This is a genomic window from Adlercreutzia sp. ZJ138, assembly GCF_011038935.1.
Taxonomy (GTDB): domain Bacteria; phylum Actinomycetota; class Coriobacteriia; order Coriobacteriales; family Eggerthellaceae; genus ZJ141.
The window spans coordinates 1-57,671 of record NZ_JAAKEA010000011.1; the positions used below are offsets into that span (position 1 = coordinate 1).

The 57,671-nt window shown below is 55.9% G+C and carries 46 protein-coding genes, 8 tRNA genes, 1 rRNA gene and 1 other annotated feature (1 of these 56 running past the window's edge); of the genes, 43 read left to right on the top strand and 12 right to left on the bottom strand.

The genetic code is table 11. The features are described 5' to 3' along the window. The 30 genes from rrf to G7Y43_RS06215 form a co-directional block, all read left to right on the top strand. A 5S ribosomal RNA gene (rrf, locus tag G7Y43_RS06070) occupies positions 1-110 on the top strand; the annotation flags it as partial. A gap of 276 nt (positions 111-386) precedes the next feature. Continuing rightward, positions 387-956, top strand: a complete 570-nt coding sequence (locus G7Y43_RS06075) for a hypothetical protein (protein WP_165045107.1) — start codon at positions 387-389, stop codon at positions 954-956. 99 nt (positions 957-1,055) lie between these two features. After that, complete coding sequence (locus G7Y43_RS06080; RefSeq protein WP_165045109.1) at positions 1,056-2,153, top strand: isocitrate/isopropylmalate dehydrogenase family protein; 1,098 nt, start codon at positions 1,056-1,058, stop codon at positions 2,151-2,153. Between the two features lie 93 nt (positions 2,154-2,246). Beyond that, entirely contained in the window at positions 2,247-4,931 is a 2,685-nt protein-coding gene (gene acnA / locus G7Y43_RS06085) for an aconitate hydratase AcnA (protein WP_165045111.1), read from the top strand. A 240-nt stretch (positions 4,932-5,171) separates the two neighbouring features. Further along, positions 5,172-7,226, top strand: a complete 2,055-nt coding sequence (locus G7Y43_RS06090; protein WP_241158177.1) for a Tat pathway signal sequence — start codon at positions 5,172-5,174, stop codon at positions 7,224-7,226. A 230-nt stretch (positions 7,227-7,456) separates the two neighbouring features. Then, positions 7,457-7,596: a sequence feature (ribosomal protein L10 leader region), on the top strand. 57 nt (positions 7,597-7,653) lie between these two features. Next, the gene (rplJ, locus tag G7Y43_RS06095; RefSeq protein WP_165045113.1) at positions 7,654-8,175 is read left to right on the top strand and encodes a 50S ribosomal protein L10; all 522 of its coding nucleotides are present in this window, start codon (positions 7,654-7,656) and stop codon (positions 8,173-8,175) included. Positions 8,176-8,255: 80 nt separating this feature from the next. Then, positions 8,256-8,627: a 50S ribosomal protein L7/L12 gene (gene rplL / locus G7Y43_RS06100; RefSeq protein ID WP_206214365.1), complete on the top strand. Its 372-nt coding sequence runs from the start codon at positions 8,256-8,258 to the stop codon at positions 8,625-8,627. A 265-nt stretch (positions 8,628-8,892) separates the two neighbouring features. Then, a complete protein-coding gene (locus G7Y43_RS06105; protein ID WP_165045115.1) occupies positions 8,893-9,741 on the top strand; it encodes a DUF4013 domain-containing protein in 849 nt (282 codons plus the stop codon). 117 nt (positions 9,742-9,858) lie between these two features. Continuing rightward, positions 9,859-11,760: a YgiQ family radical SAM protein gene (locus G7Y43_RS06110; protein ID WP_241158178.1), complete on the top strand. Its 1,902-nt coding sequence runs from the start codon at positions 9,859-9,861 to the stop codon at positions 11,758-11,760. 29 nt (positions 11,761-11,789) lie between these two features. Continuing rightward, complete coding sequence (locus tag G7Y43_RS06115; RefSeq protein WP_165045117.1) at positions 11,790-12,734, top strand: PhoH family protein; 945 nt, start codon at positions 11,790-11,792, stop codon at positions 12,732-12,734. A 17-nt stretch (positions 12,735-12,751) separates the two neighbouring features. Next, complete coding sequence (ybeY, locus tag G7Y43_RS06120; protein ID WP_165045119.1) at positions 12,752-13,207, top strand: rRNA maturation RNase YbeY; 456 nt, start codon at positions 12,752-12,754, stop codon at positions 13,205-13,207. Next, positions 13,207-13,647, top strand: coding sequence for a diacylglycerol kinase family protein (locus tag G7Y43_RS06125; protein WP_241158179.1), 441 nt, complete (start codon positions 13,207-13,209; stop codon positions 13,645-13,647). The genes ybeY and G7Y43_RS06125 overlap by 1 nt, the downstream gene beginning before the upstream one ends. A gap of 13 nt (positions 13,648-13,660) precedes the next feature. Then, positions 13,661-14,683 (top strand): GTPase Era, encoded by a 1,023-nt coding sequence (gene era, locus G7Y43_RS06130; RefSeq protein WP_165045122.1) that lies wholly within the window; start codon positions 13,661-13,663, stop codon positions 14,681-14,683. A gap of 156 nt (positions 14,684-14,839) precedes the next feature. Then, positions 14,840-16,339, top strand: coding sequence for a PASTA domain-containing protein (locus tag G7Y43_RS06135; protein WP_165045124.1), 1,500 nt, complete (start codon positions 14,840-14,842; stop codon positions 16,337-16,339). A gap of 11 nt (positions 16,340-16,350) precedes the next feature. After that, positions 16,351-17,121 carry a DNA repair protein RecO gene (gene recO / locus G7Y43_RS06140; protein ID WP_165045126.1) on the top strand — a complete coding sequence of 257 codons (771 nt, stop codon included), beginning with the start codon at positions 16,351-16,353 and terminating at the stop codon, positions 17,119-17,121. 48 nt (positions 17,122-17,169) lie between these two features. Continuing rightward, positions 17,170-17,430: a TIGR03905 family TSCPD domain-containing protein gene (locus tag G7Y43_RS06145; RefSeq protein ID WP_165045128.1), complete on the top strand. Its 261-nt coding sequence runs from the start codon at positions 17,170-17,172 to the stop codon at positions 17,428-17,430. Between the two features lie 259 nt (positions 17,431-17,689). Next, positions 17,690-17,977 (top strand): 30S ribosomal protein S15, encoded by a 288-nt coding sequence (gene rpsO, locus G7Y43_RS06150; RefSeq protein WP_165045130.1) that lies wholly within the window; start codon positions 17,690-17,692, stop codon positions 17,975-17,977. Positions 17,978-18,146: 169 nt separating this feature from the next. Further along, positions 18,147-20,354, top strand: coding sequence for a polyribonucleotide nucleotidyltransferase (locus G7Y43_RS06155; RefSeq protein ID WP_165045132.1), 2,208 nt, complete (start codon positions 18,147-18,149; stop codon positions 20,352-20,354). A 295-nt stretch (positions 20,355-20,649) separates the two neighbouring features. Beyond that, the gene (gene dapB, locus G7Y43_RS06160) at positions 20,650-21,420 is read left to right on the top strand and encodes a 4-hydroxy-tetrahydrodipicolinate reductase (RefSeq protein ID WP_165045134.1); all 771 of its coding nucleotides are present in this window, start codon (positions 20,650-20,652) and stop codon (positions 21,418-21,420) included. 103 nt (positions 21,421-21,523) lie between these two features. Beyond that, the gene (gene dapA / locus G7Y43_RS06165) at positions 21,524-22,414 is read left to right on the top strand and encodes a 4-hydroxy-tetrahydrodipicolinate synthase (RefSeq protein ID WP_165045136.1); all 891 of its coding nucleotides are present in this window, start codon (positions 21,524-21,526) and stop codon (positions 22,412-22,414) included. A gap of 91 nt (positions 22,415-22,505) precedes the next feature. Next, a complete protein-coding gene (locus G7Y43_RS06170) occupies positions 22,506-24,368 on the top strand; it encodes a ribonuclease J (protein WP_165045138.1) in 1,863 nt (620 codons plus the stop codon). Between the two features lie 147 nt (positions 24,369-24,515). Further along, complete coding sequence (locus G7Y43_RS06175) at positions 24,516-27,098, top strand: DNA translocase FtsK (protein ID WP_241158180.1); 2,583 nt, start codon at positions 24,516-24,518, stop codon at positions 27,096-27,098. A 4-nt stretch (positions 27,099-27,102) separates the two neighbouring features. Further along, positions 27,103-28,425 carry a RodZ family helix-turn-helix domain-containing protein gene (locus G7Y43_RS06180; RefSeq protein WP_165045140.1) on the top strand — a complete coding sequence of 441 codons (1,323 nt, stop codon included), beginning with the start codon at positions 27,103-27,105 and terminating at the stop codon, positions 28,423-28,425. A 137-nt stretch (positions 28,426-28,562) separates the two neighbouring features. Next, positions 28,563-29,798, top strand: a complete 1,236-nt coding sequence (gene rpoD, locus G7Y43_RS06185) for an RNA polymerase sigma factor RpoD (RefSeq protein WP_370514650.1) — start codon at positions 28,563-28,565, stop codon at positions 29,796-29,798. A 33-nt stretch (positions 29,799-29,831) separates the two neighbouring features. Continuing rightward, on the top strand, positions 29,832-32,201 hold the full coding sequence (gene rlmKL, locus G7Y43_RS06190; RefSeq protein ID WP_165045142.1) for a bifunctional 23S rRNA (guanine(2069)-N(7))-methyltransferase RlmK/23S rRNA (guanine(2445)-N(2))-methyltransferase RlmL: 2,370 nt from the start codon (positions 29,832-29,834) through the stop codon (positions 32,199-32,201). A gap of 199 nt (positions 32,202-32,400) precedes the next feature. Beyond that, the gene (gene thrH, locus G7Y43_RS06195; RefSeq protein ID WP_165045144.1) at positions 32,401-33,000 is read left to right on the top strand and encodes a bifunctional phosphoserine phosphatase/homoserine phosphotransferase ThrH; all 600 of its coding nucleotides are present in this window, start codon (positions 32,401-32,403) and stop codon (positions 32,998-33,000) included. Positions 33,001-33,206: 206 nt separating this feature from the next. Further along, a tRNA-Val gene (locus tag G7Y43_RS06200) sits at positions 33,207-33,281 on the top strand. Positions 33,282-33,450: 169 nt separating this feature from the next. Beyond that, positions 33,451-33,999 carry a shikimate kinase gene (locus G7Y43_RS06205; RefSeq protein ID WP_165045146.1) on the top strand — a complete coding sequence of 183 codons (549 nt, stop codon included), beginning with the start codon at positions 33,451-33,453 and terminating at the stop codon, positions 33,997-33,999. A gap of 60 nt (positions 34,000-34,059) precedes the next feature. Next, positions 34,060-34,284 (top strand): DUF3791 domain-containing protein, encoded by a 225-nt coding sequence (locus tag G7Y43_RS06210; RefSeq protein ID WP_165045148.1) that lies wholly within the window; start codon positions 34,060-34,062, stop codon positions 34,282-34,284. Between the two features lie 108 nt (positions 34,285-34,392). Beyond that, the gene (locus G7Y43_RS06215; protein WP_165045150.1) at positions 34,393-34,632 is read left to right on the top strand and encodes a hypothetical protein; all 240 of its coding nucleotides are present in this window, start codon (positions 34,393-34,395) and stop codon (positions 34,630-34,632) included. A 576-nt stretch (positions 34,633-35,208) separates the two neighbouring features. On the opposite strand, the gene G7Y43_RS06220 is transcribed toward G7Y43_RS06215, so the two are convergent. The 4 genes from G7Y43_RS06220 to G7Y43_RS06235 form a co-directional block, all read right to left on the bottom strand. Then, entirely contained in the window at positions 35,209-35,520 is a 312-nt protein-coding gene (locus tag G7Y43_RS06220) for a transposase (protein WP_165045232.1), read from the bottom strand. Positions 35,521-35,893: 373 nt separating this feature from the next. Next, the gene (locus G7Y43_RS06225; RefSeq protein ID WP_165045152.1) at positions 35,894-36,301 is read right to left on the bottom strand and encodes a DUF3800 domain-containing protein; all 408 of its coding nucleotides are present in this window, start codon (positions 36,299-36,301) and stop codon (positions 35,894-35,896) included. A gap of 137 nt (positions 36,302-36,438) precedes the next feature. Then, positions 36,439-37,071 carry a GyrI-like domain-containing protein gene (locus G7Y43_RS06230; RefSeq protein ID WP_165045154.1) on the bottom strand — a complete coding sequence of 211 codons (633 nt, stop codon included), beginning with the start codon at positions 37,069-37,071 and terminating at the stop codon, positions 36,439-36,441. Positions 37,072-37,171: 100 nt separating this feature from the next. Continuing rightward, positions 37,172-38,467, bottom strand: coding sequence for an MFS transporter (locus G7Y43_RS06235; RefSeq protein WP_165045156.1), 1,296 nt, complete (start codon positions 38,465-38,467; stop codon positions 37,172-37,174). A 251-nt stretch (positions 38,468-38,718) separates the two neighbouring features. Between G7Y43_RS06235 and secG the strand changes: the two genes are divergently transcribed. Next, on the top strand, positions 38,719-38,973 hold the full coding sequence (secG, locus tag G7Y43_RS06240; protein ID WP_165045158.1) for a preprotein translocase subunit SecG: 255 nt from the start codon (positions 38,719-38,721) through the stop codon (positions 38,971-38,973). 126 nt (positions 38,974-39,099) lie between these two features. Then, positions 39,100-39,174 (top strand) — tRNA-Val (locus G7Y43_RS06245). 155 nt (positions 39,175-39,329) lie between these two features. On the opposite strand, the gene G7Y43_RS06250 is transcribed toward G7Y43_RS06245, so the two are convergent. Both G7Y43_RS06250 and G7Y43_RS06255 read right to left on the bottom strand, forming a co-directional pair. Then, on the bottom strand, positions 39,330-40,229 hold the full coding sequence (locus G7Y43_RS06250; protein ID WP_370514651.1) for a cation diffusion facilitator family transporter: 900 nt from the start codon (positions 40,227-40,229) through the stop codon (positions 39,330-39,332). A 112-nt stretch (positions 40,230-40,341) separates the two neighbouring features. Continuing rightward, positions 40,342-40,430 (bottom strand) — tRNA-Leu (locus tag G7Y43_RS06255). 129 nt (positions 40,431-40,559) lie between these two features. Between G7Y43_RS06255 and G7Y43_RS06260 the strand changes: the two genes are divergently transcribed. The 3 genes from G7Y43_RS06260 to G7Y43_RS06270 all read left to right on the top strand — a co-directional run bounded on the left by G7Y43_RS06260 (position 40,560) and on the right by G7Y43_RS06270 (position 40,866). Further along, a tRNA-Gly gene (locus tag G7Y43_RS06260) sits at positions 40,560-40,635 on the top strand. Between the two features lie 54 nt (positions 40,636-40,689). After that, positions 40,690-40,763: transfer RNA gene (locus tag G7Y43_RS06265), tRNA-Cys, on the top strand. A gap of 27 nt (positions 40,764-40,790) precedes the next feature. Further along, positions 40,791-40,866, top strand: a tRNA-Gly gene (locus G7Y43_RS06270). 329 nt (positions 40,867-41,195) lie between these two features. Here the strand turns inward: G7Y43_RS06270 and G7Y43_RS06275 are convergent. From G7Y43_RS06275 to G7Y43_RS06290, 4 genes are all read right to left on the bottom strand, one after another. Beyond that, complete coding sequence (locus tag G7Y43_RS06275; protein ID WP_165045160.1) at positions 41,196-41,345, bottom strand: zinc ribbon-containing protein; 150 nt, start codon at positions 41,343-41,345, stop codon at positions 41,196-41,198. A 233-nt stretch (positions 41,346-41,578) separates the two neighbouring features. After that, positions 41,579-41,923: a hypothetical protein gene (locus G7Y43_RS06280; protein WP_165045162.1), complete on the bottom strand. Its 345-nt coding sequence runs from the start codon at positions 41,921-41,923 to the stop codon at positions 41,579-41,581. 155 nt (positions 41,924-42,078) lie between these two features. Beyond that, a complete protein-coding gene (locus G7Y43_RS06285) occupies positions 42,079-43,536 on the bottom strand; it encodes a DEAD/DEAH box helicase (RefSeq protein ID WP_165045164.1) in 1,458 nt (485 codons plus the stop codon). 138 nt (positions 43,537-43,674) lie between these two features. After that, positions 43,675-43,749: transfer RNA gene (locus G7Y43_RS06290), tRNA-Glu, on the bottom strand. Between the two features lie 199 nt (positions 43,750-43,948). Here G7Y43_RS06290 and G7Y43_RS06295 point away from each other — a divergent pair. Both G7Y43_RS06295 and G7Y43_RS06300 read left to right on the top strand, forming a co-directional pair. After that, the gene (locus tag G7Y43_RS06295; RefSeq protein WP_165045166.1) at positions 43,949-47,041 is read left to right on the top strand and encodes a PD-(D/E)XK nuclease family protein; all 3,093 of its coding nucleotides are present in this window, start codon (positions 43,949-43,951) and stop codon (positions 47,039-47,041) included. After that, positions 47,031-50,744, top strand: a complete 3,714-nt coding sequence (locus G7Y43_RS06300; protein ID WP_165045168.1) for a UvrD-helicase domain-containing protein — start codon at positions 47,031-47,033, stop codon at positions 50,742-50,744. Before G7Y43_RS06295 ends, G7Y43_RS06300 begins: the two co-directional genes overlap by 11 nt. A 5-nt stretch (positions 50,745-50,749) precedes the next feature. Here G7Y43_RS06300 and G7Y43_RS06305 read toward each other — a convergent pair whose 3' ends face one another. Then, a complete protein-coding gene (locus G7Y43_RS06305) occupies positions 50,750-51,739 on the bottom strand; it encodes a glycosyltransferase (protein ID WP_165045170.1) in 990 nt (329 codons plus the stop codon). Positions 51,740-51,985: 246 nt separating this feature from the next. Here G7Y43_RS06305 and G7Y43_RS06310 point away from each other — a divergent pair, with 246 nt between their 5' ends. Next, a complete protein-coding gene (locus tag G7Y43_RS06310) occupies positions 51,986-52,408 on the top strand; it encodes a GtrA family protein (protein ID WP_165045172.1) in 423 nt (140 codons plus the stop codon). Positions 52,409-52,513: 105 nt separating this feature from the next. Here the strand turns inward: G7Y43_RS06310 and G7Y43_RS06315 are convergent. Further along, a tRNA-Arg gene (locus G7Y43_RS06315) sits at positions 52,514-52,589 on the bottom strand. 123 nt (positions 52,590-52,712) lie between these two features. Between G7Y43_RS06315 and rlmD the strand changes: the two genes are divergently transcribed. The 5 genes from rlmD to G7Y43_RS06340 all read left to right on the top strand — a co-directional run. Further along, entirely contained in the window at positions 52,713-54,164 is a 1,452-nt protein-coding gene (rlmD, locus tag G7Y43_RS06320; RefSeq protein ID WP_241158181.1) for a 23S rRNA (uracil(1939)-C(5))-methyltransferase RlmD, read from the top strand. 262 nt (positions 54,165-54,426) lie between these two features. After that, positions 54,427-54,960 carry a peptidylprolyl isomerase gene (locus tag G7Y43_RS06325; protein ID WP_165045238.1) on the top strand — a complete coding sequence of 178 codons (534 nt, stop codon included), beginning with the start codon at positions 54,427-54,429 and terminating at the stop codon, positions 54,958-54,960. 45 nt (positions 54,961-55,005) lie between these two features. Beyond that, the gene (locus G7Y43_RS06330; RefSeq protein WP_165045174.1) at positions 55,006-56,376 is read left to right on the top strand and encodes a tetratricopeptide repeat protein; all 1,371 of its coding nucleotides are present in this window, start codon (positions 55,006-55,008) and stop codon (positions 56,374-56,376) included. 198 nt (positions 56,377-56,574) lie between these two features. Next, positions 56,575-57,612, top strand: a complete 1,038-nt coding sequence (locus tag G7Y43_RS06335) for a 4Fe-4S dicluster domain-containing protein (protein WP_165045176.1) — start codon at positions 56,575-56,577, stop codon at positions 57,610-57,612. Beyond that, positions 57,602-57,671, top strand: the beginning of a protein-coding gene (locus G7Y43_RS06340; RefSeq protein WP_165045178.1) for an FAD/NAD(P)-binding protein. The gene runs 842 nt beyond the window's last position; 70 of the gene's 912 nt are visible here — the first part of the coding sequence; the start codon lies at positions 57,602-57,604; its stop codon lies off the right edge, out of view. The genes G7Y43_RS06335 and G7Y43_RS06340 overlap by 11 nt, the downstream gene beginning before the upstream one ends.

Here is a 57,671-nt window from a genome sequence, read left to right on the forward strand (position 1 = left end):
GGCCATGGAGGCGGGGACACACCCGATACCGTTCCGAACTCGGTAGTTAAGCCCGCCATCGCCGAAAGTACTGCGGGGCAAGCCCGTGGGAGGATAGGGTGCCGCGCTCGCGGGGGGCACATGTGTGCTTAGTGTCACATGTGTGTTTGGCCCCTTTATCCCACAACAACAAACAAGGCCCCGTATCGTGCGGGGCCTTTTGCTTGCTTGGACGTGCGTGGCGGGGCTTGGATGGGGGATTTATCGGTTGGCATCACTATTGAACTATTCCAGGATAGATTTCGCTCTGACGAATGAGTCGGCTTTGTCTTCTTAACTTCGATTTGCTGTGATCGCGCGGTATAATTTCAACCGCAAATGAGGATCTCTGCGTAAGAAGGTTATAAATGACGTCTGATTATACCGAACAAGATCTTGGGGATACGGTCGCGCAGCTTGCGTCTGAATCTCGTCGCGAGCGGCAAAACGCCGCAATTGCCATGAGTGAATATGCCCAAGTTAATCCGCAAGCGCTGACACCGTTTGCTTCAGCCCTTGTAGCTGCTCTTGATTGTCGTGAGGCGCGAACGCGCTGGGAATGCTTCAAAGCTTTGTCTGCTCTGGCAGCGTATGACCCCTCAATTGGTGATGACGTGTTTCCTGCTGCTGAAGATGCTCTCTTCGAAGAAGGAAGCGGGTTCGTACGGTTGTCGGCGTTGAGGTTTCTTTGTGCGTACGGTGCGACGGACGTAGAGCGTTCGAAGAGAGCGTGGCCGTTGATTGAAGAGGCGATCCAATGCTATCACGGTGATGCGGAGTTCCATGATATGTTGAATGCTGTAGCTGCGTTCGCGTCGGGTGATCTCGATGATGAGGTAAAAGAGGCACTTGCGGCGCGTGTGAGTTTCGACGCGAAGAACGGCAAGGGTTCACTGAAACGCCGCACGCAGCAGATACTCGACAATTTGCGTGCATAAAACGTCATTTCGTCCTGCGTTTTGCGCAACCCCGTTATTGTATGACATCATTACAACGCTTACGCATTGCTATGATGTCAGCTTGAGAGGAGTGCATCTATGTCTCGTCATGTTGTAACGCTCATTCCTGGTGACGGCATCGGTCTCGAAACGTCGGCTGCCATGCAGCGCGTCGTCGCAGCGAGCGGCGCGGATATTGAATGGGAGCTTGCGAAGGCTGGTGCAGCATGTGCCGAGGAATGCGGGACACCGCTTCCAGACGCTACCATCGAAGCGGTGAAGCGCAACAAGGTTGCAATTAAAGGTCCATGTACGACACCGGTGGGAACGGGCTTTCGCAGCGTAAATGTGGCGTTACGTAAGACGCTTGACCTATACGTGTGCTTACGTCCCGTGTTTTCTATTGAAGGTGCTGGTGGGCGCTATAACGATGTTGATCTGGTGATTGTTCGAGAGAATTCAGAAGATCTGTATGCTGGCGTCGAGTTTGAAGAGGGTTCGCAGGCGGCATCCGATCTGATCGCGTTCTGTAAAGAACAGGATGCGGGGGTCATCCGCTCAGATTCTGGCATTTCCATCAAGCCTATTTCCATCACTGCGACGCGCAACATCGTTCGCTATGCTTTCGACTATGCGGTCAAGCACGGGCGCAAGAAGGTTACTGCCGTACATAAGGCGAACATCATGAAGTACTCCGATGGTCTGTTCTTGCGTGAGGCGCGCGAGGTTGCTAAAGAATACGAAGGAAGGGTTGCCTTCGACGACAAGATCGTCGATGCGTTCTGTATGAACATGGTTATCGATCCGTCGCAGTTTGATGTTGTGGTTTTTCCCAACTTGTATGGCGATATTGCAAGCGATTTGGCTGCGGGATTGGTGGGCGGCTTAGGAATTGCCCCAGGTGCGAATATCGGCGAAGAATATGCTGTGTTTGAGGCCGTGCATGGATCAGCTCCCGACATCGCGGGACAGGATAAGGCGAATCCGACTGCTGAAATTCTGTCGGCGGCCATGATGCTCGATCATTTGGGAGAGCTTGAAGCTGCGCGTCGCATTCGAGAGGCGGTTCGTGTCGTTTACGCTGAGGGTCAAAGCTTGACGGCTGATATTCGGTGGGCGACGAAGTCAGACGCGCCAGCAGTTGGTTGCACGGAGTTTACCGATGCCCTCATTGAGGCAATGGGAAAGCTGGCGTAACCGATTCTATGGTACTTGCGGTAGCTCGCGGTTTTCGCGTTCGTATGCTGTTGCGGCGGAAAAGCTGCATTCTTATGAGGAAAGAGGGGTTTGATGGCCGTCGTTGATTCGAGATTCGCTACGTCGTTGCAGGTTGGCGAAGCGTCGTATACGTATTTTCCGGTGTCAACCATCCCGGGAAGCGAAAAGTTGCCCTATTCGCTGACAGTTGTGCTTGAAAACGCCTTGCGCACCGCACGCACGTCTGAGGCGGCCGAAGAAAACGCTCGTCGCATTGTGGAAGCGGGCCTTGCTGGTTGTGTAGGCGAAGAAGTTGAGTTCTCTCCGGCTCGTGTGCTATTCCAAGATTTTACGGGTGTGCCAGTGTTTGTTGATTTCGCCGTTATGCGCGAGGCGTGTGCCGAGCTTGGTGGTGATCCAAAGAAGATCAACCCGCAGATTCCTTGCGATTTGGTTATTGATCATTCGGTGATTGCTGACGAGGCGGGATGTGCCGGTTCGCTTGCGGCGAATATGAAGCTTGAGTTTCAGCGGAACAAGGAGCGCTATGACTTCTTGAAATGGTCACAGGAATCTTTCGAGAATGTGCGTATTGTCCCGCCAGGAATGGGTATTTGTCATCAGCTGAACATCGAGCAGTTTGCGGACGTAGTCATGAAGTCGCCGAATGGTTTGGTAGGTGTTGACGAAACGCCAGTTGTCTATTTCGATACGCTGGTGGGAACCGATTCTCATACGCCGACAGCGAACGGTATTGGTGTTCTGGGCTGGGGTGTTGGTGGCATTGAAGCCGAAGCCGCGGCGCTTGGACAGCCGATCACAACGTTGGTACCGCGCGTGGTGGGTGTGCACCTCACCGGTGCATTGCGGCCGGGCGTGACGGCCATGGACGTGGCGCTTACGTTCGCAAGCGAGCTGCGTGCCAAAGGTGTGGTTGGTTGCTTCGTCGAGTGTTATGGCGAAGGTGTGTCGGGTTTGTCTGCCACGCAGCGTGCTTGTATATCGAATATGACGCCCGAGTACGGCAGCACGTGCACGCTGTTCCCCGTGGATGATCGGACGCTTGACTACTTGCGGTTGACCGGTCGCAGTGATGAGCAGGTCGCGCTGGTTGAAGCGTATGCGAAAGCACAGGGTCTGTGGCTTGATGCGGGTGTCTCCGCGCGCACGTATTCAGATGTCGTTGAGATTGATCTGTCCGAGGTGACACGTAATGTCGCCGGTCCGTCGCGGCCTCACGACCGCATTGCTTTAGCCGATGCGCGTGGCCGTTTCGAAGCCGTTTGCGAGCAGCGCGGTCTTGACCGGTCGAAAGCGGTTGACGTGAGTGTTGCAGGTCAGACGCATCGTTTAAGCCATGGGGCTATTGCTATTGCTGCGGTTACCAGCTGCACAACAGCGACCGATCCGGCAATGATGCTGGCATGCGGCCTTATGGCGCGCAACGCCGCCGATAAGGGCCTTGCCCCGAAGCCGTGGGTGAAGACCATTTTGGCACCAGGTAGCCATGCGACTGAGCTTCTGCTCGAGCGAGCTGGATTGCTGGAAGGCTTGCAACAATTGGGCTTTTACACATGCGGGTTCGGCTGCATGAGCTGTATTGGTAATTCGGGTCCGATTATCGATTCTATGCACGACGTTGCTGACGAGATTGAGCTTGCGAGTGTCTTGTCGGGTAATCGTAACTTCGAAGGTCGCATCTCTCCCGATGTGTCACAGAACTACCTGATGGCTCCGGCGAACGTGATTGCGTATGCGCTGGCAGGCACGATGGACGTCGACTTGAGTTCCGACTCACTTGGGCTTAACGATCAAGGGGAACCAGTCTATTTGGCTGATATCCAGCCCGACGAAGCTGAGTTGGCCGATCTGATGGAGCGTTTTGTCACAGCCGATTTGTATCGCGAAGGTTCGCGGGGCCTGTATGAGGGAGATAAAGCATGGCAGGCTCTTGGTGCCGACCAGAGTGATTTATTTGCGTGGAATGAGAATTCGACATATGTGCGCCGCGCACCGTATTTCGACGGCATGGGGTACAATCCTTCATCGCCAGCAGCTATCGATCATGCGGTTGCTATCGGACGCTTCGGCGATTTTATCACCACCGACCACATTTCCCCGGCGGGTGCCATTGCACCGGACTCTCCGGCGGCGCGCTATTTGCACGAACGTGGCGTGGCGGATGCGGATTTCAACACGTATGGAAGCCGACGCGGTAATCATGAGGTGATGATGCGCGGAACGTTCGCCAACGTGAAGTTGCAAAATCTGCTAGCAGAAGGGCGTCGTGGTGGTTGGACACTCGATGTTTTGAACAACAAGATAGACACTATCTTCGATGCGTCGCAACGCTATGCAAAGCAAGACGTACCACTCGTGGTGTTGGCAGGCAAGATGTACGGCAGTGGATCGTCGCGCGATTGGGCGGCGAAAGGGCCAGCATTGCTCGGCGTACGCGCTGTCATCGCAGAAAGCTTCGAGCGCATTCATCGGTCGAACCTCATTGGCATGGGTATGTTGCCACTACAGTTCAAGGATGGTGAAAACGCGGAGCATCTTGGTCTTGATGGTACGGAGCGCTACACGATCGGTGCGGTTGATTTCTCGAGTGGCTTACCCGAACCGGCTGAGGTGGAGATTGAAGCTGTGCGTGCGGATGGTTCAAGCACGACGTTTAAGGCTGTGGTGCGCATCGATACACCAACCGAAGGTCGCTACTACGAGCACGGAGGTATCTTGCAGTACGTGCTTCGACAGCTTGTTGCGCAAGACATGTAGCGGTTTATCCTGATAGGGCTGTCTTGTTGGTTTGCGTAGGGCGTACTTTCGAAGTTTGCTTGGGAAGCTGTCCCGTTTGGGTGGAAGGCGTGTAGGCTTGGCATGCCAAAGAGCTTGAGGCAGGTTCACGCACGGTCCATGGTAACGAAAGTGTCACGGGAGCACCCGATCGTCGCATGCGGTCGGGTGTTTTCGTGTATAGTGACACGATAACTGCCAACATTGCTATGAGGTGATCACATGAAGCAACCTTCAGGATTCGACGCGCTGATCGAGGCTCTTAAGATGTCGGGGATGAACGTCGACTTTGGAGCAGACCCCGATGCGGATGGACCACGGCGCGCGCAGACTGCCGATGGATCGGGCGTTGGTGAACAGAGTCGTCCGTTTACAGCGTCTGCTGGCGGCAAGGCCCCGGGCGATTCGGGTCATACTCGCCGTGCGGGAGGTGGTCCGGGGAACCCGTTTGATGGAATGGGTGTTAACATCCCATTCTTCGACAACATGCACACCTGGGGAAAACGTGCGCTTATCGTGTTCGTTATTCTGGCTATCGTTGTGCTTGCGGCGGCATATTGGTGGTTCCATCCGCCCATCAACGTGCATAGCGTGGACACGTGGACATTCGTTGTGGTGTTTATCGTACTGCCTTGCTTTATCTTCCTGCGAATGAAATCGAAAACCTATGAGCGGGGAACCAGCAAGGTTGAGGCGAATCCTGGGAAAGCAAAGGCGTTCCGTGTGGCGTCGTTTTTGCCGGTTGCTGTAGTGGTGGTAGGCGTTGTGGGCTCCCTGATGTCGCTTGCACTGTTTCCTGGTAATGCCTCGAAATACGCGAACATCCTGCAAACCGACACTCTCGACTTTGCGACAGATATACAACAGGTTGATTATTCCGAGATTCCCGTTATCGACCGCGATTCTGCGATACTACTCGGCAATCGTGAAATGGGTTCTATCGCCGAGTACGTGAGCCAGTTCGAGATATCCCCGCTATACAGCCAGATCAACTACCAGAGTTCGCCAGTGCGCGTCAGTCCCTTGGGCTACGCCGACCTGTTTAAATGGTTCACGAATCGTGAACAGGGTATCCCGGCATACTCGCTTGTTGATATGACTACACAGGATGCAGAGATCGTACGGTTGGGTGACAACCCCATCCATTACTCGCAGTCTGAACCATTGGTTCGAAACATCGATCGCCACGTTCAGTTGAAGTACCCCTTCTATATGTTCGATGAGAAGTCCTTTGAGATAGACGAAGACGGTCGTCCGTGGTGGATCTGTCCGGTGCAAACACGAACGATTGGTTTGTTCGGTGGAACGACCGTCAATCGTGTGGTCATGTGTGATGCTACAACAGGAGAGTGTCAGGATCTTGCCATTGATGAGGTTCCACAGTGGGTTGACCGTGCGTATCCTGCAAACCTGCTCATTCAGCAGTACAACTGGAGCGGACGGTACTCGAATGGTTGGCTGAACTCGTGGCTCGGACAGTCGGGTGTGGTGCAAACAACGCCGGGTGCCGATGGTCAGCTTGGGTACAACTACATCGCCAAGGATGATGACGTGTGGGTGTACACCGGAGTCACCTCCGCTACGGCGGACAATTCGATTGTGGGCTTCGTGTTAGTTAACCAACGTACTGCTGAGTCGCATTTCTACTCCGTATCGGGTGCGACTGAAGAATCGGCGATGCAGTCGGCCGAGGGCCAGGTGCAAAACTTGCGCTATAGTGCCACGTTCCCGTTGCTTATTAACGTATCGAATCAGCCCACGTACTTCATGTCGTTGAAGGATGACGCTGGTTTGGTGAAGCAGTTCGCAATGGTCGATATTCAACGCTACCAAAACGTTGCGATCGGTGCGACGGTGGCGGAATGTCAAAAGGCCTACGAGACGCTACTCGCCACGAATGGTGTTGCGGTCGATTCCGAAACACCAATCGAGGGTACTACAGCGACGGGCGTTATCGACCACATCGCACAGGCGGTGGTGGAGGGTAACTCCCACTTCTACGTGACGCTTGTGGGCGATGACAACATCTACGACTTCGCTATTCCGGCGCTGATTGAGGTGGTTGGGTTTAAAGAGGGCGATGAAGTTTCGTTTACCTATGTGGAAGGTGGCACGCTGTGTGCAGTGAGCGAGATTATCTCGGTTAAGGGGCGCGCTCTTGCTGATGATACGCAGGCTTCTGCTGATGGCACACCAGCCGACGATGCTTCAGCGGATGATCAAGCATCGGGTGAAGGTGATGCTTCAAAGGATGATGCGGCTACGGTTGACGTCTAATACGATGTCGCTTTCACGGATGTGTAGGCTGCTGGATGAGATAGGGCTGCTAAGGTATAAAGCCAGCCACATCCTGTGAAGCAAGAGGCTCGGGCACGCTTTGTTGAGTGAGCCGAGCAGTCGAGCACGCTATTGATCTTTTGTGGGGAAGCCGAGTAACTGTCGGCTTCCCCTTGACAAATTGAATCGTGATGTAAAAATGGACAAGCTGCCTTTTGCGAGGTAGTGAAAGAGAAACCGTTCCGCTGCTGCAGACAGCAGGTGCCGAAAGGCTTAAACGCATGAGTGCGGCCCGCCGAGGTGGTCATTGCAAGCTCACGCTTTCGACGACCCCCGCTGTCTCAAACGGCGGGGGTCGTTCTTTCGAGTGACGATCCCACCCGTAGATGGGCGGAACCCGAGCTTGGAAGAGAAGGAGGTGTATTGCATGCCCAATTTGAAGAACCAGGAAACGCTTGAGAAGATTAAGGGTGATCTGGACGGCGTAAACGCGATGTGGGTTGTGGACTACCGCGGCCTGAGCGTGAAGGAAATCGAAGCGCTTCGCGGTACGATTCGTGAAGCAGATGCTCGCATGAAAGTGTATAAGAACACGCTCATGCACATCGCTCTCGAGGAACTCGAGCTGCCGAATTTGGACGTTGTGCTGGAAGGTCCGTCCGCATTCGTCTTCTCCGGCAACGACGTTGCCGCTTCGGCTAAGGCGATCAAGGAGTTCGCGAAGACGAACCCGAACTTGGTCATCAAGGGCGGCATGATGGACGGCGCGTTCGTGGATGCCGATCAGGTGGAGGCCATTGCCTCGCTGCCGTCTCGCGAGCAGCTGCTCGCCCAGATCGCTGGTGCCATCAGCGGCGTTGCCCGCGGCCTTGCCGTGTGCGTCAACGGCGTGCCCAGTGGCTTGGCTCGTGCCATCAAGGCGGTGTCCGAGCAAAAGCCCGCAGCGTAAGCGCTGCATGCGCGCGGTGACGCGCGCCTCTATAGTGAGAAAACAAGCTGCATGAGCGCAGCGAAACGAAAGGAATTGAAATGACCAACGAAGAGATCATTGAGGCGCTGAAGGAAATGACCCTTCTGCAGGCCAGCGAGCTTGTTTCCATGATTGAGGAAACCTTTGGTGTTTCCGCCGCCGCCCCGGCTGCCGTTATGGCCGCTGCTCCGGCTGATGGTGCTGCCGCTGCCGAGGAAAAGACCGAGTTCGACGTCGTGCTCGAGGGCTTCGGTGACAACAAGATCGCCGTCATTAAGGTTGTCCGCGAGATCACCAGCCTGGGCCTGAAGGAGGCCAAGGAGGTCGTGGAGAGCGCTCCGAAGGCCATCCAGGAGGGCATCGCCAAGGAGAAGGCTGAAGAGATTAAGGCTAAGCTCGAGGAAGCCGGCGCTGCCGTTACCTTGAAGTAAAGAGCTTCTCCGCTCTATGAGCGAAAACAAAGGCGTTGTCGCGCATACTGCACAATGATGTCACGTACGAAGCGAGGGATTCTTGCATTATCTGCAGGACCCTCGCTTTTCGTTGTGCAGTGGAAAGTGACAGCGTGGTAACCGCTTTGCGCGCATGGATTGCTACGTCGTATAGTTTCAGGGGAAGCGCTGATTGAAACTCGGTGCGGTGTACTCATACTAGGGCGTTCTTCCCATTGTAAGGAAACGCAGGATAGGAGCATTCGTGCAACAAGGCTATTTCGATACAGCTTGGAGTGATGTTAGTGGTTCGCCAGGTTGGGTTGGCAAGCTGCTCCTTTTGACGCTGGTGAGTCTTATCCCTGTATTCGGGTGGATCGTGGTTCTTGGGTACCTGTTTGGTTGGGCGCGTGAGATCGCTTGGGGCGTGCGTGCGCCGCTTCCTGCTCGTATTTTCGGAAACGTCGACGGCTTGCTGTATAGTCGGGGCGCCTCTGTTTTGGTCATACTGTTTCTGTTTAGTCTTGCTCCTTTTCTCCTGTCGTGTTTGTATGAAGGCGTGTCCGACGTTGGCGGCAGCGTAGCTGAACGCTTCCTTAACTTGGTGCCAGTTGCGCATGTTGCCACTCCGATGATCACACTGGCGGCATCGCTCATTGCTGTTATGTTCGCGTTGGTGGGCTCGATGCGTGCAAGCATTTACGGACGGCTTGCTTCGGGTTTGCAGATAAACCGCATTTGGACGATGATCCGCTACGATATGAACGGACTGCTGCGCATCGCCGGTATGGCTGCCTTACTCTCGCTTGCTGCTGTGGGGGTTGTTCTTGTTTTAATGATCGTTATTGAGGGGCTTGGCCTGCTTGTTGCATGGATCGTATCAGGGGGAGGTGCTCATGTCTGGCCGCGGGGCTTCGGCATGGCGCTGTTCGCAGCATTTTGCGTGATTGCTTCGTTGTGTTTGTGCTCGGCGCTCGTCTCGGCGATGATGGTGTTCGCGACGACGATAGTCGTCCGTGCACTTGGGCATTGGACAGCTCAGTTCGACGTTGCTCATTGGCGGGGTCAGGATGATCCCCTGCCGTTCGAGGAAGCGCAAAGCTCCCGTATATAACTTGAAGGCATGTAGGTGGGATGTCTTGTGCGCACGTGGGTTTGCCGGTGGTGTGGGGTTTCGCTACACTGAATTGCAACAAGGGTTTGAATCAATACGGCTTGGCAGGTGCGTCGCGTGGGCTTTCTTCCGATAAGCAGAGATGAGATGCTTGATCGAGGGTGGGATCAGGTTGACTTCGTCTACGTGTGTGGTGACGCATACGTAGACCACCCCTCGTTCGGCGCTGCCATCATCACGCGGTTGCTTGAGGCGAACGGGTTTAAAGTGGGCGTCATCGCGCAGCCTGATTGGCGTGATCCAGCGAGTATGACTGTGTTCGATGAGCCGCGCTTGGGCTTTTTTGTGTCGTCGGGGAACATGGATTCCATGGTGAACCACTATACGGTGGCAAAGCGCCGTCGTAAAACCGACGCCTATTCGCCAGGTGGGCGCATGGGATTGCGTCCCGATCATGCGACGGTTGTGTACAGCAACCTTATTCGGCGCACGTACAAGCGCGTGCCCATTATCCTAGGCGGTATCGAGGCGAGCTTGCGTAGGATGGCCCATTATGATTACTGGTCCGATCGCATGAAAAGGTCGATCCTCCTTGACTCCGGCGCTGACCTGGTGTCGTATGGCATGGGAGAGCATTCCGTTATTCAAATTGCTGAAGCACTCGATGCTGGCTTAGATATCCGTGATATCACGTTTATCGACGGCACGGTGTACCGCACAACATCGCTTGAACACGTGTACGATGCTGTTGAACTCCCGTCGTATCAGAGCATGCTTGATGATCGCTTGCAATATGCCCGCAGCTTTCAGGTGCAGTACGCCAACAGCGACCCATTTCAGGGAAAGCGTTTAGTTGAGCCATATTCCGACCACCTGTATGTCGTACAGAATCCGCCAGCGCAGCCGCTCACACAGCAGGAAATGGACGCCGTGTATCGTCTGCCATATATGCGCGCATACCATCCTTCCTACGAAGCCGCTGGTGGTGTGCCTGCAATCCGTGAAGTTAAGTTCAGCCTGACAAGCGCCCGGGGGTGCTTCGGTGAATGTTCGTTTTGTGCGCTTACGTTCCATCAGGGGCGCATCATACAGTCGCGCAGCCATGAATCGCTTATTGATGAGGCACGCTTGATCACACAAGACCCCGACTTCAAGGGTTATCTGCACGACGTGGGAGGCCCGACCGCGAATTTTCGGCAACCAGCATGTGCTGCTCAGCTCAAGCGGGGCGCGTGTGTGGGAAAGCGTTGCCTGGCACCCAAGCCGTGTCGGAAGCTTGAGGCTGATCACTCCGATTACCGGGCACTCCTGCGTAAGCTGCGAATGCTTCCCGGTGTGAAGAAGGTGTTCGTCCGTTCGGGCATCCGCTTCGATTACGTGTTGGCCGATACTACTTGCGGTGATGACTTCCTACGTGAGCTCACCGAATACCACGTGAGCGGTCAGTTGAAGGTCGCCCCCGAGCATGTGTCTGATACGGTACTGCAGGCGATGGGCAAGCCGGAAAACCAGGCATACACGCGTTTCGTAAAACGCTATGCTCAGCTCAACGACGAGCTCGGAAAGAAGCAGTATCTCGTGCCGTATCTGATGTCGTCGCATCCGGGTTCGACGCTTGATGCTGCCATTGAACTTGCCGAATATGTACGCGATTTAGGGTACATGCCCGAGCAGGTGCAGGACTTCTACCCGACACCCTCGACGGTGTCAACCTGTATGTATGCGACTGGTGTGGATCCCCGCACGATGGAGCCAATTTTTGTGCCGAAAAGTCCACATGAGAAGGCGCTGCAGCGGGCTCTTATTCAGTATCGAAATCCGAAAAACCGCGATTTGGTGTGCGAGGCGCTGCGAAAAGCAGGTCGTACTGACCTTATCGGCTATGGGAGCGAATGCCTGGTGCGTCCAAAGAAGGGTAGCAGTCCCTCGCGTCCGCATGGCGGAGGGAACAGTCCCTCGCGTTCGTGCGGCGGCGGGAGCGGCGAGACCAAAGGCAAAGCGCGCAAGAAGCGCCGGTAGAGCATGGTGATCGTGTTACAATGTCGGCCATGACTGAAGCGACTCAAATCTCACTTACTGTTCCCGGAAGCGTCGATATGACGCTTCTTGTTGGGCCTGCCGACGAAGCCCTGCGCGCCATCCAAGCTGCGTTTTCTTCGCGGGTGACCGTGCGTGGTAATGTTATTGCGCTCGAAGGCGATCCATCCGAGGTACAAACGCTAACCGCGTTGTTCTCTGATCTGATTAAGCGGGCTGAAAGGGGCGAAATCGCCACGGCCGACTACGTTACCCACTTTGTTGAGTTGTTGCGTTCGGCGGCATTTTCGCCCGATGCATTGCGCGAGGATATCCTGCTCACGTACCGCGGCCGCGCCATTCGTCCGAAGACGACGGGGCAAAAGCGCTATGTTGACGCCATTCGCTCGCATACTGTCACGTTCGGTATTGGACCAGCTGGCACAGGTAAAACCTACCTGGCTATGGCGCTTGCCGTGGCGGCGCTGAAGCGCAAAGAGGTCGACCGCATCGTGCTCACCCGTCCCATTGTTGAGGCGGGGGAGAACCTGGGGTTTCTTCCAGGAACGCTTACCGAGAAGGTTGATCCGTACATCCGACCGCTCTACGATGCGCTCTTCGACATGACTGATATGGAGAAGGCTGGGCAGCTGCTCGAGAATGGCATTATCGAGATCGCGCCGTTGGCGTTCATGCGAGGGCGTACGCTCAACAACAGTTTCGTTATCTTGGACGAAGCGCAGAACACGACGCCCGAGCAGATGAAGATGTTTTTAACGCGTTTAGGATTCGGAACAAAGATGGTTGTAACCGGTGACGTCACGCAGCTCGATCTTCCCCGTGGGGTATCGGGTTTGAAAGGAGCCCAGCGTATTCTTGGCGGTATCGACGATATTGCTTTCTGTGAGTTCACGGGAAGTGATGTTGTCAGGCATTCGCTCGTGGCCTCCATCGTAGCGGCATACGAAAAAGCGTAAAGGCGGGAGTGTAACCTATGGAAATACAAATCAATTACGATTACCGTTTTGATGATCTTGAGCGCATGCCACTGCACGAGCTAACGCAGTTCGTTTTGGTGCGTGAACAGCAACCGTCTATGACTGAAGTATCCATCAACTTCGTGAAAGACGGGATCATTGCCGAACTGAACGAGCGTTATCGCGGAAAGATCGGTCCGACCGACGTGCTGTCGTTCGAATGTGATGGCATTGACGACGAAATGCCGGCGGTAGGCGATGGCGAAGTGTACGAGTTGGGCGACATCGTTATCGCACCTGACGTCGCCGCTCGCCAGACGCAGGAGTTCGGTACTACCTTTGAGGAAGAGATCAGTCTGCTGCTCGTGCACGGACTGTTGCATCTGTGCGGTTACGACCATATTGAAGACGATGAGGCCGAGGTTATGGAGACTCGCGAAGCCGAGCTGCTCGCCGAATGGGCAAAGCGCTAATGTCCAATAAAGAGCGCGTATCGCGGTTGGACTGCGGAAACTGCGAACGGTTTTCGCACGATGGTGCGCCGTACGCTGCTGGTCACACGACACTTCCACACTCGTTTCTGTATGCGGCGCGGGGCATTGGATATGCCGTTGTTACGCAGCGCAACATGAAGATACATCTTGCATTTGCTGTGCTCGCCATTGTCTTGGGAGTGTGGCTGCGTATCGATGCTCACTCGTGGGCGGCGGTTGCGATTTGCATTGCTTTAGTGACTGCGACCGAATGCATGAACACCGCAATTGAGCTCATTGTCGATGCGGTGTCGCCCGGCTACTCCGAATTCGCTCGCCATGCGAAGGATTGCGCTGCGGGGTGCGTGTTGCTGTGCGCGTTGGGATCGGTTGCTGTGGCGATTGCTGTTTTTGGCGGGCCCTTGCTCGCGCTGCTTTAGAAAGGCCAAGCTTATGAACGACTTTGAGGTATTCGATCCGACGGATTGGGACGAAGAAGAGGCGCTGGCTGCAGGTGTGGTTGAGTTTCCTGGTGCGCCATCGGGTGACGTATGTCATGAGCAAGACGCGAATGTATCGGACGGCGCGGTGTTCAAATCGGGTTTCGTGACGCTTGTCGGACGCCCGAATGCGGGCAAGTCGACGCTGCTGAACGCCGTTATGGAAAAAAAGATTGCCATCACGTCGAACACGGCCCAGACAACGCGCCATCGATTCCGTGCCGTGCTAACGCGCGAGAGTTCGCAGATTGTCATCGTAGATACGCCGGGCCTACATAAGCCGCACGATGCGCTGGGTGAAGAGTTGAACGTTAGCGCACTGAAAGCCCTTGAGGACGTTGACGTGGTGGCAATGGTTATCGACTCGTCGCAACCTATCGGCCGTGGAGACGAATGGGTTGCTGCGCAAATCCGCCGAAGCCGAGCTCGCAAAATCTGCGTGCTGTCGAAGACCGATTTGGTGCGTGGTGAAGCGCTGGCAGTGCAGCGTGCATCTGCCGAAGCGCTTGCCGACTGGGATGCAATGGTGGGGTTGTCGTCGACACGCCACCACAACATTGATGCATTCATTGAGGAAGTTGAGTTTCTGCTGCCGCAGGGACCGATGTGGTTTCCCGCCGACATGGATACCGACCAGCCTATCGAGGTAGTCGTTGCGGAGTTCGTGCGTGAAAAGATACTGCGCGGTTTCCGCGATGAGGTGCCGCACGCCATTGGTGTTGCGGTCGATCATATGGACTACGATCGCAAAAAGGACCTTCACCGTATTGCCGCGACCATTTATGTGGAGCGCGAAAGTCAGAAGGGTATCATCGTTGGCAAACGTGGCGCTGCTATCAAGCGTATTGGTACCGAAGCGCGTGCCGATTTAGAGCAACTTTTGGGTACCAGGGTGTATCTTGACCTCGAAGTAAAGGTGAAGAAAAACTGGAGACGCGACGCAAACCAAATCAGGCGGTTTGGCTACGGGGAATAAGAGGGTGCGCTCGCGCTGTGCACGCCGATACATAGTAGTGTATCGCGCGGCATGGAATGTTGGTGCATGTTTTGGCTTGGGAGCAGGTAAGACCCAAGAAAAGCCACGTGCTTGGGATACAATTCCCTCGGTTGGGTTTTGCGAGAAAGCGTGCGTATGATTTGCTCTCAATGCGGATCGGAAAACAGGGAAGGCGCGAAGTTCTGTGACGAATGTGGCAGGCCGTTGCTTCCTGAAATAGTTCCTGAGTCGGATGCGGCTGATCTTAGTAACTCTGCGGCAGATGTCGATCGGACGCAGGAACTCGAAGCTGTCGATATAGATGGCGACGCAAAGCCGTCCGACAGTCTCGAATCGTTGGATGCTGCCCCGTTCCATTCGGGGCCGCATGTCGCTGTGCACCGCGATGACGAAAGCGATGATGAAGAGGATCTTCCTCAATCCGAATTTACGCTCGATCTTCGTGGTTTTGACGAATGTCTCGTTGAACCTGGGTATGTGCCGCCGCGCGTGTCATGGAACTCGGGTGACACGATGGAGTTGCCTCGCATCGATGACGCGCCATCTGTTCCGCGCCGTGATTTCCGTGCGCCCGATCAAAACGAAAAGAAGGGCTTGTTCCGCAAAGGGGATACGGCGAAGAAGCTAAAACAGGCTGAACAGACGCAAGAGCAGGCTCGCAGACAGGCGCAGCAAGAACAAAAGCAAGACCAAAAGCAGAAGACTCCCAAGCGCTCCGGCAAGTTAAAGGCAGGGCTTCTCGTTGCCGTGTGCTTGATTGCAATTGGTGTGGCGGCGTTGGGCTTGACGTATCAATTCGAAATGTGGGGTGGCAAGACTATTCCCAATGTAGTGGGGCTCACGCAGGCTGATGCGACCTTTATGCTCGAGAGTAAAGGCTTTTCCGTGCGTGAAACAAAGGTCAAGTCGGATGAAACTGAAGGGCTCGTGCTCATGGTTGATCCTGGCGTTGACTCCCGCGTGTCGGCTGGCTCGGAGGTTGTCATCCATGTTTCGCAGTCGAGAAGTATCCCTAATGTTGTTGGCATGCAGCGTGATGAAGCGCTCGCTTTGCTCGAACAAGAGGGATTTGAGCAGGTGAAGGTGGAAACTCAGAAATCCGATGAGCAGGAAGGGCTGGTCGTGGGCGTGACGCCTGCAGCTGGTGAGAAGGCAAAAGCGGTCACGAGTATCACCGTTACCGTTACTGCTCCGTATTGCGTTCCGGACGTGATGGGTCTTACTTGGGACGAAATGATTGCTGCCATCGAAGGTGAAGGGTACGTTTACGATGTCGCCTACGTGTACGACGACTCTGTCGCCGAGGGTACCGTTTTAGGGACAGATCCCGCAGCGGGCGAGAAGCTGCCGAGTGGGTCTGTTGTGGTTATTCAGCTTGCAAAATCGCGCGGTGCCGAGCTCGAGGCTGCGGCGATGAACTATCTGCAAGGAGCTGGCAGCATCACGCTTGGCGGGGTGAGCTATGCGATCATGTCGGTTGATTCGGTTGCCTACGAAGGTAATGACACTACGTCATTTACGGTCACGTGTGCTGCTGTTACCGTACTCGACGGTGAAACAGTGTACGGGTCGAACAAACAGAAGTCGGGCGTTATCGTATGGGACGCCAACAACAACATCGTGAGTGTGTCATAAGGGCGTAGCTTGTGTCAACGGCTACGTATACCGCTCGTGCGATAGTGCTTCGCCGAACCAAACTCGGCGAAAGCGACCTGATTGTTACGTTTTTGGCCGATGATGGCTCTCAGGTGCGCGCGGTTGCCAAAGGGGCACGCAAACCGACGAGTTCGTTCGCTGCGCGTCTTGAACTGTATTCTCACGTTGATATGCTGCTGGCGAAGGGTAGAAACCTCGACATCGTGAAGGAAGTTCGCCTTAATGCCAGCAACGTTGCTCTCAGGAGTTCGCTTGAACTGTCAACCTGTGCTTCTGCAGGGGCTGAGCTTTTGGGGAAGGTGTCGCAGACAGGGCTTTCAAACTGTAAGTTGTTTGCGCTGTCGTCTACGGCGTTTTCCGCCATGGCTGCCGCAGATGTCGACCATGCGCTGGCCATGTGCGCCGCGTTGCTATTGAAAACGCTGGCGTTTTCGGGTGTTAAGCCGCAGCTTACGCGTTGCGTTTGCTGTGATGCGACAATCAATCTGCGCACATGTCAGGAGCTCGTGCCCGTTTCGTGCGAAGAGGGTGGCGTGGTGTGCCCCGCCTGTGCGCGACGATGTGAGTCGGTGGCGATGCCTGCTGCTGCACTCGCGTGGTCAGAGACGCTGCTGTACTCGACATTCGAGCAAATATCAGGTATGACGGTTGACCGGAATGGTAGCTTCGGTGCATTGCGGCTTTGCCAACGCTGGACGCAGTATCATGTGGGCGCGAATCTGAAGTCGCTCGATTTTCTGTTCTCCTGCGGATTGTTCTGACGAGGCGATCCGTTTCGAAAGCATGTGAAGAAGGAAAGGAAGCAATATATGTACACGTATATAACTCGAGGCGTTTGCGCTCAAGCGATATGCATTGATCTTGAGGGTGATACGGTGGGAGATGTGCAGTTCATTGGTGGCTGTAACGGGAACTTGAAGGCCATTTCTAAGCTGGTGCGCGGCATGACCGTCGATCAAGTGGCCGAGCTGCTCGAGGGTAATACCTGCGGTCCTAAGCCAACCTCGTGTGCCGATCAGCTGGTGGCGGGGCTGCGCGAGGCGCAGCGCGCTGCGGGTGCTATTCGGTAGTGCTAACCTCGCAAATTGACTAGGCACAGGCAGGGCGCACATGATGTGCGGAAGGTGTGGCGAGCGGGCTTTTCGCTTGTTTTCCGCTGTTCGCGCCCTATAATGGATGGGCTGTGTTTTTCAGCATCCCCTTCCGCTTGGTTTTCATGGTTGTCGTATGGGTACTCAGCGGTCGGGCAGTGAATAAGGCGCGCGTCATCTGGCCGATGGCACGCGTGAGTGGTGGGGTAGCAACCCCGCATGACGAAAGGTGGACATCATGGCCGACAAGCTGAGCATTTCCAAAGAGCGCACCGCTGAGCTCATCAAGGAGTTCGGTAAGAACGAGCACGATTCGGGCAGCTCCGAGGTTCAAGTTGCGATCCTTACCGAGCGCATCCGTAACCTCACCGAGCATCTGAAGGTGCACAAGAAGGACAACCATTCTCGCCGTGGTTTGATGATGCTCATCGGCAAGCGTCGCGGCTTGCTGAAGTACATCAAGAACCGCGATATCGATGAATACCGCGCTCTCATCAAGAAACTCGGCATCCGCGACAACATCTAAGAGGACTAAGGCCCGCTTCGGCGGGCCTTCGTTTAGGAGCGAAAGCTCCTGAGACGGCCGGAAGCGTAAGGGCGTTGCTGGTCGTGATGGCGCCGAACCCTAAGTAGCCGCCATCGAAGAAGTCCGCGTGCAATAGGGCATGCGGGACAGAAGAGAAAGACATAAATCTATGAACAAAATCGTCGAGTCCTTCGAGCTGTACGGCAAGAGCTATCGGCTCGAAACGGGGGAGCTTGCAAAGCAGGCGTCGGGAGCGGTATTGGTTACTCAGGGTGACACAACCGTGCTTGTGACAGCGGTCATATCCGACGAAGAACGCGATTACGACTTCTTCCCTCTGACGGTCGACTTTATCGAGAAGATGTATGCGGTTGGTCGCATTCCGGGCGGCTACTTGAAGCGTGAGGCAAAGCCGTCGGACAAGGGCACGCTCACGGCTCGCATGATCGACCGCCCCATCCGTCCGGGTTTCGTTGATGGCTTTAAGCACGAAGTTCATGTGGTGGCAACTACGTTTGTGTGTGACAGCGTGAATCCGCCCGACGCCATCTGTGTCATGGGTGCCTCCGCTGCGCTCATGTTGGGCGCCGCGCCCTTCGATGGTCCTGCGGCCTGTGTGCGTATAGCTCGCAATGTGGAAACAGGAGAGTTTATCGTAAACCCCACGTACGAAGAGCAGGAGGCGTCGGATCTCGAACTCACCATTGCCGGCACCGCCGACTACATTTCCATGGTCGAAGCGGGTGCGAAGGAAGTCAGCGAAGAGGACATGTTGGCCGCTATGACTTTTGGTCAGGAAGCCATTGCGGCATTTTGCGCTAAGCAGCAGGAGTTTTTGAACAAGTGCGACATCCAGCCTCGCGAGTGGACCATTCATGTGGCCGACCCTTCCATCGCCGAGCGCATTGCGCCCTTTGCAGCCGACATGTCTGCGGCTTTGAAGGATGCCGACAAGCTTGCGCGCATGGGTAAAGTTGACGAGTTGAAGCGTCGCATCACCGAAGAGCAATTCACCGAGGACGAGCGTGCAAACTGGAAGGGCGACATCGCCGCCGAGCTGAAGAAGCTCGAGAAGCATGCCATGCGTGCGATGGTTATCGAAACAGGCGAGCGCGCTGACGGCCGTACCCCTGAAGAGATTCGCCCGCTACACATCGTGCCGGGTTATCTGCCTCGCGTGCACGGTTCGGGTTTGTTCCAGCGTGGTCAGACCCAGGTGATGAGCGTGTGCACGTTAGGTATGCTCAACGAATGGCAGCGTTTGGATACCATTGACCCCGCTGAAGGCAAGCGGTATATGCATCAGTACAACTTCCCGCCGTACTGCACGGGTGAAACTGGTCGCATGGGTGCGCCCAAGCGCCGCGAGATCGGGCATGGTGCGCTGGCCGAGCGCGCTTTACTGCCGGTGCTGCCCAGTGAGGACGATTTCCCCTATGCCATCCGCGTGGTGTCTGAGGTGCTGGAATCGAACGGATCCTCGTCGATGGCTTCCACGTGCGGCAGCACGCTTGCGCTCATGGATGCGGGTGTTCCTATCTTAGAGCCAGTGTCCGGCATCGCTATGGGTTTGATCAAGGAAGGCGACGACGTAGTGGTGCTCTCGGACATCCAAGGTCTCGAGGACTTCCTGGGCGACATGGACTTTAAGGTGTGCGGCACCCGCAACGGCATCACTGCGCTTCAGATGGACAACAAGGCGAAGGGTCTTTCCGTGGACATTCTGTCGCGTGCGCTCAAGCAGGCGCATGAGGGTCGCGCGTACATTTTACAGGCCATGCTCAAGCAAATCGAAGCTCCCCGCACCGAGCTGTCCGAGTTCGCGCCCCGCATCGAAACTATCCACATTCCGGTTGACAAGATTCGAGACGTCATCGGTAGCGGCGGCAAGGTTGTCCGCGGCATTCAGGATGAAACCGGTGCAAACATCGACATCCAGGAAGACGGCACCATTCATATCGCTGCGGTCGACGGCAACGCTGGCGCTGCAGCCAAGGCTATGATCCTCGGCATCGTGAAGGAGCCCGAGGTGGGCGAAATCTACGAAGGCGAGGTTGTGGGTATCAAGGACTTCGGTGCATTCATCAAGCTGACGCCTGGTAAAGACGGTCTGCTGCATATCAGTCGCATGGCGAATGGCCGCGTTGGTAAGGTGGAGGATGTGCTGTCGCTTGGCGATGTGGTGAAGGTGCAGGTGCTCGAAATTGATCCGAAAACAGGCAAGATTTCGTTGGATCGCCTGGAAAAGCCCGATGCGCCCGAGAGTTCCGCTCCCGCGCGTCATGATCGCGATGATCGCCCGCGCGGCGACCGTCGTGGTGAGCGGCCTCGTCCCGGTCAGGGCAGTCGCACACCACGTCGTCGGCATGAGGCGTAATTTGTATTGCAGTTGCTGACGCAACTGCAATAACCTTGATGCTGCGAAGGGCTCTGGCACCCGTCCTTGCTCCGTATGTAAGACTCGGCACGCTTGACATGCGCTTGGTCTTGAGGCGGGGTAATTCCGGGCACCAGAGCCCTTCTTGCTGGCTTTGTCGAGCATGCGCGTTATAACATAACGGGGAAAGGGAAAGCGCTGTTACGTTTGGAACCGCAAGCATGGGTGCATGGCGGGCTCGTAGCGTCGTGGATGTTTCGCTGTTCCTTCGCGGAACAATAGAATGGAGAGAACTATGATTAAGGTAGCTGTTGCTGGTTGCGCGGGACGGATGGGTTCGGCAGCGGTGGATGCCATCACCGCTGAGAGTGACATGGAAGTTGTTTGCGGGGTTGACCCGTTTGCACAGGGCGATGCTGTATTTCCTGTGTACGCTTCTGTTGAAGCGGCGCTTGACGCGCATGAGGTTGACGTGCTTGTTGACTTCACGCGGCCGGACGTAGTGGAAGGAAATCTTGCCATCGCTTTGCCGCGTGGTGTGAACTGCGTGGTGGGCACTACCGGGCTTTCGAACGATGTGCTCGAAGCGCTTGCCGCCACCGCGCAAGAAGATACCTGTCTCTTTTACGCCCCGAACTTCACCACGGGTGCGGTGCTTATGATGCAGTTCGCGAAGGCGGCGGCACCCTTCTTTCCCGAAGCAGAGGTTATCGAGTTTCATCATGCGCGCAAACTGGATGCTCCTTCGGGTACGGCAATGCGTACGGCGCAGATTATTTCCTGTGCGCGCGGTGGCCACAAAAGTGAAGCCCCGGGCCATGAAACCGAAATCGCTGGTGCCGAAGGCGCGCGCGGGGCGCTCATTGATGGTGTGCCGGTGCACGCGGTTCGTTCTTCGGGGTTTGTTGCTAGCCAGGAGATTATCTTCGGCTCCATGGGCCAGACGCTTACGATCCGACATGATTCATGGGATCGCACGTCCTACATGCCTGGCGTGCTGCTGGGTATCCGCAGCGTTGGTGAACGGTGCGGTTTGATTGTCGGTTTGGAGAACTTCATGATGTAGGCATCATGCTGCGCATGATGGTGTGCCATAATATGCAGTTACTGAAAAAAGGTACCAATGCGGCCGCATCCGATGCGCGCGGCCGCCAAGTGAGGAGCGCGCAATGAGTCAGCTTTTGTTCGGTCGCATGATCCCTGCAATGATCACGCCTTTCGATGAGATGGGCAATGTCGATCTGAAAACGGCTGAAGCGTTGGCAGACCGTCTGATAGCGGGCGGCGCTGATTCGTTGCTCGTGTGTGCTACCACCGGCGAGAGTCCCACGGTGTCGCATGCCGAAAAGATGGACCTGTTTCGCACGGTTGCCGAGGTCGCCCGCGGGCGTGTTCCTGTTATCGCTAACGTCGGCGGCAATTGCACGTCCGATTCCATCGCACTTGCGCGCGAAGTGCAAGGCATTGGAGTTGACGGCTTCCTTTGCGTTGTGCCGTACTACAACAAGCCTCCGCAAGAGGGCATGTACCAGCATTTCGGATCAATCGCGCGTAGTGTCGATCTTCCGGTAGTGCTGTATAACATACCTGGTCGCTGCGTGGTGAACATGCAGGCCGACACTACCATCCGCTTGGCGAGGGACTTTGATAACATCGTCGGCGTGAAGGAATGTTCAGGCGACATGGATCAGGTGGGAAGGATCGCACGCGAAACACCGGAGCACTTCAACGTGTATTCCGGTGACGACGCATCGACGTGCGAAATCATGAAGCAAGGCGGCGTGGGGGTCATCTCCACCACAGGAAACGTGGCTCCTGCCCGTATGAAGGAAATCGTCGAGCTGTGTGCTTCGGGCGACTGGGATGCGGCAAAGCGGGCCAATGAGCGCTTGTTGCCGCTGATGGAGGGCTTATTTGAAACCTCCAATCCCATTCTTGTGAAGGAGGCATTACGCCTTCTCGGTTTTCCCGTGGGAGGCGTGCGCCTTCCTTTGGTGAGGGCCACGCGCCAACAGTCCGAGCGGCTTGCCGACGTCATGCGCGAGGTGGGCATTCTCTAGAGAAATACTGGCTGGAACCGACTCGTCAGCGTTGGACTGACGGAATTGATCGGTGTTTCTCTCATCCACTTCGCTCGAACGAAAGGATGTAATGGAATCGAATAATACGCCGAAGAACGGCGAGGATGGCCAGCGGAACAAGCAGGGCGATCGCACTACGCGGTCGTATCGTCATGTCAAGCTCGAGCGCAAACGCCCTCAGCTAACAAAAGGATCGAAGTCCGACATGCCCGCAGACGATATATCGTTGCCGCAGAGCCAACGCAGGCGCCGTCTGCCGCAGCACAAGACCGGCAAGCGTGGGTCGGTGCTCAAGATCATCCCACTGGGAGGTCTTGACGCCATTGGTAAGAACATGACGGTGTTCGAATGCGAGGGCGACATGATCCTCGATGACGCCGGTCTTATGTTTCCCGATGATAGCCACCCAGGTGTTGACCTCATTTTGCCCGATTACACGTATCTGCTGGAAAACGCGAGCAAGCTTCGAGGCATCGTTATCACCCATGGGCACGAAGACCACACCGGAGCGCTTCCGTACGTGCTGAAGGATTTAGGGCTTGACATTCCCATCTATGCGACGAAGCTCACACTGGGGCTTATCGAGGGCAAATTTGCCGAACATCGCATCAAAAATGCCCGGTTATGCGAGATCAAAGCTGGTCAGACTGTCAAACTCGGCTGCATGGAAGCTGAGTTCTTCGCGGTCAACCACTCGATACCAGGCGCGGTTGGCGTGCGCTTCAAAACGCCCGCTGGTACCGTGGTGCATACAGGCGACTTCAAGCTCGATCAAACGCCAATTGATGGCGTAACCACCGATTTCGGCGCGCTCGCCCGGTTTGGGCGGGAGGGTGTTGACCTCATGATGTCCGATTCGACAAATGCTCAAAACCCCAATTTCACGCCTTCTGAAGCTGAAGTTGGCAAAGAGCTCGACGCGATTATTTCGCGAGCAACGGGCCGCGTGATTATCGCGTCGTTCGCTAGTCATATCCACCGCATGCAGCAGATTTGTGACGCAGCGGTGAAAAACGGGCGCAAGGTGGTGGTGACGGGCCGATCGATGGTGCAAAACACCGACATCGCGCGACGGCTCGGATACCTCAACATTAGCGACAACGACATCATCGACGCGTATGACATAAAGGGCATTCCTCCCGAGCGCGTGGTTATCATGTGCACCGGTAGCCAAGGCGAGCCACTGTCGGCGTTGGCGCGCATCGCAAACGGCGAGCACAAGACAATCTCGCTCGATGCGGGCGACACGGTTATTGTGTCGGCAACACCTGTTCCTGGCAATGAGAAGGCGGTGACGAAGGTCATCAACGCGCTCGCGAAGCTGGGGCTGGATGTGTACGACAAGTCGCGTGCTCGGGTTCACGTATCGGGGCATGCTGGTGCCGAAGAGCTGAAGCTTGTGCTGTCCATTGTGAAACCGCATGCGTTTATGCCCGTGCATGGCGAGGCGACACATCTGCGCGCTCACGCCAAACTGGCTGAAGCGACGGGGGTGGCACCTGAAAACGTGTTCATTTGCGAGAACGGCGAATCGCTCGAGCTGTCCGCCGACGGCATCCGTCGGGGCGAAACGGTGCAAAGTGGCATTGTGTTTGTGGACGGATTGTCGGTGGGTGACACGTCGCAGGACGTGCTTGACGAGCGCAGTGCACTATCGGCACAAGGCTTCGCTGCGGTTGCTGCAGCCGTGTCGGGTGCGAAGAATTCGCTGGTTGGGCAGGTGAACGTTGAGCTGCACGGTGTTGCTGGTGGCGATGACGGATATCTTGCCGATGACGCGCAGAACTGCGTCGCCCGCGCCATGAACAAGGCGCTCAGCCGGGGTTTGCGTGGTCGCGACTTAGAGAAGGCGGTGAAAGACGCGTTGCGCAGCCTGCTATGGGATCGCACAAAGACGCGACCCATGGTGGTAGTCAGCTTCATTTACGTGTAGCCTGCAAGATGGGCTAAGTCGCTTTTCCCCGCGCATGGTGGTTGATGCGGGTGGGTGACTCGGCTTGCGGATGTGGCCAGCTGCCCTTCGATACCGGTCGATGGGCAGCGAAAAAACGAATCAAAAACGCAGCATGAAGGAGCGATTGTGGCCAATCGATCATCAAGCAAAACGGCATCCCGCGGTAAAGGAAACGGGAACTCTTCAAAACGGTCGTCTCAGCGGTCGTCTCAGCGGGGCCGCCGTCTGGGCGCGCGGCCAGCAGACGGCGAGCGGATGCTCGATGATCGCGCACGTCGTGAGATCGCGGGTGTGGTGTTCGCTATTGTGGCGCTGGTGCTGTTTGTTATTGCTGTCATGCCCACCGATGCGCTGCTTTCGCACCTTCTGTCGGGTGCGTTGCACCTTTCTGTCGGGTTGGGTGCGTATCTGATACCTGTGTTCTTGCTGATCGTGGGCGCGACGTTTGTTGTCAACATCGAACGTCAGCAAATTCCTGCACGGGTGTCGCTGGGGTTGGCACTCATTCTGTTTGCTATTCTCGTACTGCTGTCGCTGTTTACCCCCAATGTTACGCCGGAGGATCCAAGCGCACTGTTTGAGGAAGAAGCGCTGGTGGCGCGTGGCGGATACGTGGGCGCGGGCATCGCTTGGCTGGGAGTGAAGCTGCTTGGGCAGCCGGTGTCATGCATCATCATGGTTGGCGTAATCGTTATAGGTTTGGTGGTTATCGGGTTCTCGTTATCGAAGCTCATCGATCGTGTTCGCGCAATACGTGAGCAGCGTGAGGCACAGATGGGCGAGCAGCCCCATGGCGCGAAGGTTCCGTTGTTCGCGGCAGGTAAAGCGAACCGCGCGGCATCGGCGCATGATGTTGACGATCAGACGTCGGCCCAGATGGATGAGCGTTTGGCAGCAACCGACACGCGCGTGCTACCTGTGCTTCCCGGGCAGGTGCGCGCTTCTCGTTCGGGCAGACGCACCTCTCGTGCTGCAGTGCCTGCGACGTCTGCGACGCCTGCGGCCTCTTCAGTAACCGCATCTCTTGACCCATCTGAATCGACAAGCTTAACGCGTCGCCTTCCTGATATGTCTGGAAAGGCTGGGAAAACGCAGGCTCTCACGCGCAAGTTGGGGCATCGTGCCGATCAAGCTGATCAGACTGATCGCGAGAAGGACTCTGTTGCCGCGACGCGTAAGGCAGCTGGGAAAAAGCCCGCTACACCGATGGCTACCCCGCATCCGTCTGACGGCTTTGAGTTGCCGCCAATGTCGTTGCTGGCGGTGTCGAAGGACTCCAAACGTGACCAGGCGAGCGACGCCGAGCTACAGGAGACAGCCGCGTGCCTGCAAGAAACGCTCGAGGATTTCAACATTATGGCGCAGGTGGTTGGCTGGGTTGCTGGCCCAACCGTCACTTTGTACAAGGTCGATTTGCCTGCTGGCGTGCGCGTGAGCCGCGTCACCGCACTGCAAGACGACATTGCGCTTGCACTCGCCGCTCCAGGTGTGCGTATTTTCGCGCCCATTCCGGGAACGAATTTCGTGGGTATCGAGGTGCCCAACCGCACGCGGCAGATGGTGTTACTCGGCGATGTGCTGAAGGAAGCGCCGGACGGGCCGTTGCAAATCGCTATCGGCAAGGATGTCGAGGGTCATTGTATCGTGTCGGATTTGGCAAGAATGCCTCACTTGCTCATCGCCGGCACCACGGGTTCGGGCAAATCGGTGTCCATTCACGGCATGATCATGTCGATCCTTATGAGGGCCACACCTTCCGAAGTTCGCTTCATTATGATCGACCCGAAGCGCGTCGAGTTCATTTTGTACAACGGCATACCGCATCTCTACGTGCCCGTGGTGACCGACCCGAAGGAGGCGTCGAGCGCGTTGTCGTGGGGTGTTGCCGAAATGGAGCGTCGTCTGAAGGTGTTCTCGAAGATGGGCGTGCGTAACATTGGGCAATACAACGCCGAAGTGCAGTCTGGCGCTCTCGAGGACGATTCCTGTGAGGAACTGCCTTATATCGTCATCGTTATCGACGAGCTTGCTGACCTCATGATGAACGTCGGCAAGGAAGTGGAGTTTTCCATCAGTCGTATCGCGCAGCTGGCGCGCGCGGCGGGCATTCACCTGATCATTGCAACTCAGCGTCCGTCAACCAATGTGGTCACGGGTCTTATTAAGGCGAATATCACCAATCGTATCGCACTCAACGTGGCTAGCAGCATTGACAGCCGCGTTATTCTCGATTCGCCTGGCGCCGAGAAGCTCATTGGCAGGGGCGATTTGCTGTTGTCGAAGCCAGAGTACGCCAAGCCTCAGCGAATTCAGGGTTGCTGGGTTGAAGATGACGAGATTAACGCCGTCGTTGAGGTACTGAAGGCCCAAGGTGAGCCGGAATACCATTCGGAAATCTTGCAGACAAACCTCATCACGTTGGGCGCGTCGCAGCCCGATGGGTCGGGTGGCTCGGGTACGGCCGATGATCCGCGGCTTTGGGAGGCTGCCGACATTGTGGTAAGTACCGGTTTGGGATCAACTTCGAACATTCAGCGTCGGCTCAGCGTCGGGTATTCCCGTGCGGGCCGTATAATGGACATGCTCGAGGAAAAGGGCGTTGTAGGTCCCCCGAACGGCAGTAAGCCGCGCGAGGTGCTCGTTGACGCCATGGAACTTGAGACGCTGAAGGCCTTCGAGGCTCAAGATGCGGCAAGCGGAGAGGACTAAGACCGTGGCTTACAACGATTTCGGACAGCTGCTTCGTGAAGCGCGCGAACGCAAAGGCTATGATCTGCCCACAGCGGCGCGGAGGCTTCGCATCAGGCCCGATGTTATTAGGGCAATAGAAAACAGCGACTATGAGAAAATGCCGCCACGCGGCTACGCTCGCAACATGGTGAACGCGTATGCGAGATTGGTGGGGCTCAACCCTACCGAGGTCACGCGCATGTACCTGGACGGTGCGTACGATCATCGTAACGGACGGCAGATGGGGCAGGGGCCTACGCATGGGGGTTTCGATATGCCAGGGGCGTCGCGCACGCAGCGCATGTCGGGCCGCACGGCGCGCGATCGTTCCGATCAAGGTATGCGCGATAGTCGCCGCATGCGCGACGATGCGGGCATGACCTCACGGCGTGACATGCGCGCGGGCGGCATGCGTGCCGATCCCTTTGATGACCGCGCGTCATCGCGTTCGCGGCGCACGGGCGCAGCCCCGCGCGACGGCCGTGGTGCGCGATCGCAAAGCCAAGGCGCTGCGCTGCCCGCATGGGGCGGTTTTGGGCGTGACAACATGAGGGCTTCACGCGGGTCGTCGGTCAGGCGTAGCGGCGGCCCCATGTACGCCAACGTGTACTCGGCCCCAGCGACGAGCCCCTTGCAGGGACGCTTGCCGTTCATTGTGGCGGGTGTGATCATTCTCGTGCTGCTTGTTATTGTTGTCTCGCTGCTTACGGGTAACGGCAAGCAGAAGGAAGAAGATGTGCCATCGGTGCCCGTGACGGGGCTGACCGATACGACGGTTGATGATAATGCGGATGCGAATACGAACACAGCTCCGGAACCTGTTAAGGAAACTGCACCGACAAAGGCGACGCTTGTGTGCAAGGTTGCCGACGGCATGGAGGCCTACATCGAGGTGTACGTTGACGGCGAAACGGCTCCCTCAACGGTTGAAATGCTAACAGGCCCAGCAGAGAAGTCGTTCGACGTAACAGGAACACTCCAGTTTGTTACCGCTGCTCCAAGTGCAGTAACCCTTGAGCTTGACGGCGAAAAAGTTGAGCTTACCGAGGCAACAGCAGGAACGGGCATCTACTCGTATACGGTTGATTTCGCTGACATCTTAAAGAAGTGGAACGAAGAGCATCCTGGTTCTGCTTCGACAAGTGGCGCAAGCACATCCTCGGGAAGCAGTGACACGAGTTCTGCTAATGGATCAGGTACGCAAGCCGCAGGGGGCACAAGCTCGCAAGCATCAGGTAATACAAGTACGCAAGCCACAAGTAACATAGGTACGCAAACAGCAGGTAATACAAGCTCGGCTGAATAGCGGTTGTTGACGGGTATTGGCGTCTTGATTTGCCCGAGCGAGCCTTGAGCGGCAAGGTGCGTTTATGGTAAAATATCAATTTGCGTTTTTGTGCCCTTATGGGTCGATTTCGGTACCTAGAAGGAAGGGGCTCACACGTGGCTAAAGCTTCGCAAGAGCAAACGGAGGCACGCGAGATGGAAGAAACTTCCGCCAAACACGATCTTGAAGAAACGTTCGATGACATTGAGGATGCTCCCGAAAGTGTTGTTGCTGCCGGAGTTCCCATTGAGGATGACAAGATTGAGTCCAGCGTTTCCGAAGAGGGCAGCGAGGACGATCTGCTCGTCGGCATTCCCGAAGAAGAACTGAAGGCAGTTGCCGACGTCCAATTGCCGAAGATTACTGGCCGAGGTGTGCGTGGCCGTGCATCGTCGCGCCGTCGTTTGGCTGATGCGAACGTCACCATGCTTACGGGCGATCCGGTTCGTATGTATCTAAAAGAGATCGGGCGCGTTCCGCTGCTTACCGCCTCAGAAGAGATCGATCTTGCCATGAAGATCGAGGCTGGCGTGGCGGCCACCGATGAACTTGAGCGAGCCGAGGACGAAGGTATTGAACTCGATCGGCGCGAAAGGCGTCGTCTCATGCGCGTGGAACAGGTGGGTCTTGATGCAAAGCAGCAGCTCATCGAAGCGAATCTGCGTCTGGTGGTTTCCATCGCAAAGCGCTATGTGGGCCGTGGCATGCTGTTTTTGGATCTTATTCAGGAAGGCAACCTGGGGCTTATCCGCGCAGTTGAGAAGTTTGACTACACCAAGGGCTTCAAGTTCTCCACGTACGCTACCTGGTGGATTCGTCAGGCTATCACTCGCGCTATTGCCGATCAGGCACGTACTATTCGCATTCCCGTGCATATGGTGGAAACCATCAACAAGTTGGTGCGCATTCAGCGACAGCTGCTGCAGGAACTTGGCCGCGAACCCACTCCCGAGGAAATCGGCAAGGAAATGGGTTTGCCGCCCGAGCGAATCCGCGAGATTCAAAAAATCTCCCAGGAACCGGTATCGCTGGAAACGCCTATTGGCGAAGAAGAGGATTCCCAGCTGGGGGACTTCATCGAGGACGACGCTGCTGTGGTGCCGCCCGATGCGGCGAGCTTTAGCATGCTGCAAGAGCAGCTGGGCAAGGTGCTCGACGGCTTGGCTGAGCGTGAGCGCAAGGTGATATCCTTACGTTTCGGGCTTGAAGACGGACATCCGCGTACGCTTGAGGAGGTAGGGCGCGAGTTTGGTGTCACGCGTGAGCGTATCCGTCAAATCGAGAGTAAGACGCTCGCGAAGCTGCGTCATCCGTCTCGTTCGTCGAAGCTTAAGGACTACTTGGAAGATTAAGGTTCCGGCAGGGCGTATCTGAGCGGCGGTGCTATGAACGACAATGAATATGAGCTGTTTGCAAGCTGCCTTTCGGGGCTTGAACAGTTGTTGGCAGATGAGCTGTGTGCGCTCGGTGCATGGCGTGTGCGTCCGCTCGGCGGTGGCGTCGCATTTTTCGGCGGAGTGAGCGAAGTTCATCGAGCGTGTCTCTGGTCGCGGTTGGCGTCGCGTATCACGCTTGTGGTGGGTCGCTTTCATGCCAACAACGCCGATGAGCTGTACCGAGCGGCAGTGGAGCTTCCTTGGCAAGACATCATTGCGCGTGATGCAACGATTGCGGTAAGGGCATATGGCTTTAATGACGAACTCCGCGACACGCAATTTACGGCCTTGAAGGTGAAAGATGCGATTTGTGATGAACTGCGCTTGGTTCGCGGCTTTCGTCCCGACGTAGATGCCGCCCATCCCGACGCTCGTGTGGAGGTTCGCATCCGCGAGCGCAAGGTGACGCTTTCACTCGATCTGTCTGGTGCTTCGTTGTATGTGCGTCCGTATTTATTCGATGACGATCCGAACGATTCGTCGCTTATCTGCGCGCAGGCTGCTGGCTTGCTTGCCATGCTGGGGTGGGGTAGTTCGGCATGCGAGCGAGCGGCGCTGGTTGATCCGGTGTGCGGCAATGGCGAGCTGCTCGCTGAAGCGGCAGCTGTTGCCACCGATATGGCACCGAATCTTGCGCGTCGCACGTGGGGTTTTTTTGGGTGGACACATCACGACGCCGACCTTTGGAAGGCATGTCGGCAAGACGCTATGGATCGTTTCGATGCGGGTTTGCTGCGCATGGGGGCTACAGGCGGCGAGCACGTGCGCGACCGTGAAGCGTTCGATGCGCTGCGTATTGGCGGCTTCTGTGATTCTTCGCCGCGCATTGCCCGTGCTCGCAGACGTTTGCGTAAGGCGGGTTTGTCTGGCGTTGCAAGTGTTGTCGTTAACGCGCAGTCACTTCCGTCGCTGTGTCAGGGTGACGTACGATCGCATGACAGCCTTGATCGGGTGTTTGTTGCAACTGTACTGCCTACGGGGGTCGACCAGGCAGACGCCCGCAGGTATGCGGAAGCCTCGGCGTTCGCCAGCGCGTGTATGACGCTTGCTGCTGCGGTGAAAGATAGCGACTTGCAAGCGTCAGCTCGTGATGCCGAGGTTGAAGCCGATGCTAAAGGTGAGGCGGGAAGCGTACCCTCGTCCTGCTCGTTCGGTGCTGTTTCTGCTCAGGCTGTGCGTGACCGCTTTGGCGTACAGCCTTGTGCCACGGCATCGTTTGGGCAGGGTCGCGTGCGGGCCGATGCGGTGGTGTTCGATCGTCCGCCGGCGAACCTGGTGACCGTGGTGATTCCCGATTCAGCTGGTGGTGCTGAACATCGCGTCGAAGTGCTCGAGCAGAACTCCGAGCAGTTCGCCGCACGCTTGCGCAAGTCGTTCAAAGAACGAAAGAAATGGGCGCGTCGCGAAGGCGCATCGTGCTATCGCGTCTACGATGCCGATTTGCCCGATTATGCATGTGCGATCGACGTATACGAAGGGGAGCTTTCGGCGGAAGGCCGCAAGTACGTGCATGTTGCCGAATATGCGGCACCGTCGAGCATTGATGAGTCGAAAGCGAACCGCCGCTTCGCCGACGTGTTGACACTTGTTCCCGTGGTTATGGGCGTGCGACCCGATCGCGTGTTTTCCAAGGTGAGGAAGCGCGACAAGGGTGGCGGTCAGTATCGAGATGCTGGTCGGAAAAACTACGTCACGCATGTGGGGGAAAGCGGCTTTCTGTTCGAGGTTGACCTTGCGGGCTATCTCGACACAGGGTTGTTTCTCGACCATCGTCTTACTCGGGAACGTATCGGGTCAATGGCGAAAGGCGCGCGTTTTCTAAACTTGTTCGCTTACACGGGATCTGCCACCGTTCATGCGGCAGGCGGTGGCGCATGCGAAACAACAACGGTTGACCTATCGCAAACCTATCTTGATTGGGCGCGCCGAAACATGGATTTGAACGGCTTTACGGGCCCCGAGCACGAGTATGTGCGCGAAGATGCAGTTGCTTGGGTGACCGAGGCACGCCGTCGCGGTCGCCGTTTCGATCTCATTTTTGTTGACCCGCCGACGTTCTCAAACTCCAAGGCTATGGGACGTCGCACCTGGGACGTACAGCGCGATCATGCGGAACTGCTGATCGGTGTGTCGCGCCTGCTCTCAGAAGAGGGGACAGCGGTGTTTTCGTGCAACCTGCGCTCGTTTAAGCCCGACGTTGAGAAGCTTACGCACTACGGTGTGAGTATCGAGGATATATCTGCGCATACTATTCCCGAAGACTTCAGCCGAAGCCCCCGTATTCACAAGTGCTATCTGGTACGCCGCGTGCAAGAGTGAAAACTGCAGCTATGTGGGCTTAGCGTTTTACCAAGGGGCAATTCGCTGTCTTCTGTCTGAAGCTGTGACAAGAAGGCGGCTTTCTGTGCGTTGCCTTTTGTCCTTGTCGTTTTTGTTATCTCGCCGATACGTAGCACCGTCGGGCGGGCGGGTGCGCTACGATTCCGAAGGCAGTAAAAGAAGAAGGGATCGCATTACTATGATTTTCACCTGTCTTGATCTTGAAGGAGTGCTTGTTCCGGAAATCTGGATTGCCTTCGCCGAAGCGAGCGGCATTCCCGAACTCGCGCGTACGACGCGTGATGAGCCCGATTACGACAAGCTGATGAATTGGCGTTTGGATATCCTGCGTGAGCGCAGGTTGGGTTTGCGTGAAATTCAGGACACCATTGCGACCATCGATCCGATGCCGGGTGCAAAAGAGTTTCTCGATGAGCTTCGTTCGGTATCACAGGTGGTTATTATCAGCGATACGTTCGAGCAGTTCGCGGCACCGCTGATGGAAAAGCTGGGGCGTCCGACGCTTATCTGTAACACGCTTGAAGTTGCAGATGACGGCATGATCACCGGATACAAAATGAGATGCGAGCAAACCAAGCTTACCACGGTGCGTGCATTCCATTCTTGCGGCATTGAGACGATTGCGGCGGGCGACAGCCACAACGATTTAGGAATGATCAAGGCGAGCAAGGCAGGTTTTTTGTTCAAGAGCACCGACGCCATCAAGGCGGAAAACCCCGACATCCCGGCATATGAAGAATATGCCGATTTGCTCGCGGCGGTGAAGCGCAACCTGTAGGAGCTGAAAAAACGCGAGCGAATTGAATCGTAATCGCAGCGGATAGCAAGGAATCGCGGCAGGTCGCGGTTGCGGGATCGGCCACGCGGCCGCGATTGCGGCTGTTTGTGACGGTTTCGCGAGTTTGGAAATTCGCAGGCGTTTTCGGTTGCGCAAACACCCGAAGATGGGTAATATACTTCGAGCGCGTTGAAAGCACGCCATTTGGTCGCTTGGCTCAGCGGGAGAGCATCGCCTTCACACGGCGGGGGTCACTGGTTCAAATCCAGTAGCGACCACCATGAATTCGCAGGTCGGAAGGGTAAAAGCTTCCGACCTTTTTCGTTTTTGCGGCTAGAGAATGTGTCAAACCTCATGCAACACATCGTCACATAATGAGACAATGGTGACCGTGGGCTATGTTCCGCTATGTATTTAAAATAGCAGCTACGGGTCGATTGGAGATTGAGCATGATTATCATGCTGTTTGGCGTGTCTAACGTGGGAAAAACCGCGACGGGAGCCATATTGGCGGAAAAGCTGAGCTACTCGTTTTACGATTTGGATGAAGAGATAAAGAAAAAGTTTCAGGTAACCTTAGAAGAATTCATGAGACAGAACCCGTGGCCGTATGACAGGTGCAAGGTAAAAGGAGCTGTCCTGAAGGAGATAGTTCAGAAAAGCGAGGATAACGCAGTTATCGCAGTTAGCCCAATCTATTACGCGCGCAATTTCAACTCGCTCTTAGAACTGGATCACGTGGTACCGATCGAGTTGCAGGATTCGGCAGAACATATTTTTAAACGACTGGTATTCTCGGACGAAAACGACAATATATATGAGGACAACGAATACAAAGAAGAGCATAAGGATTACTATTTGAAGGACATACGAGAAGATATCGCCTATGCGAGACAAACCTTCAAGAGAATTAAGTGGAAGTACTCCGTAGACAATAAGCCTGTAGAGCAAGTCGCCGATGAATTATATGAAATGCTTCGTGGGCTGAACAAAAGCTGATACGGTGGTTGTGATTGTATTCGTTCTTTACCTAGAACCTTACTACGAGAGGGGCGTAATATGAGTCAGCATGACAAAGATGTATCTTTCTTTGTGGTATGGCTTCTCAACTGCGTCGCCGATGCATTGAAATGCGAGCCGAGAGAGGTTTATCGAAAGCTGCAGGCGAAGAATATCGTGGTTGATCATCTTATATCGAATTATGATGTTCTTCATACCATGGGAAGGGAAGCGCTCGTGGAAGAAGTCGTCCTCATAGCAAAGAAGCGAGGGGTTGAGCTATGAGACTCTATCATGGATCCGACCAGATTGTGAGCAAGCCGAAAGTTGACCGCTGTCGCAACGGCTTCTCGACAAAAGGCTGACTTTTGTTGAAGGCAAGGAGATTACGCTATGATTACGATCACAGAAGATCTTTTGGATCGTCTTCCGGCTATCAGGAAAACTAACCTCGAGTCTCAGATCGTTATGACCCTCGGTGAGCGTTTGGACGTGTCTCCAGCCGAAGCGCTGGATGTTTACTATTCGAGCGATATAGCCCGAATGGTTGAACAGAATCTTTATGGCATGCAATATCTAGAAGCAACGTACTTGGCCGATGAGATACTGATGCGTATGGGGCAGATGGGTTAAGGAATCACTGATTAATGAAAAGACCGGAGTCATTCTCTCAACAGCGGTTTTGATCGCAACGTGACTGAAGCCGCATTCGATGAACAGTATCACAGCTTTTGTACGCTTCTCTTTAGTGTACATGACGTTCTCTGGTTCATTATAGAGTCCAGGATTATGTCCGCACCCCCCTAGGCTTAGCGGCTTAGGAATGTCCAAGAAAATGTCCACACCCCCCTGGGTGGCAGATAAAATACGAAAGCCTCCGCGGTAGGCGATGACTCACCGTGCAGGAGTTTTGATGCGACGAAAGCGCCGGACTCCGTGAAATACTCACCGGTCGGGCGCTTTGTTGGCTCTTATGATAGCGGGTATCCAGGATTTAGTGTGGACGATTCGAGCAAAAGCTTAGCCTGACCTGCGATAATGAAAGCAAAACACATAAAAGTCGATGGTGAGTCACCAAAATTAGCCCGCTATTTGGGCGCACCTACCTAGGCCCCTTGCAGGGGAATTTCAAAAATAGTGGTGTTAAACCTTAAAAATCTAGACCAAATGCCTCACCTCCAACAGGTTGGAGGGTTCGCAATTTGCGGCCTACTTGTTGTGGTTGGGCAGTGCCACTCCTCCCTTATCGAGTGCGGGATAGCCATATGCAAGCAAAAGGCGACGTCTCATGTTCTTGTAGTTTGTAAACCCGCAAGCTCGGCGTTTCATGTCCTTGATCTTGCGGTTGACGTTTTCGGCATAAGCGTTGGTCTTTCCCGTCATATAAGCGTTTACGATGTATTCCTTTACGCCCTTGATACTGTTTGCAGCAGTAGCAAACTCTTTGATTCCGCAGTTTTGAGCCTGGCTTATCCAGTTACCAAGGGCTCTTAATGTTGACGGTTCCCTTGCGTCCCATATTGGGCTCCTTTTCCGGGATGCAGGGTGCTAGCCCGCGGCGGCGGGTGCTGTCCGCTGCCGCGGGATCAATTATAGGATGCAGGTTTATGGCGCCTTACATCCCTTGTTCTCAAATGGTGATATTAAGCCTGCATCCTGTGTCTTATGCTAGGTCGCATGATGAGGATTTCGCACACACTCAATCCAGAAGGGTTGGGTGTACACACAAAACCTTATGGGAAAGCTGTGTATGGCTTGTGAAAGGTCAGAAATGAGAACTGAACCACATGAAATCCAGAACACCCATGATAGCACCTTTATTTGGCTCTTCGGGAGTTTGTGTGGGTGAATATACCGTAGAAATAAAAGGTGACCTGGGGATTCTTGGTTAGAGTTATTTCACCACAAAATAGCTGAGGTTGTCGCGCAGAAACTCTCCCATGACTTTCGCAAGGCGCGTTGCCAGGTCGTCGCCCGATCCGAACTTCTTCTTCTCTACGACAAATGTCTGAAACGTTATGTCGCAGTGACGATAGAACACGAACAGGGCGTCAAAGAGCTTGCGGCGCTTTTCCATGCATACGTTCACGAATTCTGCTTCGCGCCTGATGAGCGGAGCTGTATGAATCGTGAGATCGCGACTGAATCCGATGTTTGATATGGATTGCTCAAGATGCGGGATCTCGCGCTGAATGTCAATCGATTGGTCGTGGAACACAAGACCGACGATGTAGAACGGGCTGCGGTGGTCATAAGCGCCGAAATCACCCGATTCATCGCAGAAGACGCTTAACTCGCGCATAGATCACCTGCCCTCAGATACAAAAGTGGCGGGGAAACGCTCCCCGCCTAAGGGTGGACCCGCTATCTGCGTGCCCAGAATATGAATAACTTATACCACGGAAACCACGGTTCAGTCAATGAAGGAATGAGGGGTAACTAAGCCCTTTTGATCGGGATACGAATGACCGTCTTGCAATTCTCTGGTTTGACGCGTCTCGGATCAGAGAGATATATCTCGTGATGACGCCTTGACTGAGTGAAGTCGGGAACGAAGCCAGCCTCGATCACGAATGCATCCAACGTATCGATGGTCTCTGGTTCGCTGTCATAGGAGCCGACATGCATGATTTGGGCGCATTGTCCTTCGTTGGCAACAAGATATTCAGCATCGGAAAGATTCATGCCTTTCTTAGCTTCTGCCTCCGCTACTGCCCACTGGAAAACAATGGGAGTGACGAATTCCGGCAATCTGATGCATGAGATCCAGTTGAAAGCATCCTTCTTTGTGAAATCGGGCTTGCCCTTGACTTCCATCCACCAGAAACCTTCCAAAGGAGGTACGACATAGTCAAAGTATCCCTCTATACGATGTTCGCCCATCTTCGACATCTTTATGGTGTACGAAATTGCATACAGTTTCTGTATAGACTGTTTGTATGCACCATCTTCTGTGTTGGGATTGCCCTTTCCCCTGATGGCGACATAGTTCATCGATGGAACCTCTATGAGTTCAGGCTTTTTCTTGGGCAGGTAGAGTTCTTTGAACTCCTTTTTATAGTCAAAAGGCATGAGAGCCACCTTTCAAGATTGTTTTGGATAATGATAAAGCTTTCGGCCTATACGCGCGTGTTATTCAGTCTTTTCCTTCAGGGTGACCGCGTATGTTTCCCTATGGCGTCTGCTCAACGGCAGGATGACCGGGAAAAACAGCATCAAGTTCCCGCACGCTCTTCGAAAGGCCAAGCGTAACGGCCAGCAGAAGAATGAAGACGCCATCGATTTGGAAGAAAAGCGGTGTGCCTGTGACTTCGGCGATGAGGCCTCCGAGTGCCGTGCCTGCGGGAATAGCCAGCCCGTTCATGGCCGTAAAGAGTCCCATCACGCGGCCGAGCTTCTCATCGGGGATGTTCTTTTGTAGAAGCGTCATGAGGGGCGCGTTGAACCACGCGCAAGCGACGGCCAGCACGCCGATGCACGCCACGAATGCCCAATAGCCGCCCTCGGGAATGAGGCCCGCTATCGCTGCGCCCGATCCGACCACGACCGCAGCTGCGACAATGATGCGTGCGAGCTTTTTGCGTGGATTCACGGTCATGAGCACCACCGAGCCGACGAGCAGACCCACACCCATGACCGCGGCGACGAGCGACGCCGCAAATCCGTCCCCTCCGAAATGTTCGTGCACTATGAGGGGCATCAGCGAATCGATTGGCCCGTACGCAAGCATGCCGAGCGACACGCCGATGGTCAGCACAAGCAAGCCGCGCTGGCCCGCCAGGGCGGACGCGCCTTCCTTGAGGCTTGCCCGCACTCCCGCTTGCCCATGCGCACCGTGCTCACGCGGAATCACCGCGAGCAGCATCGTGACGCCGGCGGCCGCAGCGCCGAAGCCCCCAAGGAGAAGCACGTATTGAAGGCCGAAACTCGTGTACAGCAGGATGCCGAGCGCCGGACCCGCGATCATTGAGATGCTGCCGAGCAGCGTGTCCATGCTGTTGATGCGCACGAGATGACGTTCGGGCACGAGCAGGGGCATAGTCGCGTTGTAAGCCGGCGTGCGAAATCCCGATACGAAACCGAACGCAGCGCAGTACAGCGCGACCGCGGCGAAACTTGGGCCAGAGATGAAGGTCCAGGCAGCTAACGCCAAACTGGTCAGCGCCATGAGTGTGTCGCAGACTACGATGATAACCTTGCGATTGAGCTTGTCGGCCACGACGCCCCCGAATGGGGAGAGCAGTCCCATGGGCAGAAATGCCAGCACGTAGAGGAACGCGAGACTCAAAGGAGAGCCCGTCGTTTCGGTCGCGTACCAGATGCCGGCATAGCTGGCGGCGTTGCCCGCGAACATCGAGACGGCGTATCCGCTCCAGATGAGCACGATGCGTCCGAGCCAATCGGCGGGCAGCGCGTGCCCGCCAGCCGTGAGATTCGCTGTTTGCGCAGTTTGTTTCGAAGACTCCATGGGAGTGCTTTTCGATTTATCTCCGTTTATGCTGCCAATCCAATCCACAACCTGATACAGTTGTCAGACCAAAAAGTGACCGTTCGGTCACTATACATGAAAACGACGGTACGTAGGCAATTAAGGTGCAACCAACACCGAATGGGTTGGGTTTAGGCCAGGGAACAAGTTTTCTGTTGTCAGCAATGCTGCGTTTCGGTATACTTTACAACTTGCATGCTTGAGTTCTTGAACGAAAGAAGAGATACACTGTGAATCCGCTTCTCATTATTACGCTTATCCTGCTTGTTGTGTCCGGTATCGGCCTGATTGTGTTCATTCTGCTGCACTCGGGGAAGGGCACAGGCATTTCGGACATGATTGCCAGCTCCATTTACTCGACGCAGTCGGGCACGAGCATTGTTGAGAAGAATCTCGACCGCATCACCATTGTGTTTGCGGTTATCTTCCTGCTTTCTCTTATCGTGCTTATGGTTATCTATCCCCAGGGAACGATAGCGCGGTAGTTGAGTTTTTCGGTGCTTCGTTGAACCCATTGAAGCGGTTGAAATTGTTTCAATTTTTTGTTGACTCGTCAGCGTATTCTGATAAACTACTTTCTTGCTGAAACGGAAACGGGTCAGCAAGCCAATGGGCGGTTAGCTCAGGGGGAGAGCACTACCTTGACACGGTAGGGGTCACAAGTTCAAATCTTGTATCGCCCACCATTGGAACATCAGGCCATCGATACTTCGGTTCGGTGGCCTTTTTCTGTGCGCCTTCACGTTGTTAAGTTGTTATGTACCTGTCACGCATCTTTCGCTACACAGCTGCACTCTTAGAACGTGTAGGTTAAGCGTCGCTTTGCTGTGTGCCAATGCCGCTAATCGATATGGCCGTCGTCGGGCTCGATGTGCACGAGAACTTCGGTTACGTGTGGAAAGCATCGCTTTACTTCTGTTTCAACCCGCTCGCTTAAGTCATGCGCCGCGACTACGGTCATCTGCGGATCAACGAGCACATGCAGATCGGCGTATACTTCGCCTTCCGTTCCGCGCGTGCGAATATGGTGAGTGTCGCGCACGCCCGCAATGCTCATCACGCAGGTGCGCACGTCGTCTTCGGGAATGCGTGAATGGTCGGAAAGCGTGACTAGGGCATGTTTAAGCACGTCGTAGCCTGTCGCCAGGATAGCCACCGTTACCACCAGCGCCATGATGGGGTCTGCCATGGGAAATCCCAGCTTCACGAGCACGAGTCCCACGATAACTCCAATGGATACCAGTGCGTCTGAGAGCGTGTGACTTGCATCGGCTACGAGTATTTCGCTTCCCAAGCGCTTGCCTGCCCGGCGCTCGTACAGCGTCACACCTAAATTCACAGCCAATGTGCCAACCATCACAGCAAACGATACAGGCGTAACATCAACAGCGTAAGAACCTGTAAGCAGCTTAGTAACGGCGCTGCTTCCAACCTTGAATGCAGCTAAGAGTAGGAGCGCGCCAATGGCTAAGCTCGCGTATGTTTCGAACTTCGCGTGGCCGTAGGGGTGTCCTTCGTCGGCTGGGCGTGACGCAACCGCAATGCCGACAATTCCGACGACGTTTCCCAGCGAATCAAATACCGAATGGATGCCGTCGGCTTGCATGGACGCCGAACCAATAAGCGTGCCGCAAACGTATTTCGCCGCCGCCACCGCCAAGTTTAGAAACAATACTACCCATAACACGCGGCGGATGGAGCGCATGCGGGCGGATACTGGTTGTTTCGCGATCATCGCCATGGACACACTCCTTCGCAATGCGGACACCGTGCGAAAACTTCAATGTTCGCACGAACGGCTTTTCCGTGCTAAGAAAAAACGCGAACCCAAAAGGGTTCGCGTATCTTGTTTCTGGTGTCGGAGGCGGGATTTGAACCCGCACACCCGAGATATGGGCACTAGCACCTCAAGCTAGCGTGTCTGCCGTTCCACCACTCCGACGTGCTGCCTTAACGCAACGGATGGTATTCTACCTGAACTCATTGGTCTTGTGAAGGACTTTTTTCGGGAAAAAGTTGAAAATGGGTCTTGCCCCCGCAGTGTATATCGAGTAACATACTTTCTCGCGATGCGGACATGGCTCAGCTGGTAGAGCACCACCTTGCCAAGGTGGGGGTCGCGGGTTCGAACCCCGTTGTCCGCTCCATTGATCTTGAGGGCCGACCACTTCGGTGGCCGGCCTTTTAGTGAACGTTGACAAGGCGACGTGGCCAAGTGGTAAGGCAGAGGCCTGCAAAGCCTTCATCCCCGGTTCGAATCCGGGCGTCGCCTCCATTTTCGGATGGTTTGATAATTCAATATGCGGACATGGCTCAGCTGGTAGAGCACCACCTTGCCAAGGTGGGGGTCGCGGGTTCGAACCCCGTTGTCCGCTCCACGTTAACCATGCGGCCTTGGGAAATTCCCGAGGCCGTTTTGCTTTCTGGTAGGCCAAAGGGGTTCGAACCCATTAGGGTGGAATGCCGTTAAGAAAACATGCAAAAGCATGTTTTTAGGCATTCGCCCGAGCAATCTGTGATTGCGCGGGAATGAGCGCTCGCAAAGCGAGCGCGGGAACCCCGTTGTCCGCTCCACGTTAACCATGCGGCCTTGGGAAATTCCCGAGGCCGTTTTGCTTTCTGCCTTAACCATGCGAAGGACCCCAGCCAATGCTTTGACAGGGGTCCTTCGATGTGGGCTTACGCCCGCTTCCATTGTGCGGTTGTCTTACTTGTCCTCAAGCTTCTCGAATGCGTGGTGCCCGCAGTTTGGGCATGCGGGGAGCTTCTCGTTGTCGCTGGTAAGGCGAACGATGTAGCCGCAGTGCAAGCATTGATAGCGTCCAATTCCTGGTGTGTCTCCGGTGCGGTATTCCATGATGTCTCCAATCCCTCGAATGGCTTTTCTTCTGTACTTCAAAGGGTACTCTGTGTATGTGGAGTACTGGCAGCATCGCAGAAACGAAACGGTTCCCGCTTGGCAACGGCATGAGCGGTGTAGGAGGATACCAACGCAATTACTCAAGTACTGCGTGCCGTTCGATGGGGAATCTTGCACCGGCAACAACAAGAGACTTCCCGCCTGAACAGCGACGTTACTTTGACGTCGTTTTAAGCGGGTACTTCTTCATCATCGAACAGGTCTTCGGGGCAACTAAGCAAGCCACGTAGGTAGGCCTCCATGGCTGCACTAGAAAGCTGAGTGGATGTGCGGCACGTATCAATACCACGCGAGGCGAGACATGCCGTTGCTGCAGTATCAAACGAGTGGGCGATGGCCACACGCACGTCGAGCTGTTGCAGGGCATCGGCAAGCTTATCGAGGGGAAGGTGAGGGTTCGGCAGGTTCTGACATTCGGTCGTTCTGCCGTTTACAATGGTGTAGAAGGTGATGCTCGCGCTGCCCTCGAGTGAGGTTGACACGTTGAGTCCATCGCTTGCGACGGCAATGCGCATGGCATCCCTTTCCCCTCATGGAAACCGTATGCTACTACTATAGGCGCGTCTATGAGCTCATGCGCTGATCTTTCGCCAGCTGGATGATTTTTCGCGTGAAGGGCTGTGCTGCGCACTGCTCGCAGCGATACAACGGGCGGGTGAGGGTGAGTCGTTTAGCGTGTGCCTTCGCGTTTTCGGGCGATGGCTGCTCGATGCGCACGGCCGGGCCGGAAATCCTGTTTCGGCGTATGGCGTGCAGGTTTCGCTTGCTGGGTTGTCTTTGCCGCCCGACTTGGCTTGGACGTTTGCTTTGGTCGGGAAGTCGCGCTTGGTTTTGCCGCGTGCTTTGACTGAGGGTGTGCGGTGTTATTTGAGTTGCGTGCGCTGCGCGTTTTCTCTTTCTTACGGCGTCGGGCGGCGAGCTCCTTTTTCGCCTGCTGGATTTCGGGGTCGCGCCGCGCATCGATGCGTGCTGCTTTCGCTGCTGCCTCGTTTGTCGCATCCTGCATGTTGAACTGCGCAAGCTCCATTTCCGGAATGGACGTTTTCAGCAGTTTCTCAATGTCTTTTAGCAGCGAGGTGGTATCAGGACTCACGAACGACACTGCGAAGCCTTCGGCACCGGCGCGTCCCGTTCGACCGATGCGGTGGATGTAGTCTTCGGCTTGCATGGGTAAATCATAATTCACCACGTAATTCACGTTGTCCACGTCGATACCGCGTGCCAGCACATCGGTTGCCACAATGACATCGGTGCGTCCGGCAGCGAAGTTGTCGAGCGCGCGCTTACGCTGACTCTGGGTACGGTCGGAATGGATGGCTTCAGCCGACACACCAGCGCGCTTCAGACGGCGACACGTAGCGTCGGTACGGCCGCGTGTGCGACAGAACACCATGACGCGCTTTGATCCGCGCTCGGCTAGCAGGCCTTTTAAAAGTGCCGGCTTCACCGCTTGCTGCACGTGGATGACGTACTGGTCAATGCGGTCGGCCACCTCTCCAATGTGTGCGATTTCTACCATGGCAGGGTTGTGTAGCAGTTTGCCGGCGGTGCCCATGATGGTGCGGTCGATAGTGGCGGAGAACAACATCGTTTGGCGCGTTTCTGGGGTTGCCGCGACGATTTTGCGCATGGAAGGCCAAAACCCCATGTCAAGCATGCGATCCGCTTCGTCAAGTACGAGTACAGCAACGTCGTCAAGGTGCACAGCTTGTTGGTCCATCAGATCGATCAGACGCCCCGGTGTGGCGATGAGCACGTCGGTACCGTGCTTGAGCGCTTCTTTTTGTGGATTATAGGATACGCCGCCAACTACGGTGATCACGCGATGGTGGGTGTGCTGGGCGATTGTCTGACACGTCTTGCCGATTTGCTGCGCGAGTTCTCGCGTGGGGGTGACAACAAGCATGAGCGGTCCTTGCCTCTTTTTCGCGTGAGGAAGGGTGCTCATCGTCGGCAGTGAGAATGCGGCGGTTTTGCCCGTACCGGTTTTCGCTGCAGCGATAATATCGCGACCGGCGAGCACCAAGGGGATGGCCTGTTCTTGTACGGGGGTGGGATGTTCGTAGCCGAAATCGGCGCACGATGCCAAAGCAGCGGACGACAGTCCGAGCGCTTCAAATGCGTTCATGGGGTGGATCCTTTCGTGTAGCTAACCGTGCCAGCTCAGGCGCTTGTAGGGCTGATGGGGCTTTAAGGCAGGGTTTCGCGCATGTTTGTCTGATATAAAAAAGCAGGTCAGAATCTGTCTTCTGACCTGCGGTTCTCTTGGTGCCCCCAACGAGAATCGAACTCGTGTCTCAGCCTTGAAAGGGCCGCGTCCTGACCTCTAGACTATGGGGACGAAGCGTTTCCTTGCGAAAACAGCTCGTGTAGTATCGCAGATTGAACGCACGTTTGCAAGATGTGTTTTTCGATGCGCGGAAACTTTACCAACTCTACACGAGCCCCTCAAGAGCAGAAATTGCTGTGTTTTGGGGCTTCGTGCGGAAAGCACGGAAAGCTCTCGTGCGGAAAGAAACGTGAGACGCTACAATAGGCGCATGCCTTATAAACGAGTTTCATACGATAACTTCTCCGCTGCGCTCGATGCTGCGCTTGCTCGTGTGCAAGAGTTGCCTGCCGATTCGAGCGTGCCGGTGATCGTGGTTTCTTCGCACTCGATGGCCATGCGTGTGCGTGTTACGTGCGCTCAGCGTGAGTGCGCGTTCGGGGTGCGCGTCGAAACCTTCACGTCGTGGCTTCGGGACCACTGGGAGCTCTATGGCGATGGGCGCGTTGTGGTGGATTCGTATCTTCGTAAGCTGCTGGTGGCAAAAGCGCTGCGCGAGGTGGAAGAGCGTGCAACGAGCGAAAACGAAGCAACTGATGCGGCCGAGAAAGGCTCTGTGGGTGGAAGTGTTTATTGCGCGCCCGGGTTGATCGATCTGCTTGCCGATCTTGCTGCAGAGGCGTTGCCGCAGGTCATCGAACGTGCGGGTGTGGCAGACGAGGCGCTCACGGATGCACAGCGCCGGCTGGTTGCCGCGCTGGTGCGTTATGCCGATCTGCTTGCTGATCGTTCGTTGTGTGAGCTTTCGCAAGTTGCACACGAGTTATCACAACTCGATAAGCTTCCTGTGCTACTCATCGTAGGTGTTGACTACCTGTCTGTTGCATTCGACGAGCTGCTTGAGCGCGCTGCCGCACGAGGCGTAGTGGAGCGTTTCGATGATGCCCGTCGAAGCGCGCCTGCAGGCGAGCGTTCGACGGAGCTTTCTGCCGTACTTGCGCGGCTGTTCAAAGCTGGTGATGCGGTTGCCGCGACTGGTGACGTGCGCATTGTGCTGCCTGCTGGCCGCTACGCGCAACCGAAAGCGGTACTGCATGAGGTGAAGCGTTTGCTGGCCAATGGTTGCCCGATATCGGATTTAGGTGCTGATGTCTCCCGAAGCGGCATGGTGCTGCCCGTGGCTGTGTCGTCAAAACACCCGTTGCGCCTATACGACAGCATAGCCGGTGCGCTTGCACGAAAGGGACGTGTTGTTGCCGTACATGGCAGACGCGCATTTTGCGACACGTCGCTCGGGCGCGCACTGTTAGCCCTGTTCTCTGTCGCATTTCCGGATAGCCGGGTTACTGCGGCCGATTGCGGTGCTGCTGCTGCCGATTTCGCACTGAGTGCGTTTTCGGGAATCCCGCGCGCGTATGCTACGTCACTTGACGCTGCATGGCGGGCCGATCGCCTGCTGTCACGAGATCGGCTGTTAGGTGACCTAACACGTGCGGGCGATACGTGCGCTAAGATGCTGCAGCATTGTACGAATAGGGATTTCTCGGCGCTCATAGATGCCTTCGAGCACAGCGTGATGACAGGTGGTGCTGTGTTCGATGACGCATGGCGAGCCGAGCAGTTTGCCGCAGCTTCGCAAGCCCGTCGTGTTTTGGATGCCGCATCTGCCGTTGGTGAGTCCTTTCCCGATGCCATGTTCTTGCTTGCAAACACGAGCGTTTCTGTACGCGTTCAGTCTAAAGAAGACGCGCCAGAGGTTGTTGTTATGTCATTCGGTGAGCTGGCCAGCATGGAGCCGTGTTCGTGCAATTCGGTCATCATCTGTGACATGACCTCGGCCGATTATCCGGTGCGATCCGTCGATACACCAAAAACACTGCTGTTTGAGACACTGGGTATCGCCGCTGATCGTGACGAGCTTTCCCGGATGCGCCGGCAGCTGGTTGGCGTGCTTTCGGCGGCAAAAAACGCAGTTGTTCTATGTCGCGTGATGAACACGGTCGATGCCGCCGAGGCATATCCGGCGGTTGCGTTTGACGAAGTGGTCGACTGTTATCGTGGCCCACATGACAATGACGCGTGCGTTGACCGCACAACCGGTCTTCCTCAGTGTCTTGCTGAGTTTTCTTGTATACAGGGAGAAGACGAGCTGACGGCGTGTTTAGCCGTGGGACTTTCCCGCAAAGACACAAAAGCGCTTCCAGAGGAAGCGCCCGCTGACCGTGCAACCGAATGGGGACGTCGTTTTGTTGCGTTGCCCCGCGCAATTGATAGCTGCGAGCCGCTTTCTGCGCCGCTTTCTGCGCCGCTGTCGGCGTCTGCACTGGAAAGCTATTTGGAATGCCCGCATAAGTGGTTCGCTCAGCGCCGTCTGCGGCTTGGTGCGCCCGATGCAGGTTTTGGTCCACTGGAAATGGGTAGTTTCGCTCATTCGGTGCTGCGCAGCTTCTACGTGGCGTTTCAGAAAGAGGGGTTTTCCAAGGTGGGTGAGGAAAACGCATCTCGAGCAGCCGAGCTTTTGGACGCTTCGTTTAACGTGCACCTTGCCAAGCAGCCTGCACTGCGATCGTCGCAGAACCCGCTTATCCCCACCAATTCCTATGAGCGTGATGAAGTGGAGCGCCTGCGTACTCATCTGCACGATTATCTGGGCAGAGAATCCCAGTTGTTGCCTGGATTCTCGCCGCGTTTTTTCGAGCTACCTTTCGGTGATGAGGTACCGTTTGACTACGCCGGCTTCTTGCTGCGGGGAAGTATCGACCGCATCGACGTAAACGATCGCGGTCAGGCGGTTATTATCGATTACAAGGGATCTGTTGGGCCCGATTACGCACTGTCTTCTGCTTCGCCTTTGACTTTCGACACCCCGTGCGAGGTGTCTGCCTTGTCTGATCCGCGCGATCCGTCAACCCCGCCCGTTGCGTACGATTCGTGCGGCGAGGACGCGGGTGATCAGGCGTCTGTGAGCACTTGCCTGCCTGCTTGTCCGCCTAGCTTACCGCACAAGATTCAAACACTCGTGTATGCGCAGGTTGTCAAGCGCTTGCTGGGGTTTGAGCCAGTAGGCGCGTTGTACGTGTCGTACGGGACAAAGCCTATCGTGTCAGGATCGGTTGACCGAACCGTGTTGGGCCCTGCCGATTTACCAGACATGCGCTTCGACGATTGTTCCGTTCCTGGTGAGGCAGCCGGGGAGCTGGGTGTCGAAACGTTTGCTGAGCTCGTGCAAGCGGTGGAGGATCGCATTCGTGTTGTAGCTGACAAGTTGTACGCGGGCTTCATTGAGCCGAACCCGCGTGGCCCGCGTGCATGCAACCATTGTCCCGTTCTTTCTTGCGCGAAAAGGAGCGGACATGAATCTTGATGCATGCACACCCGAGCAGCGGCGAAGCATCCAGCACATCGACGGTCCGCTGGTGGTGTCCGCCGGCGCGGGATCGGGTAAAACCTTTACGCTCACGCAGCGCATTGCCTATGCGTTGCTTCCAGAAAGCGGCCCGGCGGTGTCGGGCATCGACGAGGTGCTGGCCATCACATTCACGGAAAAGGCCGCCGCCGAAATAAAGGCCCGCGTGAAGCGGACGTTGCGTGCTGAAGGGCTTGCTGATGAGGCGCTGCTTGTTGATGGCGCGTGGATTTCCACCATTCACGGCATGTGCTCACGCATTCTGCATGCTCATGCGCTTGAGCTGAACCTCGATCCCTCATTTGGTATTGTGAGCGAAGAAGAGCGTTCGGAAATGATCGCTCTAGCGCTCGATGAGGCGCTGGGATCAAACAACGAGATTGTGGGTAGTGGGGCGTATACCCGTCTGCTTCACGAGTACGGCGCGCGGCAAGCCGGCTCGTTCGGCACGTCGGTGCTGTCGCTCGTAACCACGCTTTTGAATCATGCGTCGGGCTTGCGCGGCGGTATGAGTGCGGTGTTGCCGGGTACGAAAGCCGCCGATGCTGGTATGTTGGCGCGTGAGCTGCTGGTTGCCTTCGAGGACGTACTTGTCGTTCTGGAAGCGGAGAAAGATTCCGCTTCATGTTGTAAGGCGCGCGCTGCAGCGCAACAAGGCGTGCTTGCCATGCAGGATTTGCTTGCCCAGCCTGGCGGGACTGAGTTTTCGCAGCTTGCGGCAGAGCTGAATTCGATTCCCTGGATAGGGCGCAACTTCGGATCGCGCGGGACGAGGGAGTGCGTTACTGCGTTAAATCAGGTTCGTGGACGCATTTCCCAAGAGGTGCTGTTAGGGCTTACACATCCGTTGCAAGACGAACTCATCTGCCTTGCAGCGGATGTTGCTGCGCGCTACGAGCGCAAGAAGGTGGCAGCGGGAAAGCTCGATAACGACGACCTGCTCTCGCTTGCCCTGCGCGCGCTTGAAGAGAACCCCAGCATTGCACAACGCTACGAGGGGCGCTTCAAGCTGGTGATGGTCGATGAGTTCCAAGACACAAGCCAGCTGCAAATCGACCTGATAGCGCGTCTTGCTGGTGAGAACGCGCAAAACCTGTGCACAGTAGGTGACGCCCAGCAGTCGATCTACCGGTTCCGAGGTGCCGACGTTAACGTGTACGAACATCATCGCGAGCACATGCGCTCTTCTGAAGTGGGGGCGCTGTATGTGGAAATGAACCGGAATTTCCGCAGCCATCGAAGCGTGTTGGCCCTGGTTGATCGCATCTTTGAGCAGCCGTGCATGTTTGGCAGCCGCTTCATGTCGCTTGCTTTCCACGAAGGGCGAGCCACGTTGTGGAAGGGCGACGTTTCCCGTATCGACTTGTTGCTTGCTATGCAGCCGGCTGGCGCGGGAAGCGGCGTTTCGACTGTCGACGTGCGCCGTGCAAACGCCCGTGCCATTGCTCAGCGCTTCGCTCATCTGAAGGCATGTGGGCACGCGGAAGGCGACATGGTGGTTTTGCTTCGCAAGATGACAAACGCCTCCGTGTATGCCGATGCGTTGCGCGAGGCGGGGCTTTCGTGCGTTGTTGCGGGAGGATCGCGTTTTGCCGACGCTCCCGAGGTACGTATCGTCTGTCGTGCGTTGCAGGCGCTTGCGAACCCTGCCAGCACCGATGCGCTGTTCGAAGTGCTTTCAAGCGAAATGTTTGAGCTTTCTGCCGACGACTTCTTACGGTTGGGCACCGGTGTCGACGAACGCCATGCGCGCTACGTGCGTCGAGACATTGACGTCGGGTTCGAGGCGTTGTGCGAATCCGATAAGGCGTCTTTACGGCTTGCTTTTGCAAAACGCACGTTTTCGCATGCCTGCCAGCGCTTGCGCGTGCAATCGCCTTCTGATGCGCTGCGTCTGTTGATTGTTGAATCGGGTTGGATGACACGGCTCGAAGGCAAAGGTGCTGAAGGGCTGTCCTGTGCTGCTAACGTGCTGAAAGCCGTGCGTTTGGTGGAAGATATCGAAGCGCAGGGTACGTCCGGCATCGCTAAGGTTTCGCGCGCGTTCGCGTCGATGATCGATGCGGGCATAAAGCAGTCGCCCGGCGCGTTGTCGGGGGCTGCTGGCAACGCCGTGCGAATCATGACCGTGCACACGTCGAAAGGACTTGAGTTTCCCATTGTTGCAGTTGCAGAATTCGATACTACGCATGCACCGTCAAGCTCGCTCGTTACGGGGTGTGAAAAGGGGCGTTTGAGTTTCTCTCTTGCGCCGAGTGCTACGAAGAAGCGCTATTCTGAAGTGAAGAAGCGGGCGGATAAATGGATCCACGAGCTGAGTGAAGATGAAGCGCTTGCAGTGCCGCTATCCACGCGGACAGGTGAGCGTTTGGCGCTTGAGCGGCGTGAAGCTGCCGAAGAGGCCGCCGAAGCGCAGCGGCTGCTCTACGTGGCACTCACGCGTGCGAGCGAGTCGCTGATAATTGCAATGACGGGGAAGGAGCCCTCGAAAGGGAAAGATGCTCCATCGTATCCGCCGCTCGTTGATGCAATTCGCTCGGCACTGTGTGGTGCGGGCGACTTTCCGTGCGGCGAAACAACGCTCAGTATCGGCTCGGGTGAGGTTGCTCGCTTCCAGCGTTTCACGGTCGCACCTCCTGCGGATGCAGCAGGTGAACCTTTAGCGCTTGGCGACGATATGCCTACACACGACATACGTGCGGGAGAAGTGGTTACCGATTGTGAAACGGTGCCGTTTCAGGTACCAAACCTGCTGCCACTGCACTTCGAAGGTGTGGCGGCGGCGCCGTACGGACAGGCGAGCTTCTTTTCGTACACCTCACTTGCTGCTGCCGAATCGACAGCGCAGGCCATCTCGGATGCGTCCCATGCAGCGGAAGGGCCGAGCGTGTCGCTTGTCGGCGAGGGGCTTGCCGAAAAACCTGCCGGAGCAAACGTTGTCGATGGTGCTGCTGACACTCAAACGGGTGAGGCTACTCGTTTGGGTAGCGCGTTTCATCGTGCGGCCCAGTTTGCCATCGAGACAGGACAGGTACCTGATAAGCGTCGTGTGCGTGCGCTGGCACGCACCTATGGGCTTACGTGCGACCAGATCAACCGACTACATGCTGCATGCGAGCGCTGGTTTCAAAGTGATACGTACGCCGATGCGCTTTCGTGGCCGCGTCGCCGCGCAGAGGTTCCCTTCGTTGTGTGCATGAGTGGTGGTGCTGGTGAGTGCGAAGTGTTCCTGGAAGGCGAGATCGATCTGCTGTGTACCGATGCCGAGCCGACTGCCGTGTCATGTGAGGCTGCCGTGTCGTGCGATGGTACCGCACCGCACAAGGCTGCCGCACCGCACAAGGCTGTCGCACCACGCGAGCGTGTAGCGGCTACACCCGATGGGCGGCGTCCGTGTGCGTTCGTGGTCGATTACAAGACAGGTGGCACCGACGACGAAAACGCCGATGTGCTACATGCTAAGCACGAGCTTCAGGCGACGTGTTACGCGTATGCGCTGCTGCGCCAAGGTTTTTGGTGTGTTGAGCTTCGTTTCGTGCGTGTTGAGCGCGACGATGGGCAAGGTCAACCCCAAACGGTGTGCTACCGGTTTGATGAATCCGACCTTCCCAGCCTCGAGCGCACAATACGCAGGCTCTATCAAAAGCGTTTGGCTGAGTGAATGTTTTACTTCCGATGCTGTTCTTGCTGTCTGCGGTACTCTTGTAGTACGGTTAACTCGTAGCTCTTGCGGTTGCCTTTCACCACGGTATCAAGCACCAGTCCGCACACGAGCGACAGCAAGCCGCACAGTACCAGCGCCACGGCCAGAAGTGCCGTGGGGATGCGCGGCACCAAACCCGTAGCGGCAAACTCGGCAACTACCGGTAGCCCTGCGATCAGTCCTGCTACAACCAGCAACAGCGACAGCCACCCGAACAGCGCCAGCGGTCGGTAGTCCTTAAACAAACTCAAGATAGTTTTCAGTACCTTCCAGCCGTCTGAGAAGGTGGATAGCTTGCTTACCGAACCCTCGGGGCGGTCGCGGTAGTCGATAGGCACCTCGGCGATGCGCCAGCCCTTGTCAACTGCATGTATTGACAACTCTGTTTCTATCTCGAAACCGTGACTGGTTACCGGCATAGTCATAGCGAAGGTGCGGTTGTAGGCGCGGTAGCCAGTCATCACGTCGGAGAACTTAAACCCGTAAATCCACTTGATCAGCATGCGTACCAGGTCATTGCCAAACCCGTGGAACGCACGACCGTTTTCGTCGCCGTAGGAGCCGTTGGAAAGACGGTCGCCCACCACCATGTCGGCCTCGTCGGCAAAAAGCGGCTCAAGCAGCGCGCGAGCTGCCTTGGCGGGGTATGTGTCATCGCCGTCGACCATCACGTAATAGTTGGCGTCGATGTCGCGCATCATCTGGCGCACCACATTGCCCTTACCCTGGCGTCGCTCGTGCTTGACGATCGCTCCGTGCTCATGTGCGATATCTGCGGTGCCGTCCGTGGAGTTGTTGTCGTACACGAATACACGCGCGCCAGGCAGCGCGGCGATAAAGTCATCGACCACCTTGGCGATGGTTACGGCCTCGTTGTAGCACGGAATAATAACAGCCACTTCCTCATAGGTGAGAGCTGTCTTATCTTTGGGCTCGTTGATGGTGCTAGCCATAATCTGCCTTTCCGATTTGGTAACAATCACTCGCGATCAGGTTAAACGAGTAATGCGGTTCGGTCGGCGGCGCTATAAGTCTGCTTGGTTCGATGTTGCTTTCGCATAAAGCGCCCCTTTATCAAACGGCAATTATATGGCAAAATAAAGCACTTAAGGTGAAGGTAGAAAAAATCAATGTTTTGATGCATGAAGGCAGGAGCCGCCGCAGCTGCGACGACAGCAACCGAAACCAGAGGTTGTGATATGAGCAAGCTCATTGAGCAGATGGTGAAGTTCAGCGCTGTTGGTATGACTGCGTTCTGTCTCGACTACGGCCTGCTGGTTTTCTTTACCGAAGTTTTCAACTTCAATTACCTTGTGTCAGCAACGTCGTCGTTCGCTATTTCCACGGTGTTCAACTATTGCGCTTCGATGCGCTACGTGTTTTCGCATCGTGATGACATGAGTCGCCGTCGCGAATTCATTACGTTCTGCATCCTGTCGGGCATTGGTCTGGCAATGAACAACAACCTGCTGTGGTTCAGTGTGGATGCGCTGGGTATGGATTATCGTCTTGCGAAGATATTCGTGGGGCTTATCGTGTCGGTGTGGAACTTCGTGAGCAGGCGCTTGTTTCTTGACGGCAACAGGAACTACGGTGCCAGCATTCGGCGTACTATCTCGTAGGCAAGATGGCTTTAATCAGTGTTTTCTTGCCAGTTGCTTTCAGGCGTTTTTTTGTTCCAAAAACCACATGAACCCACCGAATGGCGGGTTCATGAAACGATGCGCTGGTGCCCTTGACAGGATTCGAACCTGCGGCTTTCTGCTCCGGAGGCAGACGCTCTATCCCCTGAGCTACAAGGGCGCATGTGCTGGATTATACGCTATCATGATCCGAATGCATGCAAACAAGATGGAATTTGCACAGGGCGCGTGTGTGTCGTAGTGGACGAGCGCCGTGTGCGAGCTGATTTGGGGAACAGGCGATATGGGTAACAGTTATACATCTTTGCAGGTAGATGAAGCGTGTGGTATGACAGCGGGGTCGCATGGTGTGTGCGAGGGCGCTGATGGCGTCTCAACTGTCGCAGTGAACAACAACGCTGCGGCGGTTGAGGGTGCGCGCACTGAAGTGGTTACGCTCGAGCGCATGGGGTATGGCCCTGAAGCTGTGGGGCGCTTGGCCGATGGCAAGACGGTGTTTGTCGCAGGTGGTGCTCCCGGCGACGTTGCTGTCGTGGAAGTGACGGAAGAAAAGCGTTCGTACGCACGCGGACGCATGGTGGAACTCAAGCAAGCCTCGCCCGACCGCGTGAGCAGCTTCTGTGTATACGCCAATGCGTGCGGAGGATGCCCGTGGCAACACCTATCCTACGATACTCAACTTGTGTCGAAGCGCTACAACGTGGTGTCAGCTCTGGCACGTACAGGTGGGTTTGATAAGGCAGAAGCCGAGCGACTGGTGGCACCGTGTTTGTCCAGCAAGCGGCAGGTTGGCTACCGCAACAAGCTCGAACTTGCCGTGGGAACCGCGAAAAACGGTGCCTTCGCATTCGGTTTCAGCGCGCATGGTACGCATGACGTGTTCACGCCCGATTCTTGCCCAATAGCGGTGCGTCACATCCAGCGCGCGCCGAAGGCTTTGCAAGGGGCGCTTCGCTTCTTGCAGGGAAACCGTGACCTAGGCATCTTTCGTGTGGGGGTGCGCGGCAGCGTGCGTACCAACGAGGTTGAGGTGGCGTTGTGGACTCGTCCAGGCGTTTTCCCGCGTGCGCAGGCGGCTAAGGTGCTGGGCAGCGCGGTGCGTGCGACGAGCGTAGTGCGCGTACTGGCCGATCCAGGCCGTGCTCGCAAGGTGAAGGGTGTCGAGGTGCTTGCCGGTAAGGGCCACTGGGCTGAGGTGATGAAAGACACACGCTTCTTCACGAGCGCCCCGTCGTTTTTTCAGGTAAACACTGCGCAAGCCGAGCGGCTGGTCGATTGTGTACTCGAGGGTTTAGGTGGCGTGAAAGGTCTTTTGGTAGCCGATTTGTACGCGGGCGGGGGCACATTTTCGGTACCGCTGGCGCGCGCTGGGGCCGACGTCATAGCTGTGGAATCTGCCGGGTCGTCAGTGCGCGATCTGCGACATAACGCCGAGGTGAACGATGCCGACATCGACGTCATTGGTGGCGATGCAGCCCGTGAGCTGCCGCAACTCGGCGGACTCGACGCATTGGTGGTCGATCCGCCGCGCGCGGGTTTGGCTGACGGTGTGGTGGAAAGCATCGCTTTGGCGCGTCCTTCGCGTGTGGCGTACGTGAGCTGCGACGTTGCCACCTGGGCGCGCGATGTAGCGCGCTTCGAGCGAGCGGGCTACCGGCTTGTGAGCGTACAACCCGTCGACATGTTCCCGCAAACCTACCATGTGGAAACGGTAAGCATCTTTCATCGGCTGTAAAGATAAGCGTGTCGGTGTGTGCCGACACGTTGACACGCTGATACATTGGTGCGTTTGCGAACATTGCACGTTTTTTCAAGCAGTGGCCTTGCAACCTGCTAGAATGCTCGAATGTGTGCGATGATTTAAACTTGCGAACCCGGTTCGAAGCTTGTGTCAAACGGCGGGTTTTGAGCTGCGTGGTGGGGGAGGGTGCCCCATGGGGTTCCCGATCTGGGCACTTCGCATTCGCAAGCGATCTGAGAAGATAAGGAGCAGGGAAATGGCGCTGTACACTCCCGAATACCAGCCCACGGGCGATGAAGTCGCCGTCATCAAGACGTCGAAGGGCGACATCCGTGTGCAGCTGGCCGGCAAGGACGCTCCCATCCATGTGGGCAACTTCGTCGAGCTGGCACAGAAGGGCTTCTACGATAACTTGAAATTTCACCGCTACGTGCCGAACTTCGTCATTCAGGGTGGCTGCCCTAACACACGCGATCTAACACCTGAAGAAGTGGTTCGCAATGCAGGCAACCCGTTTGCCGGTTTGGGTACGGGTGGTCCGGGCTACACCATCAAGCAGGAGTACACCACAAACCCCAACAACAGCCACGAGGACGGCGCGCTTGCCATGGCGCGCTCCCAGCAGCCCGACTCTGCAGGGTCACAGTTCTACCTGTGTTTGGGTGCCCAGCATTTCCTCGACCCGAACTATACGGTGTTCGGTCAGACCATCGAAGGTATGGACGTGATCTCTCAGCTGCGCGTGGGCGACGTCATCGAGGGTATAGAGATCGAGAACGCCGCCTGCTAGTTCGCTTCAGACGCGCTCAACAAAAACACGGAATTAAGGAAGCAGATGAACAACGAGCTCTTTCAGCAAGCGCGCACGGCGTATTCCCAAGGTGATTTCGAAGGTGCGCTTGCCAGCTTCACCAGATGCCTTCAGGAATCTCCCGCGGGTTTTGGCCCGGGAGAGTTGGGGCTTTTGTACCATCGTATTGGGAATTGCCTGATCAAGCTGAAAAACCCTAACGAGGCTATCCAGGCCTACACCCAGGCTTCTGCCGACGCTGCCTACGACGCGTGTGGTGCAGTTAACTACAACATGGGTATGGCGTATGCGTCGCTGCGCGACTACGAAGATGCGGTGAAGCATTTCGAGATAGCCGTGTCCGACGCGAACTACGAGACACCCTACAAGGCGTATTCGGGCATGGGTAGCGCGCTTTTGAAGCTGGGCAAGTCGGCTGAGGCTGGCGTGGCCTTCCGAGAAGCTGCGCTGGACGAGGCGAATCCTGATCCTACCAAGGCGCTGCTGAACCTAGGCGTGTGTTTCATGGCGCTCGGTCGACCTGCCGACGCGGTCGCGTCGTACGAAAGCGCTATGCAGTTTTCCATGAGTGCCGCTACTCGCAACAAGCTCTATGCAAACCTGGGACAGGCGTATGCGGCCGATGGACAGATGCAAAAGGCCGTTGATGCCTTCGAACAGTCACTGGCAGACAAGACTTACTACTTAAGTGATTCGGCGAGTGTGGACTACCAGCGCGCCATCGCCTCTGTTGCACAGGGCACCTCCGAGGTCACACGTGTTATCGAACCGGTGGCCGACATGTCTGGACTCGACGTTTCCGCTGATGGTGGAGCGATGTATGTCGAAGAGGACCCGTATGGCGCCCAAGTGGGCGATCCGTACTACTACGCCGATCCGTACGGTCAGCAGCGTGTGCAGTACGACATGTACGGCGCGGCACCTGGGGCGGAGGACCGCTTCTTCAACGCCAGCGACGAAGAACTCGAGCAGTGGTCGCGTGGCTTAGCGAAGCAAGAGCGTAAGCGCCGAAATGTAGGCCTGAAAATCCTCATTGTGCTTATTGTGCTTGTGTTAGCAGCGTTTGGCGGGGCGGTGTTCCTGTACACGCAGGGTTATGGCTACCCCATGCAAGATGACGTAGCAGCGCAGCTATTCTCTGCGGAAGGTGCCGATCAGGAGGCGCTGTTCGCCGAGGAGTTATCTGACGAAAGTGTTGCTAGTATGCAGGAACTCATTGAGCCCTGCACGTTTGTAGGCGTTGACGGCATGGACCGCTCCATGAGCGATTCGACGGTGTATGTGACCGCGAAAACCGCCGAGGGCGGTGACATGCAGTACAAGATTTCGCTCGTGCGTTCGGGTATCGGATGGAAGGTGTCGAACGTCGAGTTGTATTTCGCGAGCCAGAACTAACAGGTTTGGTGCGCGCTTATGTAGCGCGTGAGGGAAGCGCTTGAATCGGTGTTTCCCTGAAACGGGGTCGTTCCGCTGAACAGGTGGAAAGGCCCCGTTACCTGTATTGAAGGGGTTCGCTGTTCCTTCGTTTGATAGTATGGGAAGCGGTCTAGCGCGTCGCGTTGGACGAAACAACGACGAGAATCGGATGAGAGCATGCTGTACCGTGTTATCGACGCCGATGAGCTCCCCTCATTGGCCAAAGCCTTCATGGATCGGTACCGGGTTGTTGCGCCGGTGCAGAAAAACGGAGAAAGCGTGTACGAGATTATCGAATCGCCCGACGATATCGATCTTTTCGGCCCGCTGTCTATGACCTCGCTGAAGAAGTACTTCCTCCCGCCGCGGGAGACGCTGTTCACGTTCGATGCGGAGACGAATAGCGTTACCGATTTCACGCAGGATGTGCAGCCGCTGGTTCTATTCGGTGCACATCCGTGTGATATTAATGCCATCAACCGCTTGGACACCGCTCTTATGGAAGGGCCGTACGCCGATCCGTACTATACGGCACTGCGCAAGGCGACGCTTATCGTGGGCGTAAGTTGTATGCCGTCGAAAGATTGCTTCTGCCATGTTGTCGGTGCCGACGAAGCTCGTGTGGGATATGACCTGTTCTTGCAGGATATTGGCGGTAAGTTCCTGGTGAGTATCGCAAGCGTCGAGGCGGCCAACATCCTCGAGTCGGCATGTGATCCGCGCATCGCCACCGATGAGGAACGTATCGCCTTCCGTGAGGCCACGCGCCGGCGGCAGGAGGCATTCAACAAAGAAATCCCCGACATCCAAGAGATCGCGATGCTTATGGATGCCTTCCATAAAGATGCATTCTGGGACGAGCTCGGCGGCCGCTGTCTGTCATGTACGGCGTGTTCATCGGTGTGTCCCACGTGCTTCTGCTTCGATATCCGCGATGAGCTCGACCCGTCGGGAAAAACCGGTCGACGCGAGCGCGTGTGGGATGCCTGTACGTCGCCGCAGTTCGCCATGGTGGCCGGCGGGCACAACTTCCGTCCCGACGGGCGAAACCGCGTGCGTCATCGTATGTATCATAAGCTTAACGGCTTTTTAGCAAAGCACGACCACATGCTGTGTGTAGGGTGCGGACGCTGCGTGTCGGCCTGCAAGGCGCAGATTAGCCCGATTGAAGTGTTTAAGTTCTTCGAGGCGAAGGAGGCAACCGATGGCCGCTAGTATGTCTGCATCCTCCATCGAAGTGCGTACCTATACCGGTGGCCCCGCGCCGCTTGACG

What these genes read in the sequence shown, in the direction of transcription:
- G7Y43_RS06075 (WP_165045107.1), top strand. Translation starts at nt 387, where the DNA reads ATGACGTCTGATTATACCGAACAAGATCTTGGGGATACGGTCGCGCAG.
- G7Y43_RS06080 (WP_165045109.1), top strand. Translation starts at nt 1,056, where the DNA reads ATGTCTCGTCATGTTGTAACGCTCATTCCTGGTGACGGCATCGGTCTC.
- acnA (WP_165045111.1), top strand. Translation starts at nt 2,247, where the DNA reads ATGGCCGTCGTTGATTCGAGATTCGCTACGTCGTTGCAGGTTGGCGAA.
- G7Y43_RS06090 (WP_241158177.1), top strand. Translation starts at nt 5,172, where the DNA reads ATGAAGCAACCTTCAGGATTCGACGCGCTGATCGAGGCTCTTAAGATG.
- rplJ (WP_165045113.1), top strand. Translation starts at nt 7,654, where the DNA reads ATGCCCAATTTGAAGAACCAGGAAACGCTTGAGAAGATTAAGGGTGAT.
- rplL (WP_206214365.1), top strand. Translation starts at nt 8,256, where the DNA reads ATGACCAACGAAGAGATCATTGAGGCGCTGAAGGAAATGACCCTTCTG.
- G7Y43_RS06115 (WP_165045117.1), top strand. Translation starts at nt 11,790, where the DNA reads ATGACTGAAGCGACTCAAATCTCACTTACTGTTCCCGGAAGCGTCGAT.
- ybeY (WP_165045119.1), top strand. Translation starts at nt 12,752, where the DNA reads ATGGAAATACAAATCAATTACGATTACCGTTTTGATGATCTTGAGCGC.
- G7Y43_RS06125 (WP_241158179.1), top strand. Translation starts at nt 13,207, where the DNA reads ATGTCCAATAAAGAGCGCGTATCGCGGTTGGACTGCGGAAACTGCGAA.
- era (WP_165045122.1), top strand. Translation starts at nt 13,661, where the DNA reads ATGAACGACTTTGAGGTATTCGATCCGACGGATTGGGACGAAGAAGAG.
- G7Y43_RS06135 (WP_165045124.1), top strand. Translation starts at nt 14,840, where the DNA reads ATGATTTGCTCTCAATGCGGATCGGAAAACAGGGAAGGCGCGAAGTTC.
- G7Y43_RS06145 (WP_165045128.1), top strand. Translation starts at nt 17,170, where the DNA reads ATGTACACGTATATAACTCGAGGCGTTTGCGCTCAAGCGATATGCATT.
- rpsO (WP_165045130.1), top strand. Translation starts at nt 17,690, where the DNA reads ATGGCCGACAAGCTGAGCATTTCCAAAGAGCGCACCGCTGAGCTCATC.
- G7Y43_RS06155 (WP_165045132.1), top strand. Translation starts at nt 18,147, where the DNA reads ATGAACAAAATCGTCGAGTCCTTCGAGCTGTACGGCAAGAGCTATCGG.
- dapB (WP_165045134.1), top strand. Translation starts at nt 20,650, where the DNA reads ATGATTAAGGTAGCTGTTGCTGGTTGCGCGGGACGGATGGGTTCGGCA.
- dapA (WP_165045136.1), top strand. Translation starts at nt 21,524, where the DNA reads ATGAGTCAGCTTTTGTTCGGTCGCATGATCCCTGCAATGATCACGCCT.
- G7Y43_RS06170 (WP_165045138.1), top strand. Translation starts at nt 22,506, where the DNA reads ATGGAATCGAATAATACGCCGAAGAACGGCGAGGATGGCCAGCGGAAC.
- rlmKL (WP_165045142.1), top strand. Translation starts at nt 29,832, where the DNA reads ATGAACGACAATGAATATGAGCTGTTTGCAAGCTGCCTTTCGGGGCTT.
- thrH (WP_165045144.1), top strand. Translation starts at nt 32,401, where the DNA reads ATGATTTTCACCTGTCTTGATCTTGAAGGAGTGCTTGTTCCGGAAATC.
- G7Y43_RS06205 (WP_165045146.1), top strand. Translation starts at nt 33,451, where the DNA reads ATGATTATCATGCTGTTTGGCGTGTCTAACGTGGGAAAAACCGCGACG.
- G7Y43_RS06210 (WP_165045148.1), top strand. Translation starts at nt 34,060, where the DNA reads ATGAGTCAGCATGACAAAGATGTATCTTTCTTTGTGGTATGGCTTCTC.
- G7Y43_RS06215 (WP_165045150.1), top strand. Translation starts at nt 34,393, where the DNA reads ATGATTACGATCACAGAAGATCTTTTGGATCGTCTTCCGGCTATCAGG.
- G7Y43_RS06225 (WP_165045152.1), bottom strand. Translation starts at nt 36,301, where the DNA reads ATGCGCGAGTTAAGCGTCTTCTGCGATGAATCGGGTGATTTCGGCGCT.
- G7Y43_RS06230 (WP_165045154.1), bottom strand. Translation starts at nt 37,071, where the DNA reads ATGCCTTTTGACTATAAAAAGGAGTTCAAAGAACTCTACCTGCCCAAG.
- G7Y43_RS06235 (WP_165045156.1), bottom strand. Translation starts at nt 38,467, where the DNA reads ATGGAGTCTTCGAAACAAACTGCGCAAACAGCGAATCTCACGGCTGGC.
- G7Y43_RS06250 (WP_370514651.1), bottom strand. Translation starts at nt 40,229, where the DNA reads ATGGCGATGATCGCGAAACAACCAGTATCCGCCCGCATGCGCTCCATC.
- G7Y43_RS06275 (WP_165045160.1), bottom strand. Translation starts at nt 41,345, where the DNA reads ATGGAATACCGCACCGGAGACACACCAGGAATTGGACGCTATCAATGC.
- G7Y43_RS06280 (WP_165045162.1), bottom strand. Translation starts at nt 41,923, where the DNA reads ATGCGCATTGCCGTCGCAAGCGATGGACTCAACGTGTCAACCTCACTC.
- G7Y43_RS06285 (WP_165045164.1), bottom strand. Translation starts at nt 43,536, where the DNA reads ATGAACGCATTTGAAGCGCTCGGACTGTCGTCCGCTGCTTTGGCATCG.
- G7Y43_RS06295 (WP_165045166.1), top strand. Translation starts at nt 43,949, where the DNA reads ATGCCTTATAAACGAGTTTCATACGATAACTTCTCCGCTGCGCTCGAT.
- G7Y43_RS06300 (WP_165045168.1), top strand. Translation starts at nt 47,031, where the DNA reads ATGAATCTTGATGCATGCACACCCGAGCAGCGGCGAAGCATCCAGCAC.
- G7Y43_RS06305 (WP_165045170.1), bottom strand. Translation starts at nt 51,739, where the DNA reads ATGGCTAGCACCATCAACGAGCCCAAAGATAAGACAGCTCTCACCTAT.
- G7Y43_RS06310 (WP_165045172.1), top strand. Translation starts at nt 51,986, where the DNA reads ATGAGCAAGCTCATTGAGCAGATGGTGAAGTTCAGCGCTGTTGGTATG.
- rlmD (WP_241158181.1), top strand. Translation starts at nt 52,713, where the DNA reads ATGGGTAACAGTTATACATCTTTGCAGGTAGATGAAGCGTGTGGTATG.
- G7Y43_RS06325 (WP_165045238.1), top strand. Translation starts at nt 54,427, where the DNA reads ATGGCGCTGTACACTCCCGAATACCAGCCCACGGGCGATGAAGTCGCC.
- G7Y43_RS06330 (WP_165045174.1), top strand. Translation starts at nt 55,006, where the DNA reads ATGAACAACGAGCTCTTTCAGCAAGCGCGCACGGCGTATTCCCAAGGT.
- G7Y43_RS06335 (WP_165045176.1), top strand. Translation starts at nt 56,575, where the DNA reads ATGCTGTACCGTGTTATCGACGCCGATGAGCTCCCCTCATTGGCCAAA.